The organism is Xylanibacter brevis P6B11 (assembly GCF_000621825.1).
Taxonomy (GTDB): Bacteria; Bacteroidota; Bacteroidia; order Bacteroidales; family Bacteroidaceae; genus Prevotella; species Prevotella brevis.
In genome coordinates this window covers 57,672-115,342 of record NZ_JHXG01000011.1, presented here as the reverse complement: position 1 = coordinate 115,342, position 57,671 = coordinate 57,672, and the positions used below count along the sequence as shown (strand labels likewise).

Genomic DNA, 57,671 nt, shown 5'->3' with positions numbered 1-57,671 from the left:
ACCTCCTGCCATACAGAACCTGCGTGAGCTTCTACAAACGGCAGATTTCCAATATCCCTATCTGGTTTCGCTGTTGCGCAAACTCACCGAGTTGCCACGCTTCCAGCGCATAGAAGTGCCAGCCCCTCGTTCCGATGGCTACAAGACCACCGACAACAATCCCTATAAGGCGCATCCCAAGGATGGTCCAGCCACATTCTCAAAATACGATGGCAAAGGACCTTTGGTTGTGAAGGTTTTCAGTTTCTCGTATCGAAAGGGAATCCCCGAAGACGAGAGCGGCAATGGTGGCGGCTATGTCTTTGACTGTCGTTCCACCCACAACCCCGGACGTTATGAGCCCTATAAGCAGCTGACCGGTCTTGACGAGCCAGTGATTCGTTTCCTCGAAGACGATGGCGAGATACTGACATTCCTGGAGAGTGTCTATAAACTGGCTGATGCGCATGTAGAGCGTTACATCCAGCGTGGCTTTACTTCTTTAATGTTCTCGTTTGGCTGTACCGGCGGACAGCATCGCAGCGTATATAGTGCCCAGCATCTGGCAGAGCACATCCATCAGCAGTTCGGTGTTGAAGTGCGCATCTGTCATCGCGAACAGAACATCCGTCAGACACTTGAAGCAAAACAATAACTCATTGAGTCCACTTTCTTGTGGGCTCAATCTTTTTTTATATAACAATGAAAAAACTACTTACACTAATCATTCTGTTCCTGACACCATTTGCCATTATGGCACAGTTGGAACAAGTAAGCACCGTAGCCAATGGCCGTGTGCAGGAGTTATGGATAGACAATGGCAGTCGCCACATCTATGGCGAACTCTTCACGCCTGCCGTCACAGGAAAAAAGGCACCGATAGCCATCATCGCCCATGGCTTTAATGGCTCTTTCGATTATGGTCGCCATTATTTCGACGTGATGAGTCGCAAAGGCTATCAGTGCTACACCTTCGATTTCCCGTGTGGTTCGGTGCGTAGCCGTTCCGACAACAACACCCTCAACATGTCTATCCTTGACGAGGTGAGCGACCTCCGTGCCATTGTGAAGCATTTCCGCAGTCAGGGCCACCGCCACATTGTGCTCGTTGGCGAGAGTCAGGGCGGACTGGTGTCTGCACTGACCGCTGCCGAACTGAAAGGGCAGGTGAGCCAGCTGGTGCTGGTCTATCCAGCCCTGTGCATCCCCGACAACTGGCGTCAGTATTATCCGCAGGTGGAAGCCATTCAGGACGTCACCGAACTGTGGGGCGTCAAGATGGGACGTCGCTTCTTTGAGGAAATACACGACATGCATCCTTTGGACATCATCGGCAAATATCGTGGTCCTGTACTGATTGTTCAGGGCGACCAGGACCGTATCGTGTCTATGGACGACTCACGTCGGGCGCAGCAGCTCTACCGCAAGGGCACCCGTCTGCACGTCATCCCCGGTGCCGGTCATGGCTTCAAACCTCACGAGTTCCAGCAGGAAGTCGAACAGCTGGAATTATTTCTAAAATAGTCCAGACGTGTGAGGCCTGGACTATTAAGTTGTAATTAGAAAACAAAGCTTATTTTGGGACCAATGGCCATGTCTTTGCGCCATTGGTCTTCTGTTATTCCCAATCCCAATTTGGTTGAAACGCCGTTGTCATGGTCGAATTGCAGTAAAGGCACATTGACAATGATTAATCGGCTGTTGTCCAGTTTCTGTCGGGCGCCATACATATCCATATAGCCCCAGGTCATCTGACCGATTCCCAATCCAGCAGAGATACCGGCAGGAATAGCGGAGCCTGTGAGCCCACTGACAAGACCGCCAACAATAGGCCATGCCAGTCCTGTCCAGAAGAGGATGCGTCCTCGCTTCATCTGTTTCTTGCCTTTTGTATTCAAGTAGTTTTTCAGTTGAAGTGCTTGTTCCGTAGAAAGAGCAAACATGTCGTTCTTTTCTATCTTCTGCCAGTTCTTCATCTTCTTTTTCAGAGGGTCTCCCATCTCTGTGTTGATTGTAGAGACGACAATGAATTCCTCCTCAGGAGACACCGTGTAATTGTCTTCTGCCGAAATAGTGGTTATTCCGCAGAAGAATAGAGCAAGTGATAATATGATCTTTTTCATAATCTCTCTCTTTTATTTCTTTCCCTTACCATTACATGATATGCATTTCTCTGTTCCCTTTCCGTAACACCAGTTACACTTAACCCTGGTCCTTCCATTACATATGCTGCATGTGCGGTTTTTGAATCCAGCGGGATATCCATTTCCGTTGCATCCTGGACAACTTATGGTCCCCTTTCCGTGACATACATGACAATTAACTTTTCCAGAGCCTTTGCAATTACGACAAGTCTCTTCTTTCTTGTCGGCACCATATTTTACTCTGCTGCCAAGATCTGTTGCCTTCTTTTGTGCGTTTTCGCGTCTTTCGTTGCGTAAATCATTCAGTTTGTTCTCATTGTCAGAAGTGTAGCTGTTTGATGTAGCGCGTGGTGTCGCTGCTGATGACTGAGACCTGTATGTAGTTGCAGAACTACTTCTTGGATGCTGTAGTGATGCCGTTAGATTGGATGCTGCAATTGCCAGTTGTTGCCACTGCTGACTATTTATCTCGCGCTGTAATTGCTCTTGTTGTAGCTGCTGCTGGGCATGATACCTTTCTCTGCGCATCTGTTGGCGCAGTTCGTCGGCGCGGTTCTTTGCTTCAGAGCATCCATTGGGGTCGATGCTATAGGCGAGGTCATAATACCAGATGGCTTCACGACGGTGATGGATGTTTTGGTATTTTTTTGCTGCTTCCATATAGAACTTCGCTTCCTCGGGCGTTCGTTCCAGTTCTATGCTGAGTGCAACATCGCGCATGGGTTGATCAGAGAGATATGTGGTGTTGTGTGTGGATGTCTCGACCTCAGCTGTGAAAGTGGATTGCTGTGATTTCTTCAGCGCCTCAATCTGCTCGGATGCTTTCGCATATCCCAATTGCTTGGATTGCAGCAGGAATGAGTCGCGCAGCTCGGTGTCGTTGATGCAGAGCTCCGCCATGTGGTAATAGGCTTCACCTGTCTTCTGTTCAGAATACAGTTCCATGGCGTGCTGTCCATAACCAGCATATTTCTCCCAGTTGCTGAGTGCTAACAAACGGCAAGCATCAGCATCACCGCTGTTTGCTTTTACTTTCATCGCCTTTTCCCATTTTGACAGTTCTCTTAAACTTTGGGGGATGGCATTCTGTGCCTTGCCGACAATAACTGTCGATAATATCAGGGTCGAAATAATAAATCGTTTCATAGTCATCTTTTTTATGGGCAAACGGGACGTATGCTTCGTCCAATTTGGTAGTTGTTAATTCCAATTGAAGAGGATAAATAAGTGCCAGAGAAGTAGAAATACCAAACCTGATATAGACCGTAATGTGTGCTTCCGTATTTGTCTTCTACCCACCTATAGTAATCTGAAGCAGTACCGCTGTAGAGCTCTGTAGTCGTACCACGTCCTGTGACTTCTAAAGAGTAGTTAGCGCGTATGCCTGCGCAAGGAATGAAGATAGAATTGCTGTTAATATTGCTCGTGAGGCGATAGCCTGCCACACCATTAAGGGTTTCGTTGGCCACGCTACAATTGTCAGATAGCTCTTTGAATTCATCATAAGTGGGCATTCGCCATGAACCTCCCCAAGTTCTGCGAGCAATGTCATTATAAGTTCCACTGATGTTATATTGGTTTTTCCATTCACCAATAGCCGTTGCAGCCTCGGTGTCGCCATAGTAATACAGACCGCCATACTCCTCTGGCTTGCGTGCTCCCACGTTCCATGAAGCCCATTTCACGCTCAGTCCCATGTCAATGGCTTCAGCGCTGTGATGCGTATCAAGAGTGAAGTCAATGCTCTTGCCAGTGCTGTAAGTCTTATAATTTTCTATGGTCTCTGCCGTAACGCTATAGCTACTATTGTTGTTCATGACGGCAATGTCGCAGTAGTAAGTGTCGGTCTGTGCATCATATTGAGCATTAAAAGCGTGATAGTAGCTGCCGTTCCTGTTGACTTCAAACCTCACTGTGAAACTGTGCCCTGTCGAATTACCATTAATTTTGGCTTTCAGACGTGCAGTGGCTGAGGTTACCTCTGGTTCTAGTGTTTCTACTTCGTAGTCCAATGTCTTAAAACTAAAGATGGGGCTCTTATAGACAAGACCGAAAATGTCTGTTGCTTCAGTTTGGTAGTAATAGGTGGTGTTGGGTGTCATTCCCCACACTCTAAATCTCTTAGAGGTTTGCGTTGCCAAAATGTTGCTCATGTCGGCTTTGTCGCTGATAGACCATTTCGTGTAATAAACAGATCCAGCATTGAACATCATCTCGGTGGTTGTGATATACTCGAAATACATGTCCCAGTCCTTGGTCGTAAATGAATTTACCGGACTGTGGTAGGTTATGCCTCGGTAGTCGGTAGCCTCAGTGAGCCAGTAATAAGTGGTGTTGGGACGTGTGCACGAGAGCTCCTTGGCACTGTGTTCTGCGTCATCGTGTAGCTCTGCCTCAATGGCTCCACTCATGTTTGCGTTGTCGGCTATTAGCATTTTGTCATAATCCACTGTGCCCATACTGAAAGTTACCTGCGTGTTGGATACTAAGAGAACTTTGTCATCGTAGTCTTTGGTTTGTATAGCCGATGGATAACTGATGTACTTACTTCCGAATTCGTCAGTCTTGATGTTGGCCACATAATAAAAAGAGTTGGGACGAAGGTTGCTGATGGTCGTTTCGTAACTGCCGCCAGTATATATTTCGGTGGCCTCATCCATATCAATATTGTCAGCCAACATGAATGGATCTGTCATGCCTGAAACAGTGATGCTGCTGGCAGAGACATCTTTGGAGTTGGCATATGGAGAATTAATATAAGGAGAATGTCCGTAGAACTCACCATCGCCTTGGCAGGCTGTCAGTGAGATCAGTGCGATTCCTATTAATAAAGAGGCGTAGATCTTTTTCATAACCTTCATGTTTTAGTTAAAACTTCATGCCAACTCCCAGGTGCAACATTGTGTCGCAATTGTCTAGTTCGAAGGCCGATGTGTTGATTCCAGTATTCACATAGAATTGCTTATAGTTGAGCATGAAGCCAAATTCTGCTTCAAGTCCTTGCCATGCTTCAAAGATGTGTTCCATAGCATCGTCAGTGTAATAATTGTTAGCCCAGTCTTTGTCTATCTCAACATAGCCGTCAGACTCGTTTGTAATATTGTTTGCCAGATGCTCTATGAAAACACGGTCATTGCGATAGCCCACACCTGCATAAAAGTATATGGGGCATCCAAGACGAACCATGCCACCAGCGCCAAAGATGGTGCTGCCTATCTTGTAATTATTGCTACTGAAGATTTCTCCATGTGCCTTACCTATATTATCGGGCATGGTTGACATGGCAAAGTGGGCATAGATACCAAATTTTTTTGCTGCAGCAATCCTAATACCCAAGGGCATGCAGTTGTTAGTGGTACCAAGCAACTCTACACCGGCAAAGATGTTCCATTTCGATGGTGTCTCGTTCCACCAATTTAGAGGCTTCATTCTCACCTCCATGAAAGGTTCGGCTTTTTTCTTGACAGTCTTTCTGCCCGTACTGTTAACGATGATTTTCTCTTTTGCATTTCTTCCTTTCAGTTCAAAAGCACCATTCATCCATGTATGCGTCATGATGTTGCTGTGGGCTAACTTTACCTCCGCATTGGCAATAGCGTTTCCGTATCTGTCTGTCACTCTGCCCTTTATGGTGTAGCTTTGTGCTAACAATGGTAGGGCGGAGGTTAAGATAACGGTTAGTAGTAAGATAATTCTTTTCATAAGCGAGTGCTAGTAATTTATGGTGGCAAAGATAAAAAATAATTTCTATTTTCCAATGGATGAGCCTCGTTTTTTTTCATTTTCATATTTACTTTAGCCTTGTTGATAAGAAAAAAGGAAGATATCTTGGAAATATTGTAGATTTGTTTTACTTTTGCAAGGAGAAAATCATTAATGTCACACGAAAATACTGTTGATATGAAAAAACTTTTGGTAATCGGAGCAATGGTGCTGGGCACCATGCAGTCCATGGCACAAAATGTGGCGCAGACCTCTGCGCAAGATGTACAACTTGCTACAATGCAACAGACGGTTCAGGCAGACGACAACGATGGAAACGGCCTGTTCCCTAATGTGTTCAACCATCTGGGCGTTGGTGTCGGCATTGGTGTAATGAATGGTTTGAGCGTTGAGCTCGCCACACCGGCAACACGCTTTTTGGCTCTTCGTGCTGGCTATAACTTCCTGCCGAAGCTGAAGATGGATGTGGATTTCGATACGGATTTCGCCGATTTGAACAACACGGTGCAAAACAGTCCCGAGTTCAAGGATTATCAGATTCCAAACGAGATTACCGTAGAGGGCAAGCTCAACATGGGAACAGCCCATGTGTTGGTCGATGTCTATCCCTTCCAGCTCAGCAGTTTCCGTGTTACCCTTGGTGCCTACTTCGGTGCCGATAAGATTATTAAGGTGTATAACAAGAATGAGGGCGAGCTGATGGGCGTCACCCGTTGGAATAATGATAGTCAGGACCTCACTAAACTGGTTGCCCTCCGTGCTATGAACGGTGGTAAGCTGGATAAAGTTGGTTTCGACATGGGCGACTATTTCCTGGAGCCAGATGCCAATGGTAACCTGGAGGCCAGCATCAAGGTGAAGAACTTCCGTCCGTACCTGGGCGTGGGCTTTGGTCGTGCGGTTCCCCGCCATAGCCGTGTGTCTTGCAACTTCGATCTGGGTGTACAGTTCTGGGGCAGCCCCGAAGTTTATCTGCATGGTGCCAACGGCGACGAAAAGCTACAATCGTCAGACCTCTCTGGCGAAGGCAGCAAAGCCGTAGAGATACTCAGTAAAGTAAAGGTGTGCCCCATGATGAGTCTGCGTATCGTGGGTCGTATTTTCTAAAAGAAAAACCGCCATCCTCACGGACAGCGGTAAAATTTATGAAAAAACTAAATGTTAAGTTTGAAATATTAATGCACTAATGATATCCCATCATCAGATATGGTGATAAGCCGACGGCGGTACAAATCGCCGACTGCCTTTTTAAATGCTTTCTTTGACACCTTGAAACGGTCGCTGATTAGTTCCGCCGGACTATTGTCCGACAGTTCGCAGTGGCCGTTGTTCTCGTAGAGATAGCGCAACAGCACCTCTGCAAACTCCAGCGTGTGCTGGCGTCCGGTGGGTTGCAGCGTGATGTCTATCTTGCCGTCCTGGCGCACATGGTCTATGTAGGCCGTCAGGCGGTCGCCGGTGTGCAGTGGCTGGAACACCTGGTTGTCGAAGATCAGTCCCTGATACTTGTTGTTGATAATGCACTTGAAGCCCAGGTCGGTCTTCTGCCAGATGAGGCAGTCGCACGTGTCGCCATGCTTCAGCAGGTCGCCCTTGGCCGTTTTCTCTGTAGCCTCCTCAGCATTTGACTTGGCAGCGGCCTGACTGATGTACTTGTCCACTTTGGCCGTAGCCATCAGACGGTGGCTCTCCTCGTCTTCTTTCACATAGACGATATAGTGCTTGCCCACCTCCATGCGTTGTTTCTGTTCGCGGAAAGGACAGAAAAGGTCTTTCTGCAGGCCCCACTTCATGAAGGCGCCATACTTGTTGATCCATGCCACTTCGAGATAGGCAAACTCGCCAACGATGGCCAGTGGCGCCTCGGTGGTAGCCACGGTGCGCTCTTCCTGATCCAGATAGACAAACACCCTGATCTCGTCGCCAATGCGCATCTCGGGTGTCACGTAGTTCTTGGGCAAAAGAATCTCGCCCTCGTCGCCTCCGTCCAGATACAGGCCGAAGTCCACGCGCTTCACAATTTTCAGTGTGTTGTAGTTTCCTAATTGTATCATAGGGTAGTGGGGTTTTGGGGGTTCATGGGCTCGGTGGCTTCCGTGTCTTCGGTGGTCGTAATAGGCTCAAGAAGATGGTCTGTCGCAGCCAGGAGTCCGTCTTTCATGTGGATGGTGCGGTCGGTCAGCGTGGCCAGTTCCTCGTCGTGGGTCACGATGACAAATGTCTGTCCGAACTTGTCGCGCAGGTCGAAGAACAGCTGGTGCAGTTCGGCCTTGTTCTTTGAGTCGAGCGAACCGCTGGGCTCGTCGGCCAGAATCACGGCGGGGTTGTTGACCAGCGCACGTGCCACGGCGACGCGCTGTTTCTCGCCGCCCGACAGCTCTGCGGGCTTATGACTGGCGCGCTCAGAGAGTCCCATGAACTGCAGCAGTTCCAGGGCGCGCTCCTTTGCCTCTTTGTTCGAACGTCCGGCAATGTAGGCCGGTATCATGATGTTTTCAAGAGCTGTGAACTCGGGCAGCAGCTGGTGAAACTGGAACACGAATCCCAGATGACGGTTGCGGAAGTCTGACAGCTGTTTCTGGCTGAGTGTGGTGGTGTCTATGTTGTCCACGCACACCGTACCACTGTCGGGACGGTCCAGTGTGCCCATGATTTGCAGCAGCGTGGTCTTTCCAGCACCGCTGGGGCCCACAATGCTCACCACCTCGCCTTTCGCAATGTCGAGGTCGATGCCTTTCAGCACTTGCAGTGAGCCAAAACTCTTGGTGATATTTCTTAATTTAATCATTGTTCTTTGGTGCCTTTCTTGCGGTGTGAATCCAGCGCGAGAGCATGTCATAGACGCTGTTCTCCTCGTAGTGCTGTGCCTCGGTGAAGCTCATGCTGTCTTCCTTCGTGTCGCCATACTGGTCGGGGAAGATGATCATGAGGTTGGTGCCGGCAAAGTATTGTGTCAGCTCATCGGGCAGTCGCTCTAAGGCGTTTTTATAACTGATAGTACCCTTACGGGCAGTGATGACGACGAAGAGCTGGTCCTTGCCTATGTCGGCAGCCAGCTTGGGCAACTCGTTCCAGTGGCCCATGGGGGTGTATTCCCCACGTACGTGTGGGTGAACATTATTAATATATTGTGCTATGAGCGACAACGACTCCTGGCGTCCGTGGAACTGTATGCGGCAGTCCAGTTGTCCGGCCAGGCGGCACACGCGCTCCAGCCAGCGATGGAAGCCCGGCTCAAACTCTGCGCGCGAGGGCACGGCCACCTGTATGCGTCGCAGTGTGCTCAGTGGCTGTTCAAATCGCGTCAGCACGATTTGTCGGTTCAGTCCGTTGTAGAGGCTTTGTATGAACTCACCCCAGAACTTAGGCGACACCTCCGTATGCACGTGCATGCCCATCACAATCTCCGAGCATCCAAACTCGCGGAAGGCATGTTTGATGCCGTTGGCAATGTTGGTGGCCAATCGCACCTGCGTCTGCATCATCACCTCCGAGGCGCTGGCCTGTCGCTCCAACTGTTCCAGCAGTCGCAGTCCCTGTTCGCGCTCCACAGCACTGTTCTGTCCGTCGTACACCACGTTCAGTGCCACCAGTCCGCGGCTCAGTTTCTCGTTGCGCATCAGCAGCGACAGATAGACTAGCTGTGGCGCAATTTCGGGGTATTTCACGCACACCAGTATCTTCTCGTCGTCGTGCTGCGGCTTGTGGTCTATGTCCAGGTTCAGCTTCTCGCGGAAGATGATTTCCTTGGCAGCCTTGTCGGTCATCATGGTCGAGACGATGCAGGTGACCAGTATCATCATCACCACGCCGTTCAGCATCTCGTTGTTCACCAGCATCACCCCCGGTGCCACCTCGATGCGCATGCCCACCATGGTCATGGCGATGGCGCCGGCAGCGTGGGCCGATGTCAGTCCGAACATCATGTGGCCCTCGGCCTTGGGCAGACGGAAGATGATGGCCGAGGTATAGGCGGCCAGTGCTTTTCCAAACGTGCCAAAGAAGGCGATGAGCAGCACGATGCCTATCACCTGAGCACTGTCGAGCACAGAGTGCAGGTCTATGAGCATGCCCACACCAATCAGGAAGTAGGGGATGAACAGTGCGTTGCCAATGAACTCGATGCGGTTCATCAGCGGCGACACGTGGGGGATGTATCTGTTCAGTATCAAACCCGAGAAAAAGGCGCCGAAGATGCCTTCCAGTCCAATCAGACTTGACAGCGCTGCGCTGAGGAACATCACCGCCATGATGAAGATGTACTGCATCACGCGGTCGCTATAGCGGCGCAGGAAGTAGCGCGTCAGTCGCGGTATCAGGTAGATGCAGCCGGCCATATAGACCGCCAGTTTTACTGCAAACAGCAACCAGAACACCACGCCACTGTTCTCGTCGAACGTGCCCACCAGCGCAGCCAGCATAACCAGCGACAGAAACAGCGATATCATCGACGAGCCCACGCTGAGCATCACGCTGGAGTTGCGCTGCAGACCGTAGCGCCCAATGATGGGGTAGGCTATCAGCGTGTTGGATGCCATGATGCAGCCCAGCAGAAACGAAGCCTTGCCGCTGTAGCCCAGCAGCGTCATTGACATCACGTAGGTGAGCATCAGCGGGATGACGCACGTCAGCAGTCCAAAGATGATGAAGCGCTTGGTGTTCTTCTTCACGCTCTCCAGGTCCATCTCCAGTCCGGCCAGGAACATGATGTAGAAGATGCCCACGCGCCCAAACAGCTCGAACGACTCGTCGCGCTGCAGCACGTTCAGCCCGAACGGACCTATCAGGATACCAGCCAGCACCATGCCGATGATGTGCGGGATGCGCAGCTTACCCATGATGATGGGTGCAAACAAGACAATCAGCAGCACCACGAAGAATATCAGCGTGGGGTCGGCAATGGGGAAATATGTGGCTAATAGTATCATTTCAAGTGCAAAGGTACGAATTATTGTTTAAATCTTTCCTGTTGCCACCATTTTTTTTCTTGTCAACAGAAATTATAAAGCAATAACAATGAAAAAAAAACCAATTATTCTTTGCATTTTGTATGTTTATTCGTAACTTTGCAGCCGAATTTTACGAACCAAATAAAAATTAAGCAAGATGAAAGTAGCTATTGTAGGTGCAAGTGGAGCAGTGGGACAGGAGTTCCTGAGACTGCTCGATGAGAGAAACTTCCCCATGGATGAACTGGTATTGTTTGGCTCCGAGCGTTCGGCTGGTCGCACATATAAGTTCCGTGGTAAGGATATCGAAGTGAAACTGCTGAAGCATGGCGACGATTTCAAGGATATTGATATCGCCTTCACATCGGCAGGTGCTGGCACCTCAAAAGAGTTTGCAGAAGACATCACCCGCTATGGCTGCGTGATGATCGACAACTCGAGTGCTTTCCGTATGGACGACGATGTGCCCCTGGTAGTGCCCGAGTGCAATGCTGCAGATGCCCTGAAGCGTCCCCGCGGCATCATTGCCAACCCCAACTGTACCACCATTATGATGGTAGTAGTGCTGCAGCCACTGGAGCAGCTGTCGCACATCAAGCGCATCCACGTCAGCTCTTACCAGAGCGCCAGTGGTGCCGGTGCCGCTGCCATGGCCGAACTGCAGCAGCAGTACAAAGAGATTGTGGAGACTGGCGAGGTGAAGACCATCAAGAAGTTCCCCCACCAGCTGGCATACAATGTGATTCCCCAGATCGACGTGTTCCAGCCCAACGGCTATACCAAGGAGGAGATGAAGATGTACAACGAGACCCGCAAGATTATGCACACCGATGCCAAGTGCTCGGCCATGTGTGTGCGCGTCAGCTCGCTGCGCTCTCACTCAGAGTCGGTGTGGATCGAGACCGAGGCTCCCATCTCAGTAGAGGATGCTCAGAAGGCCATCGCTGCCGCTCCCGGCTGCACGCTGGTTGACGATCCCGCCACGCTGACCTATCCCATGCCTCTGGAGACTGCCGGCAAGGACGATGTCTTCGTAGGTCGTGTGCGCAAGGACCTGGCCGACGAGAATGGACTCACCTTCTGGCTCAGTGGCGACCAGATTCGCAAGGGTGCAGCCCTCAACGCTGTTCAGATTGGCGAGTACCTGGTGAAAGAGAAGGCTCTGCCTTGCTTCGCGTAAGGACGACATAATAGAATTATGTTGAGTAGATATATGTAGATAAAGGAAGGTAGCCGCTGTCCCTCTATCTCCTTATATCTCCAAATCAAGCGGAGCTTGAATGACATAAGAAAATAATAACTGAAACCTTTTATAAGAGTCTGGTGTTGCCAGAACTGCCGATGCTATCGGTGTTCTGAGAGCGCCAGACTTCTCTTTTCTTCTAGCTGCATCTGGGCTATTGCGCGCCCCAATAGTGGCCCTTTCGCCACCTAAAAGTGGCACTATTAATTTGCAATAGTGCCACTTTTGACTCGCAATAGTGCCACTTTTGCTCCCGTTCTAGAGTCTAGATCGCACCATTCTAGAGTCTAGATCGCACCATTCTAGAGTCTAGAATCCACCTTTCTAGAGTCTAGAGTTGGATGAAGAGCTAAACTATTGCATGTGAAGAGCATAATTCTTGCTCCATAATAGTGGCGCTATTGGGGGCTAAAACAGGGCGAATGAGCATCCTAGTCAAGCTAAATTTCTGATGATTTATTTGGCTGTTTCAGTAAAAAATAGTACTTTTGCATCCGCTAACGCGACAAAATGCGCCTGTGGCGGAATTGGTAGACGCGCTAGACTTAGGATCTAGTGTCTCGCGACGTGCAGGTTCGAGTCCTGTCAGGCGCACAAACAAAAAAGGAAATCCACGATTGGATTTCCTTTTTTGTTCTTTATTCTAGACTTTCCTCTCTCTCTTAGAAGGGGATGGTTCAGCTCAGTTGCAATTGCATAGGATAACGAGTCTATTCATTTTCGTCCATTCTTAGTTTTATGCCACACCACCATATCTTTGACTAACATAGTTATAGATTGTATCTCGGTAGTAGTTTATACTTTCTTCGCTATAACTCTCTGGAAGTTCCTGCCACAAAACATCACGGATAGTAATGATAAGAGTTGCACGAGTCGTTGGCTTGTCGAAAGGATGATCCATACCTGCCAACTGCTCCTTTATTTTAGCTAGCAACTCTATGGCGACATCCTTCAGCTTCTTGACTTCCGTCTTTGATAGATTGTCTTTCAATAGAAGGTCATAGAGCGAGAGCTCTTCATCACTCTTAAATCCTTCTCGTACATAACGCTTCTCTTCTTCGCTGAGAGATTGAGACAGATGCATCAACTCCTCGAAGGTCTTCTCTATCGTTGCGCGATTCTGCTCTTGGTTATACGCTTGAATTATCTCTTGATACTTTTCGTAAAAGTTAATTCTGGATGGATTCTCTGCTAATAGTCGGGCCAGACGTTCCTGAAGTAAGTCTTGAATGTCTCTTAGTACGAGATTCTTGTCTTCACGCTTGGCAAACTCTCTTCGCAATAAATCGAAGTCGATACCGCTGATATCAAATCTACGTCCACCACCATCAGCAACCATCATAGCATTGGAATCTATTTCAAGATGCTCATTGACAATATCATTGATTGCCACACTCAAGTCGGTGATGTCTGCGTGCTTACGCTTTTTCTGCAATTCCTTATAGATGGCTTCCAGAGCATCTTTCTTTTTACGCATGTCTTCCGTTATATCTTCACGATCGAGATATTTCCAAAGATTAAGCAAAGAAGTTGCAAATGTACAGAACGACTTACGCGTTTCAACAGTATCACATAGCAGGTTTGCTGCCTTCTTCAGAAGTGACAGTTTCTCAAATGACATTGCATCAATGAGTTCCTGCAATTCAAAACCTTTATCATGCAGGAATGCTTCCGCAGTCGCAATGATTTCCCAGACATTCTTTATCAGTTCTTCCTTGTTGACTGTAGGGTCGTTGCCGCCATCACCGCCATCAGGATTAGCTGTATAGTCAGCCAGCGCTTGGCGTAGTGCTTTCACAATACCAATATAGTCGATAACAAGGCCATTCGACTTACCTTCTGCCACACGATTTGCACGGGCAATGGTCTGCATTAGGGTATGCGCCTTCATGGGTTTGTCAATATAAAGGCAAGACAAGGTCTTTACGTCAAAGCCTGTCAGCCACATGGCGCAGACAAAGACCACTCGCAGTTTGCTGTCGGCATCCTTGAACTCCTTATCCAGCTCCCTTTTCTCCATCTTCTCACGGTGTGGAGTAATATCAAGTCGCCATTTCTTGAAGGTCTGTATTTCGTTCTGCTCTTGCGATACCACAACCGCCATTTCCGTTTCTTCCATCCATTGCAGTTTACGCTTCATCTCCTGAACTTCCTGTTGCCATGGATCTTGCTCAATACGTTTGCGCAGAGCTTTTATCTCTTTCTGCCAATACTCCTGCACGTAGTTATACATACGGACGCAAGTAACCTTGTTGAAACTTACCATCATAGCCTTACCGCTTGTCCACAAGTCACTATAATGACGCACGAAGTCCTGTGCCACTACTCGCAGTCGTTTCTCGGCGGTTAACAAATGTACCTCCTGTGCAAACTCACGCTCCAGTTTGGCTTGCTGTGAAGGATCCAAGTCCTCTTCATCCAATCTGGCTGCAATCTCGGCATTGATTTCCGGATTCTTAAGCTCTTGAAGTTTCTCACCGCGATTCTCATAGTAGAGAGGAACCGTTGCCTTATCCTCTACGGCACGTTTGAAGTCATACACAGATACATACTGTCCAAAGGTGCGAGCCGTGATATTATCGTCTCGCAACAAAGGTGTACCAGTGAAGCCAATACGGTTTGCTGTTGGCAACATGTGCATGAGGTTGTCGGCAAAAACACCATTCTGTGTACGGTGTGCTTCGTCACTCATCACGATGATGTCATGATCAGGATAGATAGGTTCTGCGTCTGCCTTGTTGAACTTCTGTATCAGCGAAAAGATGAACGAAGGATTGCCGGTCAGCTTCTGCCGAAGATCATCACCGCTATGTGCAATGAACTGCTTGGCTTTCAATCCTCCCAACAGTCCGCAATTCTCGAAGGTGTCACTTATCTGTTTGTTCAACTCATCGCGATCGGTCAGCACCACAATCGTTGGTGAACCTTCAAACTTACGTCTGATCTTCTGAGCCAGGAATACCATCGAATAGCTCTTACCAGAGCCCTGGGTGTGCCAAAACACCCCCAGCTTACCCTTCATTTCCTCACGATGGCGATACATCTCCACTGCTTGATTCACACCAAGGTACTGATGGTTGCGTGCCAGAATCTTGACGGTTGAACCTCCACTGTGGTCGAAGAGAATGAAATTTTCAAGCAAATCCAGCAGATTCTCCTTTTTACAGATACCACGCAACATCGTTGGCAATTCGATGTTGCCATGATCCAACTCTGTCAGTCGTTTCCACTCATGGAAGAACTCCCACTTGGCGCCCACAGTACCCACACGGCTTTCCATGCCATTGCTCAGCATAATCATAGCATTGTGGTGGAACAAATGCGGTATGGTATCAAGGTAGTCTCGATAGTTGTCGGTATAGGCATTCTGTATGTCCTGGTCATGATTCTTCAGTTCAATAAAGATAAGCGGAAGACCATTCACGAAGCACACCACATCGGCCCTGCGTTTGTGGATAGGCCCCTTTATCCAAAGTTCCCTGACTGCAATAAACTCGTTGTAATCCACATTGGCAAAGTCCATAACCTTGGCACGTACCAGTTCTGTCTCGCCATTAGGCTTCAAGCGAGTGACTGGCACACCATCACGCACGTAACCATACTTCTCCTCGTTGATCTGCATCAGCGTCTGCGAGCTCATGTAGCTGGTCATGCGCTCAATGGCTTCCGTCAACTGCTTGTCGGTCATCCATGGATTCAGACGTTTCAAGGCCAGGCGAAGATGCCGTGTCAGCACCACCTCGCTCTGATTCTTGCGTCCCAGCGTGCCTTGTTCGCCAAGTACCTCATTGTCGAAAGCATACACAGACTTCCAGCCAAGCTCTTTTTCCAAGAGTTCGGCTGTTGATTTCTGTATCAGTTGGTCTTCGCTATAGTCCTTTGCCATAATCGTTATTGGTTAGTTTTTATACTGCTATTTCTCCACTCATTAGCTTGGGAAGCAGGCGGTCGCGCGCTTCGGTGAGGAGGCGGATTTGCTTAGCTATAATTCTTGTTCTTTCAAGAAGGGAATGGGCTTTGCGCTGAAATCTTTTAGAGACATTTGGAGCAGGACATATTATATCGAAATTACGAAATACGCTCTTGCTAATCTCAAGATATGTTGACCCCCCAGCTTTAATTCTGATTTCCTCAACCCTGTTAATCAAATTGTATAGTAAGTACATCTGAAAATCTTTCTCAAAAGGAACACATGAGATAAAGCCCTGATTAGTGCATACTTCAAAATCGCATATTCCAAAAAAACCGACACTTGCCCTGCTTGTCATCAAGATAGCTCCTTTAGGCACCATCTTCGCAGAACTATGATTAAGTCCTTCATTGGTGATTTTCTTCTCGGTATTTAGTAAGCACAAGCTGTTGTTCTTTGTTATATCAGTTGGCGTAACCCAGCTTATCGTCCCACCTTCGTAAAATGAAGCCACTTTGGTTGAAGGAGTTCCTCCACCAATTGTGTCACACACATCGGATATTTTCTTCTTCTCCCACCCCTCTGGTACACCATCTACGATTATGACGTTTTCGTGTCCGGGGAAGTGGAGGTCAACGAACCATTCCTTATAGAGTCGCTGTGCTGCTTCCTCCAATAACTTTATCTGCTTCTGATAGTTCTCTATCAAAGAGTCGTAGCGAGAGAGGATGGTGGCGATGCGGTGCTGGATTTCTATAGGTGGATAAGGGAATAATAAGTTCTTGATATCAGAAGGACTTATATTGGCTTGGTTTGCTGCTCCACCAGCTTTCTGAGCTAACTCGACTTTTACCTCATATTGACTAAGATAGTAATAAATATAGTCAAGAGAGGATTTAGCTTCGTTTTTGTTTACAATTTTACCAACACGCTGATTTAGAACAGTTATAGCATCGTATCTAACTCTACCAACACGTCCAACAACCGATGCAATTTGATTAATATGTGATCCTGTCATTGCGATCAAGACATCGCCTTTTCTTAAGATATATCTTGGATTCTGAAAAGCAATTGAATTCGGCACATATGAAAGATCTTCCAACGATATATATGGTGGACAAACATTTTTAATCTTTATCACAGGAATTCCAGAATCAGAAAAATCCTTAGATTTATATGCGAAGCCAGAAAGAACATCTATATAGTCTCCCAACTTCACTTTCTTCCACTCACTCATGCCTCATCCTCCTTTTCGTCTTGTTTTATAGCATTTTCCAACATTTTTGCATACTCAGGATACTCAGAAGGATATAACTTTTTTACATAAAGGAGGTAGTTCCTATAATCCTCAATGGCATTCTTGCAACCAAGCTCAGCATACCCCAATATATGGTCGGCATAATTGTAATCCAGTTTGTTCAGGTCTGTTTCATTACGAAACATCGCACGATAAAGCCCAGCAGAATAGTAGTCATTCGCCGAATCTTGCATTTCCATTAATTGACCAATGCTTTCCACCAATGAGTCGAAATTCTTATTCTCTTCCATACTAAGCCTCCTTCTTCTCGCTTAAGAGTTTCCTTAAATCTTCCATATCTGGCAGTGCTTTGCGTATGTTCTCAGGCATCTCGTCTGCAGTCTTATAGGTGGCAACGCCCATGGGCTTCGAATAATCACGAATCATAAATTCCACATACTCACGGTTGGCTGACTTGCACAAAACGATGCCAATACTTTGGTTCTCGTGGGGTTTCCGAATCTTCTCGTCCAAAATAGTCAGATAACCCATCAGTTGCCCCAGATAGCTGGTCTTGAAATTCCCCATTTTCAGTTCAACCACCACCATTGCATTTAGTTCGCGGTTAAAAAACAGCAGGTCCGGGAATTGCTCCACACCGTACACCTCTAATAGTTGCTGGTTGCCGATGAACGCAAAGTCACGACCTATGGTCATGATAAAGTTCTTCACTTTGTTTACGATCTCCCGCTCAACGACTCGCTCATCCACGTCGATGCTATCTCGAATACCAATCTCCTCCACGTTGATGAAATCCAGCATATAAGAGTCTTTGAACATCATCACAGCCTTGCGCATCATTTCGGCATTGGAGATTGTCTTGGAGAAATTGCTGGGCATCTGATTTCTATGGCCGTAGGCATCTTCGGATATCAGTTTCTCCAGTTTTTCGACAGGCAGATGTTCTTCCGCAGTTCGGTGAATATAGTAGTAACGTGCAGACAGATCCGACAGTTTGTAGATTTCAACGTGGTGAGTGAAAGGCACTTTGAAAAAGTCTTCTACAGGAAAATCCCGTGTTACAGGTACCATCAACGTGTGATAAATATCGATGGTCACCAAATCGCCAGTTGCAACTGACGATTTGTTTTTCTCATAATCGTCCGTTGTGACGGACGAATTGTCCGCTGCTGAGTCGGCAATTGCAATGGCCGATTCTAATTCGTCCGTTGCGACGGACGAATTGGCATCAAGCATTATCCAATTTTCATAAAAGAGCCTCATCTTTTTTAGGCTTGTTGCCGAATAGCCTCTCAACCCTGGTAGCTCATGGCGCAGCTGGCTGCTTATGGTCTCCAAGGCTCCTGTACCCCAAACACCTTTGCGCGAATGCTGCGATACATATTTGCCAATGGCGTAATATACAGCCAACTGGATGCGGTTCGTCCCCTTGCAGGCCTCATATTGTCCCTGCAAGATGGCAGCCTTGATGTCAGCTACAGCCTGACGCAGTTTTTCATTTTTCTTCTCTAACTCATTCATTTCAGTTCCTCCCATGCTTTTTGTATCTCATCCATCAGAACGTTGGCTTCCTTATTCAGTTGGGCCAACTCGGCATGAATCTCGTTCATGCGCTCATGGAAATCTACGCCGTCATCTTCTTGTTCAGCCACGCCGACGTAAGCACCAGGAGTGAGGGAGTAGTTCTTTTCTTCAATCTCCTGAATGGTGGCAATCTTGCAGAGTCCCAAGACATCCACGTATTTGCCATCCTCACCAAACTTCGATACCAGCCATTCGCGCTGGCGGGCTATTTCGAGAACGTCCTCCAGTTCTGCTGTAAGGGCATTCTGCTCTGCCTCTATGCGTTTCTTGTCCTTTCGTGTCGCTTCAGCAATCAGTTGCTTGGTTTCTTCTTTCTGTTTTTGCAGGGCTTCTTCCGCAGTAGTTATGGTCTGGCCATTCAAAGCCTTGTCATAGTCTGCAATGAGAGAGCGGTACTTCTCCGTCTCTCCACGATACAGATGGACAATAGCTTGTAAGTTTTTCAATTGCCACTCTGACCACTCATTAAGAGTACGGTCAACAACCGTATAATAGTTGCGGGCATCGATGAAAAGTACACGATTCTTATTCTCTAAACGCTTTGCCTTGTCAAAGAACCACAGCGAGCAAGGGAGCGAGAGGGTATAGAAAAAGTTGTTGCCCACACTTACCATAACATCCACATCGCCTGTTAAAACAAGTTTTTCACGGATGTCACGATCCTTGTTGGCACTATCTGTTGCCGATGATGCCATCACGAATCCTGCACGACCATGGTCGTTGAGGTAGGCATAGAAATATGAAATCCAGAGATAGTTGGCATTACCAATCTCTTTTGTCTTAGCATTAACACCAGGCAAGCCGAATGGCAAACGACCAGCAGCAGATGCGGACTCAGCTTTCACTTTATCTACATTGAATGGAGGATTCGCCATCACGTAGTCACACTTTCCTGCAAGGTTGTGTGCATCATGATAGAAGGAGTTAGCCTCATCACCAGAGACAATCCTGCCATTCAAACCGTGTACTGCCATGTTCATCAGACAGAGTTGGGCATTGTATTCCACCTTTTCCTGACCGTAGAAGGTCATCTGTGTATTGGCATTCATACCACCAGCATTCACAAAGTCGCCTGTTTGAACGAACATACCTCCCGAACCACAAGCAGGATCAAGCATTACACCCTGTTCTGGCTCCAGTACATTTACGAGCATCTTTACCAAAGACTTAGGAGTGAAGAACACACCATCGTCTGATGCTACAGCCTTGGCAAACTTGCTGAGGAAGTACTCATAAATACGACCTATAACATCGCCACCGATTTCGTCGAGTGTCTTGTTATTAAAGATACGAAGGAGTTCACGCAACAGTTCATCGCTGAACATTGTGTATGATTTAGGCAGAATACCTGTCAACTGTTCGCTTTGTTCTTCGACCAGAGTCATAGCGCGATTGACAGCTTCGCCCAAAGGTTGGTCATCCGACAGATTTACCAGATAGTCAAACTGAGCCTCACGAGGAAGGTAGAGTGCACTTTTAGCAGCAAAATCACTTGGTTCAACAGGCATTATGCGACCACCACGGCTTGGGCGATTCTTCAACAATTCTGCTTCAACCATCTTGAAGCGACTATAGGCGTATCTTAAAAACAGCAATGCCAATACCGGCATACAGTATTGGCTCGATGTCAGCTTACTCCCTGCACGAAGCAAGTCAGCCGACTCCCAAAGGTCAGCCTCTAGTTTACGTATATTTATCTTATCTGCCATTATATAAAATTTAATGCAGCAAAAATACTAATTTTTCATGTAAAACGTGTAAAAAGAACAAAAAATGCCGAAATTCTCAAAGGTCTTTTGGTAGAAAGTGCCAAAATTCTCAAAGATTCGCACCTTATATATGCCAAAAATCTCAATACGTACTAATCAAACGATCCATTCGCCAGGTTTACTGCATCCACTCTTTTGTACCAGATTCTTTAAGTAGACACGAAAAAAGTTTTTTAATTATTTTTTTTCTAAAAGTAGACATTCCACTAAAGTAGTGCAGAAATCATATAAAAATTGCACTATTGTAGTGCAATTTTAACAAATTGGACGTTTCTATGTAATTATGAATCTTAGCATGTCGGGGTTTCTCGTTGTGATATAGAGTGGAGAAGAATTACCAAGGTCAAAAATAAACTCCCCCGTTATAATGCCATTATTAACTAAACTCTATTTAAACCTCCTTACGACCGTAAAATTAATATAGCCATTATTATGAAAGGGTCTAATATCATTTATCGTTATTTTTTTTATTTGATTTAATATATTGAACATTCGTTTAGATGATATGTCTTTTTCCATTAAACCATAGCTTGATAATTCCACCAAAATGATATTCCCTTTTGTATCTATTGATAAAATGACAAATATTAAACGATGATTTTTATATAATCTTTTTTTTTCTTTGTTTGATATCTCTTTATCAATAATATCTAAAATGCGTTTGACATACATTTTCTCTGAGTTGTGAGGATGACACGGGGACAGGTGAGTGACATCTGAAGCCTGACGGAAGAAGAGATCGACTTCATCATCCGCTCGGTCTGCCGCTTCGCTCGTCGAAGAACTACGTAATTGGTGACAGGTAGTTGAATGAAACTGATTGCGGGTTTCGTTCAACTACCTGTCTTCATGTTCTTTGTTAAATTGCACTAAAGTAGTGCAGAAATCATATCAAAATTGCACTATTGTAGTGCAATTTTGATATAGGAGGGACGATGGACAAATCTTCAATCGTTATTCCATTTTTACATTAATACATCAACCCGAAGGCCCAAAGGGGGATAATGTTGCCTGAGCCGAATTCAATATCGTCTTTCACAATATAGCCTTCTTTGGCAGTGGTTATTTGTTTCTTACCCTTATTCTTTCCGCCTACCTCAAATGTCTTTCCGTCTATCTCAAAGTCGCTGATGCGTGAACTGATGACATCTGAAACGATACGCATCTGGTTGTAGAAGAATGTTTCGCGGATGTTGCCAATATCAGTGGTCGGTCCTCCTAATAGGTATGCGATGTTAGGGTTGTCTAGATATACTTTCTCGACTTTTCCAATTCCTCTGATGCCACCAGTGTCATCACGCAGCTGGCCAATCATGCCAGCCTGCTCTATATAAAGGAAATAGTCTGGTAATATATTTCGGCTCACACCAACTACTGTCGATAATGAATCCATGACTGGTTTGAAAGGCACACTTTGGGCAATAACAGATAAAAGTTTCTTCAGCTTTCTACCTGTAGAGGCAGTCATGTTGGCAAATTGCGGTATGTCAACCTCCATCGTTTGGTTGATAACTTGACGAAGTTTCAACTCAAAGTCTGAATCACTGGAGAAGGGATAATAACCCCTCTTCAGATAGTCGCGGAACAATGGCAGCGGATGATTGACATCGGCTACAACTGCCTTCAACGCCAAGACGTCTTCTAATGTATAAATAGAAGCGTCTATGTTGTGAAACAGTTTAAGATACTCTCTGAACGATAGGCCTTGCATCATAAAGATTGGTGCTCTGCGGCTTAAGTCAGAAAAGCCTTTATATATATCGAGTACCGATGAACCTGTGAAGCCGATCTTTACATCTGGATGTGAATCGTATATCTGTTTTAACTCGCGCGACCAGTTTTCATACTTATGTATCTCGTCTATAAATATTTGCTCGCCACCTTCTTTAATAAACTCATCCACAGTGTCAACGAGATTGTGTGATGAAAAATATAAGTGGTCTGCACTTATATACAGTATGTTTCTTGAATTCCTGTGCTCCTTGATATACTGCAGAATCATTGTGGATTTACCTATACCACGTGGTCCAACAAGTCCAAACATCCTCGAATCCCAGCTAATTTGGTCAAACATATAGCGGTGAAAGGTTGAAGTGGTTTGCTTCAACTGGCCTTCCATAAATTCAATGAGCGTGATGTCCATAAACGTTATTTCTTTATTATTTGACTGCAAATATAGTATAATTGCACTAAAGTAGTGCAGAAATCATATAAAAATTGCACTATTGTAGTGCAATTTTAACAAATTAAGGTGCTCTTATATGCATATTTACTCGCTACGAATAATAATTATTCTGGAATTGTAAAACTATAGCAGATCCCTATTTTTTTAGATAAAATGTAAACAGTTTATGTTATTTTTACTATCTTTGCGTCATAATATATAAAGAACGGCAATATGAGTAAGTATCAGATTCCATTTCTAACTGCATGTATACAGGCTTTCGGACAGCGTTTTTCTATGACACGACAAGCTGCTTTCCGCTATCTGCATGAGCATAAGGGATTAGCATTCCTTATTGAATTCTATGATGTAGAACACCTGCAGTCAATGGATGAGACAATTGATGACGTACTTATCATCTGCCAAAAGAACGGAGGGATACTGGCATGATACTTTATCACGGGATCGTGCATTAGGCTATCTTAATAAAATTAAAGTAGAAAACGTATGACAGAACCTACTCATCATCAAACGGCGACCTATTTAATCAATTATGTTCTTAGTGAATTGGTTAAGTATGTTATAGAGGACACTGGATGCTCTGTAGAAGAGGCAATGGAGCGTGTTTACAATTCTAATCTGATGCCCGTTATCCAGGATGAAGAAGGTGAACTCTATGTGAATGGCCCGGCATATATCTACGAACTGATGTGCGATAAAAGCAAATAAAGCGCAATTGCACGTTTCTATATAGTAAAGCCCCGCACTGTGATAGACTCCAGTGCGGGGCTTTTGGTGTTATAACACGCGCTCTGTTTTGTTAGCGCTCTTCCAGTCTGGTATCGAAATAGACTGTCAGGGTGGGGGTGTAGGTGTTGGCCAGGCTGATGACCAGCTGACCCTTGTCACCCTTCCAGACAGCCTCTTTGCGATCCTCGCCCTTGCTCTTGTAGTCGGGCATGCCGTAGAGCTCAGCATATTGGTCGCGCTTCTGTTGCCACAGCTGGCGGGTGCTGTCGTTGGTGGTGGCACTGAAGGTTTCCTGAATTACCAGGATGGTGTCGTTGTTGTTCTGGATAGACAGGTTGTAGGCCTTAGAGTCGGGCTTCACCAGGCTGATGACCACACCATCGGTGTTGGCTGTGTCGATGACCAGGCCGCGGGCTTTCAGGGAATCTACAAACTGAGAGGTGGGCATGTCGAGCGGCAGACCTTCGTAGGCCATATATTCTCGTTCGCCACAGGCACAGAGCATCAGCAGTGCTGCGCCAGCAAAAAGTAGTTTTTTCATTTCGTGGGTTACTTATTTGTGTTTTAGAATAATTAGTCGTCGAGAGAGTAGGTGATGGTGGTCACCACGCGCAGCTTCTTGATGTAGGGCGTGTTCTGGTCGCGGTCTTCAATTTCGAACTGTCCCTGTCCAGCGGTCTGGATATGGCCCAGCTCAGCATCGCTGGCCTCGGCAAACTGCTCGGCCGTCTTCTGGGCGTTCTTGATAGCCTCGGCCATCATCTCGGGTTTCATCTGCTGGAATGAAGCATACTCGTAGTTGGGGTAGCTGCTGTCTATGGCCACGCCCTGCTTCAGCAGTTCGCCCTGCTTGTAGATGGTCTGGTTCACCTCCTTCACCTTGTTGGTGGCCACGGTGACGGTGGTGTTGATGATATAGCGGAAGTTCTTTTGGTTGTCGCCCCATTCGCGTGCTTCCAGGTCGGTCACGGTAGGTGCGTTGACAGTAATCTCTTGCTCGCTGATGCCGTTGGCCTTGAGGAAAGCCTTGATCTTGTCGGTCTGCACATTGATGCGCTCATAGAGGGCAGGCAGGTCGTTGCCCGTTTCCTTGGTCGAGATGCTCCACGTTACCTTGTCGGCATTCACCTCTCGTTCGGCCAGTCCTTTCACGGTCACCTTGCGGTCTTTGTTGGCAAACGTGTTAATGCCAGACTTGATGCACAATCCCAGCACGATGATACCTACAGCCAGGATAAGAGATTCTTTAATTCTGTTCATAGTTAGTTGTATTAAAAAATTGCTTGCAAATTAACGAAACAATTCGCAAACTTGCAAGCAATTTCTATTAAAAGTGTTTAAATGTGTGCCTTTTCGGCTCCTGACACATTATTTATGCATAAACTTATAGGTCTGTCCGTTGGCACGGCGCAACACGTTCAGGCCAGCTACGGGGCTATTGACCTTCATGCCCAGGCTGTTGTAGATGGTGTCTTGTGCAGAGACAGCTGCATGGGGCGCAGTGATGCCGGCAGGCGATGAGTTGGTGTTGATCATCTTCTCGTTGGCAGCCTTGACACGGTCCTCGACAACCTTAATCACCGCACGGTCGTAAGTCATCAGTCCGTTGACCTCGGTCTCTACGTCGGTGGTCTGTGTATAGACAGCAGCTGCAAAGCAGGTCTTGTTGTCCTCGTACGTGATGCCTTGACCCAGACGGGTGACGATGTCGGCATAGTGCTCGTAGCGGCTGGTCACACCCTCGACGCTTCCGTTGTCATTATAGGTGGTGGCAAACTTCTCGTACCAGCGGTGGCCCTCAACGTTGAGGCCCAGACCACCGTATTCGCCCAGCACCAGTGGCTTCTCGGGATCGCAGAAGTTGATGTAGGGATCCACGTAGCAGTGGAGGTCAACCATGTCGCCGGCACCCTTGTGGTGGTTACCACCAGAGGCGGGGTTGATGACACGGGTAGGATCCAGCTCGCGGGTGTAGTCGCAGATGGCCTTGGTCTTGAACTGACCCCAGCTCTCGTTGAAGGGGGTCCACACCACGATAGAGGGACTGTTGTAGCACTGGTCGATGATGCTCTTCCACTCGTTCTTATAGGTGCTCTCTACAGCGTTAGATACTGTGCCGTCGCCCTCGTACCACTCGCGGTCAATCCAGCGCTCGTTGCTGCCGAAGGTAGAGGGCATGTCCTGCCATACCATCAGACCGAGGCGGTCGCAGTGGTAGTACCAGCGGGCTGGCTCTACCTTCATGTGCTTACGAATCATGTTGAAGCCCCATTCCTTGGTCTTCTTGATGTCGTAAACCAGGGCTTCGTCGGTGGGAGCGGTGAAGATGCCGTCGGGCCAGTAGCCTTGATCCAGGGGACCGAGGTGGAACAGGGGCTCGTTGTTGAGCATCAGGCGCCAGTAGCCGTTCTCGTCCTTACCATAAGAGATCTTGCGCAGGGCTGCATAGCTCTTCACGCGGTCCACCTCCTGACCGTTGCTCAGGTAGATGACCTCCAGGTCGTAGAGGTTGGGGTGGTAGGGTGTCCACAGCTTGCACGACTGTGCGTCCAACTGGCAGCTCACCTTCTGAGATGCATTTGCTGTCTGCTCGCTGATGACGGTGTCGCCCTTCTTCAGCAGCACTTTCACCTGGTCGCTCTCGGTGGGTCTGTCCAGGGTGATGCTCAGGTCAAAGCGGCTGTTGTCCACATCGGGCGTGATGCGTATGTTATAGATGTTCTTTGAGTTGACGGGCTCCAGCCACACGGTCTGCCAGATACCTGAGCAGGGGGTGTACCAGATGGTGGTAGATTCGCTGTTGATGCGCTGCTTGCCCACGGGCTGGTTGCTGATGTCGGTGGGGTCGAGCACTTTCACCACGAGGGTGTTGGCACCTTCTTTCAGATAATTGGTGATGTCGTACGAGAAGTTGGTGAAACCACCCTTGTGTGTGCCGATGCGCCTACCGTTCAGATAGACGGTGGCGTTGTAATCCACAGCGCCGAAGTTCAGACGGATGTTCTTGCCATTCCATCCGGCAGGGATGGTGAACTCGCGCTTGTACCAGAGGGCCTCGTCGGCATCCAGCTGGCGCTTCACGCCCGAGAGACTTGATTCAATGGGGTAGGGCACCAGAATCTTGCCGTCGAAGTCGGCGGGCTGAGAGGCGTTGGTCTTGGTGATGGCGTAATCCCACAGACCATTCAGGTTCTGCCAGTCCTTGCGCTCGAACTGAGGACGAGGATATTCGGGCAGGGGATTGGCGGCATTCACATCCTTGGTGAAGACAGACTGCAGACCGCCTTCAACGGGCTTCCATTCGCCTTGTGCAGCTGGCTTGGGGGCAATCTTGTCCATGAGCACCTTCATCCAGTGACCACCAATCACTGAGCGAGCGCGGAAACCGCGGGCAGAACCATTGCCGTTGGTCCAGTACCAGTCGCTGAGTGGCCAGCGGGTTGGTGTCTCGTTGGCATACTTATAGACACGGTCGGCAAATTGCAGGAAGGTCTCTGTATCGGGAGCCATGGGCGCTGCCCACATCACCCAGTCGCTCTTGGTGTAAGCCTCGCGACTGTCAAGTGGCAGACCGTAGGTGTTCTGCTTGGTCAGGTAGTACTTGATTTCGCGGCGCATCACGTCGGGCGAGAACATGTTCAGGCCCCACAGCTTGTCCCATACCAGGTTATACTTGATGCTCCAGGTGTTGCCACGGTCGAAGGCCAACTTATAGTGGTCGCCATCGCGGGCGTCAACTTCCCAGATCTGTGCCATCTGGCGTGCTTTCTCGGCGTAGGGCTTCCAGTCGCTCTCCTTATAACCGGCAAGGCGAGCTATCTCTGCATAGGCTGCCACGCCGAAGATGGCCTTCAGCGACAGGTTGGCATTGTGAGCCCAGTGGCCGGCAAAGTCGTCGGTGCACAACTGGTTAGAGGGGTCCTGTCCGTTGTCGCGCAGGTAGTTGGCCCACTGGCGCAGCATGATGATGTCGGCACGGCTGAGCCAGCTGGTGTTGCCATCGATGCGGCAGATAGCTGCCACGAGGGTCAGGATGTTACCGCTCTCCTCAATAGGCATGTTGCCTGCGAAGCCACCACCAGCGTCGGGGCGCGTGATAGAGTAAACCTGTCCGTTGGCATGAGGATAGGTGCCCAGGTCGTGGGCCGCAAAGTTGCTGAAGCCCCAGCGGTTGCTGCGGCAGTAGTCCAGAATAGAACGAATCATGCCCTTCTGAAGGTCTGTGTTGTAGCACAGGAACAGGGGGGCTTCAGGGTAGGTCAGGTCAACGGTGTTGACACAACCGTTAGAGTTGTTCTCTTTTGAGAAATAAAGCAGCTGACCCTTGTTGTCCTGGAACAGCTTATGAGCAGCCAGCACGTGGCGATAAGAACCAGACAGCAACTCGGCGTATTTCACGTTGCCGGCAGCCAGACCGTCGTCGTAGATGGTCTTGTCTTGAGCCTTACAACGGTCCATGATGCTACGATAGTTCTGGTTCATCTCCTCGAAAGCCTGGAAGATGGTCTTGCCATCGCGGGCCCAGTAGCCGGGATAGTCCACATCCATGTAGCGCATGTCCTTGATTTCGTCGTAGCCAATCATCATATAGCTGCTGGCAGTCTTGACATTGCCCAGGTCTTTCATGTAGGCCAGTGCAGGCATAGAAGCGGGATCTGTGCTTTTCTGAGTGCCGCTGTAGGGCAACAGCTTACCGTTCTGAATGAAGTTATTCTCCATGTTCAGACCATCGGCAACGCTGACCTGACCATTGATGGCGGGGATATACAGATAGCCCCAGTCGATGGTGATGAGGTCGCCAACGCGTCCGAGAATCTTCTGTGCCACAGAGCCAGACTTGATATACTGGATGCCATTCTCGGTGACAATGCTTGAGGTGGTCTCCTGACTGCTCTCGTTCACGGTGAGTTGTGGCGAGGTGGCAAAGTAGAACTGCACATCGTGGGTGTTGCCATCGGTGGCGCGCACCTGATAGCTCAGGTAGTTGACAGGAACGGAAATCAGGTCGAGGTCGTCCATCACCATAGGTGCGGTGAAGACCAGGTCGAGCTCCACGGGGCCGCAGGTGAAGGTGTAGTAGGTACTGGTGGCCAGCACGTCGCAGCGCTTCTGGGTGGCTTTGATGGTGGCCTCGTTGGTTTTCTTCACGTTCTCAAACAGACCGAAGTCGATATAGGCACCGCCCTTGGTGTTATGACAGTGGGCGGCAATGATGTTGTCGCCCTCGTGCAGCAGGGCTTGCTCGGTGGCAGTCAACTTGTGAAGCTCGCCTTGAATCCAGGTCTCGCCAGTCTGTACTACGCGTGTACCATTTATATATAATTCAAAGATGTCGTCGTGAGAGAACTGAACCCAGAGCTCTTTCTGCAGATCGTCTGCCGTGAGCGACACCGTGCGACGCACGTAGATGTCGGAGTTCTCGCTGGTCCAGTTGTTGCGCACATGGGGATATTCGCCGGGCGTGCCCCATGCCGACTCCTGTGTCTTCCAACTGGCGTCGTCGAAAGAGGCTGCGGTCCATGCCGTACCACTTTGCGTCTCGTAAGATACTTTACCTGTCCAGCCCTTGTCGGCTTTGGTCATCGGCGCAATGGCCGACAGCACATATTCGCGCTGCTTACCCATGAAGCGATAGGCCTTGCCGTCCACACGCAGAATACCATCCATGGCCTTCTCGGCATCGCTCCAGTGACGGGTGGTGCCATCGTTCAGGCGGTCGAAGGGTGACCAGAACGAGAAGTAGGGGTCGTTGGTGAAGAGAGGAACAGAGGGCAGACGCAACGCTGTTTCCTGATACGGCACAAAGTCGTCGGCCGTTTGTGAATGGGCCGATATGGCTGTCAACAACAGGCAGGTTGCGGCCAATGCGGTTTTTAGTTTAATCATATCCTGAAGGTTTTTATTGTTAGTTAATAAAAAATTGTTTCATCGCTTTACCAATAGCTTTTGGCCTTTTCGAATGTAAAGACCGCTTGGCAGTGTGTTCACGCTGCTGCTGATGACTTTGCCATCCAAGGTATATACCTTGTTGTCAGGCTGTCGCTTGAACGTCGTATTTTGGATGGTTAAAGCCTGTGACTTGCGGTACTGCCATACAGCCAGCATGGCATATTCGGCAGCAAACGAAGCCTGGTGGAAACCTTTGGTCTTGTAGCTGTCGCTCCAACCGCTCAGCAGATTGATGGGGAGCATATTTTGGCGGTTGAAGTGCTCGAAAGCATAGTCCAGGTTGTTTTGGAAACTTTCCAAAGAGCGGTTTGAGTAGGTACTCGGTTCCGTCTGGTCTGCATCGACAAATGCGCGCATCAGCACATTGTCGAACCAAGCATTGAAGCCCTGGAGGGCATTGGCATCGGTAGGCCACTCGTAGTAGGTCTTTCCGCTGATGCGCCTGGGATGTGCAAAGTTCTGGAAACTCTTCTTGGTCAGATCGCTTATGTCGTTGCTATACTCTTCGGCACTGGTGGTGTGTAGCAGTTCTACAGCGCCAGCCAGCATGGTGCCGGTGTTATAGGTATAGGCATTGCCAACATGGGTGCCGTTGTCCACGTGGGCACGACGCCTCTTTAAACCGCTGTCCACGTACTGCAGTTCGCCGACGGCTGCACCGAGCATGTCCCAGTAAACGCCAGTATCCTCGTTGAGCAGGTATTTCTTCTGCCAAGCATAAATCTTCTTGGCAAAATCTAGATAGAGGTCGGAACGCTTCACCAAAGCGGTGACCAGTGCATTGTCCGTATCGCGATAGTAATATTCACAGTCGGCCTTCTCATCGGGTGTGGCATAGATGCGGTGCAGCCATACCAGAGGCTGGATGATAGGACCGTTAGAGCAGGCGTGCTTAGAGTTGTAGCCAGGGCCCCATGTGATGCCGCCGTACTCCTCGCCATTGGCGTCGCGCCAGCAGTCCCATCCGTCGATGACGTAGTCGGCGAGGTGGGTGGCCTCTTCCAGATAGCTCTGCTTACCAGTCAGTTGATAGGCGCGAATCAGTTCGCGGGCAATCCACATCTGGTCATCGTAAACGTTGTACTTTAGGTTGTCGCCGGTCACGTTGGCCAGATTACGCTCGCTGGCACGAGGAACGGCATAGACGCTCCATTTGCGGCGGCTGGCATAAGAGAATAGAATATAGGTACCTTTATAATATGCCAGATTGTCGATGAGCATGTCAAGCTGGTTGGCATACTTGTCGAAATGCTCTGTATAAAGTTCGGGCTCGACATCTTTCAAGGTCTTCAACGCTTCGAGCACAGAGCAGTGCGCCTCGATGGCTGCCGTGTATGGCCATACATCAGAAGGACCGCTAACCTCGTCGCTCTCAGTGTCGCAGACGTCTGCCATATACTTATTGGTGTCGGAGCCACGGAACGAGCGCTCCATGGTGGCATCGAGAATCAGCATCGCACGCTTCAAGTTCTGCACAGCCATTTCAGACTGTGCTAAACTTGATGCGTTGATGCCTAACGTAAGTAGGAGTAATGCAATTATCTTATTCACTTTGTGTTGTTCTTAGAGAACGAATAGGGGGCAGCTTCCTCGTTGACGCCGCGCTGGCGGTTGGGCGTGGTCTGCATGGTGTATTCGATGCGTCCGCCCTGCAGCAGGTCTTTGTGCTCCAGGTAGTTCTTGTCGTATGCCTGTCCGTTGAAGGTCATACCACCGATGTAGCGCGCCTCGCTGCTGTTGTTGCGAGCCTGAATCTCCAGGGTCTTGTTGCCTGGCAGGTGCAGGGTCATCTTGTCGAAGTAGGGAGTTCCCAGTGCATACTGGTTGGAACCAGGACATACGGGGTAGAAGCCCATGGCCGAGAACACATACCAAGCTGAAGTCTGACCGTTGTCCTCGTCGCCGCAGTAGCCGTCGGGGTCTGCTGTGTAGAGGCGGTCCATGGCCTCGCGAATCCAGTATTGGGTCTTCCAGGGCTGTGATGCCCAGTCGTAGAGATAGATCATGTGCTGAATGGGCTGGTTGCCATGTGCATAGTTACCCATGTTCATGATCTGCATCTCGCGAATCTCGTGGATCACGCCGCCATAGTAGCTGTCGTCGAACAATGGTGGAACGCTGAACACAGAGTCGAGCATCTGGATGAAGTCGTTCGTGCCACCCATCAGGTTGATGAGTCCCTGAGGATCGTGGAACACCGACCAGGTGTAGTGCCAGGCATTACCCTCGGTGAAAGCATCACCCCATTTCAGGGGGTTGAAAGGTGATTGGAAGGTGCCATCGGCATTGCGACCACGCATCAGCTTAGACTCCTTGTCGAACACTTTCTGATAGTTCATGGCATGCTCGCGGAAGGGCTTCAGCTCCTTCTTCGACTTGCCCAATGCCAGACCCAGCTGGTAGATGCACCAGTCGTCGTAGGCGTACTCCAGGGTGCGGGCCACGCTTTCGCGGATACCTGTGTTATAGGGCACGTAGCCCAGCTTGTTATACTGCTCAAATCCCAGACGACCCGTAGAAGATACCTGTGGGTGAACGGCATTGGCACCATGTACTACTGCCTTCCAAAGGGTCTCGATGTCGTAGCCACGCAGACCTTTCAGATAGGCATCGGCCACGATAGAGGCAGAGTTGTTGCCCACCATACAACCGCGATGGCCGGGACTTGCCCACTCGGGCAGGAAGCCACTCTCCAGGTAGGTGTTGACCAGACCTGCCTGCATCTGCTGGTTCATCTCGGGATAAAGAAGGTTCAGCAGGGGGAACAGCGAACGGAATGTGTCCCAGAAACCAGTGTCGGTGAACATATAGCCGGGTTTAACCTCGCCATTGTAGGGGCTGTAGTGCACAATCTCGCCGTTGGCATCCTTCTCAAAGAACATGCGGGGGAAGAGTACGGCACGATACAGACAGCTATAGAACGTGCGCAGGTGGTCGATGTTGTTGTCTTTCACCTCAATACGGCCCAGCACTTCGTTCCAGCGGTTCTTGCCCTGCTGGCAAACGGTCTCAAGCGACTTGCCCTTCACCTCGCCCAGGTTTCTCAGTGCCTGCTCTTCGCTGATGAACGATGAGGCTACACGCAGTGTCACCTGGTCGCCACGCTTGGTCTCGAAACCAACGATGGCACCGGCATGCTGGGTCTCTACCTCGGTCTTGTCGGTCATCTTGCCATTGTCAACGGTCTTCACAAAGGTGAAAGGACGGTCGCACTCAATGACGAAATAGTTCTTGAAGTTGGCAGGCACACCGCCACTGTTCTTGGTGGTGTAACCCATAATCTTGTTGCCCGATACCTTCACGAAAGAACCATTGTCGAAGGCATCGACAACGATGCGTGCTTCGCTGGTCTCGGGATAGGTGAAACGCATCACCACGGCACGTTCCGTGGGTGCCATCTCGGCCGTCACGTCGTGGTCGGCCAGATATACTTTATAATAGTATGGACGAGCCACCTCAGCCTTGTGCGAGAACCACGATGCACGCTCGTTCTCGTTGAACACGGTGCGGGTGGTTGGCATAATAGCAAACTGACCATAGTCGTTGATCCATGGTGAGGGCTGGTGGGTCTGCTTCAGTCCACGAATTTTTTCTGCATCATAGGTGTAAGCCCATCCATCGCCCATCTTTCCTGTCTGGGGCATCCAGAAGTTCATGCCCCAGGGCATGGCGATGGCAGGGTAGGTGTTTCCGGTTGATAGTGAAACCTTTGACTGTGTACCAACGAGGGTACTTACATAATCAACAGGCTCTGCTGCTTGTGCCGACCAGGTGGTCAGGCACAGCAGCAGAACGCTGAAAGAGTGTTTTGAAAAAATGTTTACCATTGTATTGCTTGATCTTCGTCAGGAATTTGAGTATTGATGGTGCGCTGTAAGGTGAGCGTACCACTGACGGTATAAGAGAACTTAGAACCGCTAAGTGATGTGTAGTCATCAAACGAGTAATCGATGTTGTTGATGATGACATTGCGATAGCGCAGATAAGGATAGGTCTGGTCTTCGCTCTCCACCATGCGGTATGAAGCTTCCTTGTTGACCACGAGGTTCATCTCGGGATTGTCTGACCACATCTTAATGGTGCCCGATTTGCCACCGTTGAACTGTGCGTAGATCTTATACTTGCCACGCTGTGGGTTGCTCTCGTCAAAACGACCGGCATAGAAGAACACGGTGTTGTCGTTAACGACGTAGGTGCGCAGCCAGGTCAGACCTGTTGAGTTCTGGTCGCCCTTTACGGCAATCGTCAAGCTGGTAGCACTGTAGTCGCCAGAGTAGTCGTTGAAGGGGAAGATGCGGAGCATAGCCTTCTTGTAGTTCTTACGAGGATTAGGTGTGTAACCATCGCCCTCGGCTACGGTGATAGGGAAGATCCACTTGTCAACCAGGTCAACATTGTTGAAGTCAATCTTGATGTTCAGCAGACCTACGTCCTGACCCTTGGGGATGGTCAGTGTGCTGGGAAATTCACAGTAGGGGTTCATGTCCTTGTAGTACAACTCCTCGCGGGTAGCGAAACGAGCCCAGTTCAGTGCATTCAGCGTGTCAGGGTCGTGCTTGAAGTTTACCACACGGGTGGCATTGTTGTGAGTAGAACCACTGACAATCACGGGCAGCTCGTAGTTAGAGATACCTGAGCCGTACTTTGCCTTACCTTCGCTGTTTTTTCTGGTGAAAGGCACATAGACGGCTGTGATGCCTTGGTCGTTGAGCGGAGCACGGAAGCTGATGTACTGTTCGTACTGCTCGTCTTCCCACTCATCGTTACATGAGGTGGTCACCGTCAGCATAGAAGCTGCGACCATGCCATATATTAAAGACTTAAATATTGTTTTCATAATTCTATAGTTTTCTGTTCTTAGTCATAATACTGCCATCCTGGATTCTGAGTGAGCTTGTAGTTGCGCTTCAACTCAGCCTTGCGAATGGGCCAGAAATACATTTTCTCTGAGAAGGTGGTAGGCAGACTGGTGATGGGCACAATCTTCTGGAAGTCGTCCTTCTGAGCAGCAGTCATCATGATGTTGCAACCATAGATGATCTTAGACTCCTCAACCTGTGCATCCATCCAGCGACGCAGGTCGTAGTAGCGCTTACCTTCACCCATCAGCTCAATCATACGCTCGCGCTTGATCTTGTCGCGGAGCACATCACGATCAGCATACTCTGCAGCTGTGTAATCGGGCACACCGGCACGGATACGTACAGGCTGGATACCACGCTTGATCTCTGCCACGTCACGAGAAATGGTGTACTGCTTTGAGCCATCCCATGAATCGATGGTGTAGCTCTGGGTCAGTTCGTTCAGACACTCAGCATACATCAGCAGGATGTCTGCATAGCGAATGGCTGTCTCATACTTTCTCTGGATATGATTGTAGTCGCCGTTGGTTGAGCGATAGTCGTGTGGGTTCACCCATTTCTTGATACCGATACCGGTACGCAGGTAACGAGTAGAGTTGGTGTAACCGTTGTCGCCACCACGATAGTAGAACACGGCATTGTAGGTACCGCTGGTGGTGTGGCTGGGGTTAGTGTCCCACCACTTAGAACCGTTGAAGGCTACAGATGCATAGAAACGAGGCTCGCGGTTAGCATACTGAAGTGATACGTTGGGAGCCAAGGGAGGATAGTCGCGGTAGTTTCTGGCTGTGGTCCAACCCTGTACGCGCTCAGAACCGTTGCCACCGTTCATCTCGCTGTCCTTACCGGGCACATCGCTACCATCGTTCATGTAGTAGGCGTCCACCATCTTCTGGGTCATGCCGTGGGCATTCCAACCGTTCAGAGAAGAAGGCAACTGGTGAGCAACCAGCGAAGTGATAGAGTTGTTGATATCATCACACATGTTGTAACCACGAGTGAAGATCAGCTCAGGGTTGTCGGCCATACCAACCTCACCGTCGAAGATCTGACGATAGCTCAGGTAGGGGTCGATGTCGGCCCAACCTTCTGGCCAGTTCTTGGTAGAGAAATTGCCGTCTGCAGGGGGATCAATGGTTGCATCGCGGTCGAAGGTGGCAACCGTGTTATAAGGAGCGTGGTAAAGCTCGTAGCCTGCTTCGCACTCCATCAGGTCGCGACAAGCGGCAGCAGCGCGTGCCCATTTAGACTCATCGTACTCCAGGCTGAGCAGATGCTTACCGTCGAAGTTGGTCAGCAACTTGGCAATGTCATCTTTGACAGAAGGATCGTGCTTGCCGTTGTTCAACTGACCGTTGGCCAGAGGGCTGGCAGCATAGACGTATGCCAAAGCGCGAGCAGCGAGACAAGCGCCCTTGGTAGGACGAACGATGTTCAGGGGGTCACGCTTCCAGTACTGAATCTCCTTGGCAGCCTGTTCCATCTCCGTAGCAATATATACGGCGCACTCTTCATAGGTGCTGCGAGGAATAGAAACGGCCTCGTAGTTCTGAGTATAGTCGACACCTTCATCGGGCATGATGGGCACAGGACCATATTTGCGGAGCAACAGCCAGTAGTAGTAAGCACGTGCAAAACGTGCCTGACCCTTGCGGTCGATGCGCTCCTCTTCGGTCATCTGTGGGTTCTTGTCGATGTTGTGGATGAATACTGATGCCTGGAAAATACCTTTATAGGCTTTCTCCCATGCCCAATAACCAGTGTCTTCATCATATTCGCCCAGCTTGAAGGCGTTATAGGTGTGGCGGTACTCGCCATCGTCTCCATACTGTGGGTCACGGTCGCCGTAGTACATGTCGTCAGCAAAACAATGATAGTGACCATTGCCTTTACCGATGACGTCGGCAAGCTCGTTTGTCATGAATGAATAGGCGTAAGCCAGCCATTCTTCCGACTGCTGTCTGCTGGTGAAGACCGTCTCCAGTGTCTTACGGTCCTCAAAATACTTATCCGAATCCAGCTCGTCGGCACAACTTGTCAGTAGCACACTTGCGCTAGCTAATGACATGATACATGTTGCAAATATCTTTTTCATCGTCTTTAATTCTTTCTAAGTCTGTATTAAAGATTAACTTGTACACCCAATGTCACAGCTTTTGTGATGGGATAGTTCTGTCCTGTTGAGCTTGCCATTTCTGGATCCCAAGTCTTGAACTTTGAGAAGGTGAGCAGGTTGGTGGCCTGCAGGAAGAAACGAACCTGGTTCAGGTGAGCTTTGTTGACCAGTGTCTTTGGCAGTGTGTAGCCAAGGTCAACGTTCTTCAGACGCAGGTAGCGACCGTCGCGCAGCCAGAAGCTAGAAGCACGGTTGTTGTTATTGTTATTACCATAGGTCAGACGGGGGTAGTCTGCATTAGGATCCTCGTTGGCAGGGATACCCAGCTGTGCAGCAGTCTGTGCATCTACATAGCGGTTGTCCAGCATACCCTTGAAAATCTGACCGTAGTTGTTGTTGCTGAATGCATAAACACACATACCGTTGATCAGGAAGGTTGACTTGCCGGCGCCCTGGAAGTGCAGGTTGATGTCGAAGTTCTTGTACATCACAGACAGACCGAGACCGTAGATCAGGTTAGGTGTGCGGGTTGCACCGATGGCTACCACGTCACCGTCGTTGATGACACCGTCACCGTTGACGTCTTTATACTTGATATCACCGGGCTGTACCTGACCGAAGTCCTGACGGGGGCTGTTGCGAATATCGTCGTAGTCTTTGAACAGACCTTCTGCAATCAGACCGCGAACCTGGTCAACACGATAGCCACGTGTGTACTGATAGGGATAAACGTTGTTTTCAACGTCGTGGTCGAGGATGGTGTTCTTACTATAGGTGATGTTACCACGTGCAGTCAGACGAACCTCGCCAAAGGTCTCCTCGTACTTGAAGTTACCATCGAAACCTTCAGACTTCACAGCACCAACGTTGGCACGTGGTGAACTCTCAAGACCTGTGCTCCAAGGCAGGTAGTTACGTGCCATGTAGATGCCGGTACGCTTCTCGTGGAAGTAGTCGACGGTCAGAGAGAAACGGTTGTTCCATACCACGATGTCAAGACCGAGGTCGTTCTTCTTAGCAACTTCCCATGTGACGTTGGGAGAGGCTACCTGTGTGTAGTGAATACCATTGACATGGCCGTTGCCCCAGTTCCAACCAGCGTCGGTGTTGCCCAGAGTATAGAGGTAGGGGAAACGCTCGTTGCCCAGGTTGTCGTTACCGACCTTACCATGAGAGAAACGAATCTTCAACATGTTAATCCAAGGACAGGTTCTCTGTACAAGTTTCTCTTCTCCGATGTTCCATGCCAATGACCAGGCGGGGAAGAAACCGAAGCGGTGATTGTCGGCGAAGTTCTCGGAACCGTTGTAACCGAAGTTGAAGTCGGCAAAGTAGCGGTTGTTGTAGTTATAGGTCACCTGACCAGCCAAAGCCATGTTCTTTTTTGCAATACTGTTCTTGATGTCGTCACCGATATTCTGAGTCTGGATGTAAGAGTCCTGCGTGTATTTCAGGTTAGCACCTACGTTGTGTACCTTCGCAAACTTACGGTCCCAGTGCAACAGCAGGTCGATGAACTCACGACGAGAACCGTCGCTGCCTGAGCTCTGCTTCATATCGCTCTGATCGAATACACGGTCGTAGGTGATCTCGCCAGTCTGTGTGTTACGTGGGAATGCCGAGTAGAGGGCAGGAGCCTGCTGGTGGCTGATCCAGTTGCTGTTGTAGGTATCGAAACCGAAACGTCCAGTGAACTTCAGACCAGGAGTGATGAACTTCAGATCCTGTTCCAGAGTGACGTTGCTCTGCAAGTTGTTGCTCCAGTTCTCATTGTAACCAGACTGTGTAGCAGATACCCAAGGGTTGATCATGGCTGAGTTGCCACGACCAATGTTGATCATAGGCATGTAGCCGTTGCTATATACAATAGGAGAGAGAAGGGGGTTGTAACCGAACAACTGTCCCCAGATATCGTCATCGTTTACCCATACGTCCATCTGGTTCTGGCTGTCTTCGATATCTTCTTTCGAACGTGTTCTCAGCATACCTGGGCTGTTACGCTTTGACAGGTCGCCAGAGATACCCAGCTTCAGCAAGGTCGTTGGGGTGATGTCGATATCCACATTCAAACGATAGTTCCAACGCTTGTAGTTGGCATTGGTGTCGTACTTGTCCTTCAGGGTCTTGTCGGTCTTGTACATACCCTCATCGTTAACGAAAGATACAGAAGCATAGTAACGAGAAGTGTTACCACCACCACTCAGGTTGACATTGGCGCGATTGCTCCAAGCGCCATCCTTCAGCAGCAGATCCATCCAGTCTACATTAGGATAGAGGTCGGGGTCGATGCCTGTGCGGATGATGTCGATTTCCTCAGGCTGATAGTAGCGGGGCTGGTTGCGGGTCAGACGAGCCTCGTTTACCAGGTTGGCATAGGTGATACCGTCAACAAACTCAGGTGTCTTGGTACGTGTGTTGTAAGATGTCTCCACCTTACCATTCACCTGAATCTTACCTGCCTTACCGTGCTTGGTGGTGATCAGAATAACACCGTTAGCACCTTTAGAACCGTAGATGGCTGTAGCAGAAGCATCTTTCAATACAGAGAAAGACTCAATATCCTCGATGTTCAAGTCGTTGATGTTGTCGCGCTCGAAGCCATCTACCAGGATATAGGCCTTGGCACCTGCACCGAAGGTAGAGATACCACGAATCCAGAACTCAGAAGTGTTACGTCCAGGCTGACCAGAGGTCTGCATGGCAATGATACCTGGCACATTACCTGCCAGTGTGTTTGAGAGGTTTGATGAGCTGAAGTGCTTCAGATCATCCATGTTCACATTGGTCACAGCACCTGTTACGGTCAGCTTCTTCTGCGTGCCCATACCGGTTACGACAACTTCATCGACAGCGTTGATGCGCTCTTCTACCATTTTTACGTTGATGGTCTTAGTGTCGCCCTTGACCATCACTTCCTTGGTACCGAAACCAATGTATGAGAATACCAGTGTCTGGTACTCCTTTACTTTTATTTTATAGAAACCGTCAATGTCTGTGATGACACCGAGGCCTTTTACATCTTTTACCACTACGTTGGCACCAATCAGTGGCTCACCATCTCCGTCAACCACATGACCAGAAACTTCGATATCCTTTTGTGCCAGAGCACTCATGGAAGTGCAGAGTGATATCAATAGTAATGCAATGTATTTTCTCATAATTGTTAGGTCTACTTATTATTGGTTATCACTATTCTTCGCCTTCCATGGAAATCATGCGGACCTTATGGCCCACGGTGTCCAAAATATAGAAGGTGTTGGTCTCTTCGTTGTAGGCAATACCTGTTGGGTCACGGAAACGAGCAACCTCGCGCAGGTCACCATCCTCGGTACCCCACATGTTGTTGTCGGTGATAGAAGAGGTACCGCGACCAGCAAAGGTACGTACCAGACCTTCTGGTGTCAGATAGCGTACGCAGTGGTTCTGGTTGTCGCAGAAGTAGAAGTCGTAAACATCTTCACGGCCTTCAGCAACATATTCGGGGTTCTTGACGAAGCAGCCCTGGTAAGGACGATTCAAACGTGCATTGGCACCTACACCTTCAACCCAGTCAGCACCGTTCATGTCGCCAGCGAATACATAGGGAGCAGAGAAACATTTTGTTTCTTCGTTGTAGTCAGAACGCAGAATGTAGTGGTGGTTGATGACTACGATATAAGCATATTTACCTGAGGGGTGAATGTCAATCTGGAATTCCCAGCCATTGTCCTGAATGCTGAAAATCTTCTCAAAAGCGCCGTCGGCCAAAGAGGGCTTCCAGGGATCGCCTTCGTAGCCGGGCTGCTGGGTCTCGAAATAACGTTTCATGTCCAGGCGGTAAACCTGACCACTCTCATAACTGTTGAAGTAGAGCTCGCCATTGCGGGGGTGGATTGATGCACCGTTACACTGCTTGTAGGCAGCCAGCACCTGACGAGGAGAACTGTTGTTGAATGAACCATCATAGTTGCGAGTCACAATCCATACGCTGGTTGACTGCTGACCATTGTCGTCGCGGTCGGTAGATACAATCATGTACTTGGCCTTCTCGCCTGTGTAGGGGTCGTCGGCAAAGTCGATGGTGCGCAGACGCTTGTCTTGGAAACAAGCTGCCTTTGACATCACCAGCTGCACGGTCTTCTTGTTCATGTCTAGCATCTGGATGCCAGGACCACCGTTGTCGTAAATAATGTAGAGACGCTCAGGATAGAGGGGGTCCCACTTCATGAACGCATCATCGCGGAAACCAGTAGCCTCTGAGAAGGGAACTTCGATGCCTACAGAACCAGGGTTCCAGGGATCGTCGCCCGACTCGTTGCGAGAACCGGTCAGTGTGCTCAGCACCATCTTGCGCTCGTAGTTGAACTTCTCCGATGCTACAGCGCTCTGGTAGCCGGTTTCATCGTTACCGATGGTCACGTTGATGTCGCCACCATACGCGCCCGTGGGTACAAAACAGTAAATCACTGTAGGTTTCACATTGACAACCACCGCTTTCTTACCACCAATGGTTACTTTCACCAGGGCCGTGTCAACGCCGAAGTTCTCACCAAAGATGAGCATCTTCTGGCTTACACCGCCTTCTTTAGGTGTAAAGTCGGTAATGGTTACAGCCTTTGAACTGTCGAAGGGAGTGCTGACATCCTCATCGTCATCGTTGCATGATACCATGCAAGCGGAAAGGCACAAAAGGAGCATGCCTAATAGGCATTTGCTCCTTGAGTTTAAAATAGTTTTAATCATATTTATTGTTATTTTAGGTTATTGTTCTTGCAACTTGTCGGCCAGAACTTTCATCCAGTAGCCACCAATCACTGAACGAGCTTTGAATCCGGTCATTATACCAGTCTTCGTGTCGTGCCAGTCGCTGATGGGTACGCGGCTTTCTGTTTCGTTGATATATTTGTAGAGAGGATCCACAAACTTCAGGAAGGTCTTCTTGTCCTTGGCCATAGCGGCAGTCCACATAATCCAGTCGCTCTTGGTGTAGTCACGACGTACATCCAGGGGAAGTCCGTACTTGTTCTGCTTGGTGAGGTAGTACTTCATGTCGCGCTCCATAGCTCCGTTGGGGAAGAGGTTCAGGTTCCACAGTTTGTCCCATACCATGTTGTACTTCTGGCTCCAGGTGTCCTTGCGGTCGAAGGCCAGACGGTAGTGGTCGTCCTCGCGAGCATCGCGCTCCCAGATGGTAGCCATCTCCTTGGCACGAGCCATGTACTTGTCAGCAACATCGTTCAGACCCTTCAGGCGAGCCATTTCAGCATATGCAGCTACACCCATGATAGCCTTAACAGAGAGGTTAGCGTTGTGAGCCCAGTGACCAGCGAAGTCGTCGGTGCAGAGCTGGTTAGAAGGATCCTGACCGTTCTCAGAGAGGTAGTCAGCCCAAGTGGTGATGATGTCCCAGTACTTGTTTACGTAACTGGTGTTGCCATCCAGTTTGCAGATCATAGCAGCCAGTGTCAGCATGTTGCCGGCCTCCTCCAGAGGCATGTCGCCACCATATACCTGCTTGTTGGCCTTAGGATACTGACCCAGGTCGTGAGCAGCGAAAGGCTTGGTCCAGCGACCAGTGTAGCTATATTCGAAGATACTGGTCATCATACCCTTCTGCAGTTCGGGGTTGTAGCAGAGGAACAGAGGAGCCTCGGGGTAGGTGAGGTCCACGGTGTTGACACAACCGTTAGAGTTGTTCTCCTTAGAGAAGAAGAGCAGGTTGCCCTCGTCGTCGCGGAACAGCTTGTGAGCGGCAATCACGTGACGGTAAGAACCAGAGAGGATTTCAGCATACTGCTTGTTACCAGCCTTCATACCGTCGTCGTAGATCTGCTTGTCCAGCTGACGGCAGCGCTTCATGATACCGCTGTACTCGCGGTTCAGGCGATCGATCATGTCGAAGATAGTCACGCTACCCTCGTGAGCCCAGTAGCCCTTGTAGCGCTTGTAGAAGTATTCGATGTCCCAAATCTCGTCGTAACCCATGATAGCATAGCTAGAAGCCTGCTTGGTGGTGCCGAAGTTGTGGCAGTAAGCCAGTGAGGGCATCTCGTTCTCGTTCTGTGCAGTTACGTTCTGCTGGCTTGCGGGCATGTTACCTTTCTTCACGAAGCTGCTCTTCAGAGCATTCTCGCTGGCGATGGCTACATCACCATTGATTGCGGGCAGGTAGAAGTAACCCCAGTCGATGCAGATACCGTCGCCGGTCTTAGCCAGGATGGGCTGCTCGATGGTACCGGTGCAAGCATACTTGGTGCCTTTCTTCTCGATGATAGAAGAGATGGTGGGCTGGTCGCCCTTGTTCACTGCCATCAGAGGAGAAGCGGTGAGCATCAGCTGTACGTTGTGAGCCTGACCGTCGGTAGAACGAACCTGATATGAGATGTAGTTGGCGGGAGCCGACAGCAAGTCATAGTCGTCGATCAGCATAGGTGCGGTGAACACCAGGTCGAGTTCCACGGGACCGCAGGTGAAGGTATAATATGAAGAGGTAGCCAGTACGTCAACAGACTTCTGAGTAGCCTGCTTGATGCCGTAGGCGTCAGCCTTCTTAATCTTGAAGATACCGAAGTCGGTGTAGGCACCGCCAGTGGTGTTGTGACAGTGAGCAGCGATGATGTTCTTGCCGGGCTTCAGCAGCTTCTTCAGCTTGCTGTCCAGCTTCAGGGTGACACCCTCGCGCCAGATCTCACCAGTGCTGGCAACCTTTGTGCCGTTGATGTAGATCTCGAAAACGTCGTCGTGAGAGTAGATCAGCGCCAGGTCCTCGTTCAGGTCCTTGGCGTCGATGTTGATGGTGCGACGCACGTAGAGGTCGCTATTCTCGTTGCTCCAACGTGTGCGAACGTTGCTGAGGTCTTCAGAACCGAAAGCGGCCTTACCCTCTGCCCATTTGCTGTCGTTGAAGTTGTTCTCCTGCCATCCTTCGGCCTGCTTCTCGCGTGAGTAGCGAGCTGTCCATGCCTCTTCGTTGGCCATGGGGATAATGGTTTCGTAGCGATCACGGTCTGCACCCATGAAGCAGTATGTCTGACCATCCACGCGGAGGAAACCCTGCATGGGCTTCTCGTCGTTGGTCCAGTGACGGGTTGTTCCTTCGTTCAGCTCGTTGTAGGGTGACCATACTGAGAAGTAGGGGTCAGACACGATGAGGGGAACTGAAGGCAGACGGAGGTCTGTCGGTTGATAGGGCTTGAATGTGTCCTGGCTCTGCGCTTTTGTCGCCAGCGCGCCGAGGATCATCGCGCCAAAAAGAAATGCTTTTTTCATACGTTTTTTATACTATAATAAGTTTTAAGTTATTAACAACTTTGCTAGGTTTATCCTTAAACAATCTTTTCCTTAAAGAGACCAACGCCTTTTGAATCTCGAAAAACTAAAACTACTAACTACAAATAATTACTAACTATTTTTTATCTTGAATCGTAGCATCACTGCTATTCGTTCGTTTTCACGATGCAAAGTAAGCTATATTTTCCCAAATTTATGGATAATAGCTATTCAAAACACGAAAAAAATCGTTCACCATTGCCCTAAAATGCTAAATATCAAGAGTTCTGACTAGATTTTTTTGTTTGTTTGAAATTCTTGTTGTATCTTTGCCGAGCAATAAAAACGGATTATAACGCATGAAAGCTATATACTCTTTGATTGGTGTCCTGTGTTTACTAGGCACCTTGATTGGATGTAAGCAGTCAGAGAACCTTGACAATGGAAGTTCCAAATTGGTCTTCTCTGCCGGCTACTATCCTCAGGTTGCCGTTGCGGATCATCATTATTATTATACCATGCAGATTCCTTCTGCAGACAGTATCATCCTGTGGAAGTCTGACAGTCCCGAGACGCTGGCCCAGGGTGAGCGTCAGTGTGTGTGGCATGCCGACTCGATGCAGCACATCTGGTCGCCCGAGATACACCATATTAATAATAAATGGTATATATATTTTGAGGCCGACGGCGGTAACACCGACTATCACCAGCTCTATGTGCTGGAAAACAGTGCTGCCGACCCCATGAAGGGCAAGTTCGAGCTGAAGGGTGCCATCGTGACCAACGAAGAGTGGAACTTCGGCTTGCACCCCACCTCGGTGATGGTGCGCGGCCAGCAGTATCTGCTGTGGTCGGGCTGGCCCCACCGCCGCAAGGAGACCGAGACCCAGTGCATCTACATGGCACGCATGGAGAACCCCTGGACGCTGAGCTCAGAGCGTGTGATGCTTTCTGAACCCGAGTATGAGTGGGAGCGCCAGTGGATCAATCCCGATGGCCTGCGGTCCAACTATCCCATCTATGTGAACGAGAATCCCGAAGCCTTTGTCACCCCCGATGGCCGCTATATCTGCGTGTGCTATTCGGCCAGCGGCATCTGGACGGTCTATCACTCGCTGGGCATGCTTTATGCCCGCACCGATGCCGATCTGCTCGACCCTGCTTCGTGGACCAAGATGGAGGAACCTCTGTTTTGTTCGCAGAAGGACACCTGTCTTTATTGGCAGTCCTCTGATATCTGTGTGTTCCCCTCAGACGATGGAAAGACCAACTACATGCTTTATGAGAGCCGTTGGTGTGACTCCAACCGTCATGACCATCGTGACGTACGTCTGAAGACCCTGATGTTCAATGAAGAAGGACTGCCCGAGTTCGGACAGCCCTAATTCAGCGGACATTTTTTCTTTTCCCTTATTCCTTTGCAGTCACCGTGTTGCGAATCTCGCTGATCACAACACCCGGATCCATCATGCTGACGCGCAGTTTGATGGTCTTTGCTTCCTTGCTATCAAGTGTTACCGTGGCATCGTTGTAGCCCTGGGCTACGGTGGTGTGCCACTTGTCTTTCATCGCGATGGTCTTCAGCGACTGGATGTTGGTCATGGCCCCGTCGGTAGATAGGGCTATGCGCAGGTCGTAGTCGGTGTTGATGGGGAAGTTAGACAGACAGCGCACCTCGATGGTGTTGCGTCCTGCCTTCACCGGTATCTCATAGTCGGCATAGGGCGCCTGCGCCACCTCTGTGTCCTTATAGGCCTTCATGTCGAGGGGCCACACAGTGATGCTGGCCTCGTTGATGCCCACACCTTCCAGTGTCTTCACCGCGGGACTTGCCGCAATGTAGCGGGTGGCAGGGATAATCACTACCTCGTCTTTTGTCAGCGTGCCCTTGTTTTTGCTGATATTATCTGCCGTAGCCGTAGCAGGCATGTCAAACTGCTTCTGGTTGCGTGGCTTGCAGTTCATCATGCCTTTCCATTTGCCGCCGGCGATGTCGTTGTTGTACTTGTCGGTCAGCGCCAGGATGGTGTTGTAGGCACGATGCGCCTCGTCTGCATATTTCAGTGCCAGCTCCTTCTGTCCCAACTTGGCCATTTGCAGGCTTTGTGCGGCACGGAAAGTCTTGACGTTCATCTGCCAGGCGCCCTTCACCGGATATTCGATGAGCTGATAGAAGGCATCCTGCAGTTCGGCGGGAATCTGTGGCTTCAGGTTGTCCACCTGCTGAGCCAGCATCGCATAACTGCTGATGCGGCGCTCCATGTCGTCGTCCGAGTACTTAATCATGTGCACATGTTCGGGCTTACCGCCTGCTGCCAGATGGTAGTAGGCCTTTTTGATGGCAGCAATCTGGTCGGCATAGGCAGCTCCAAAGGTGCGCTCGGCCCAGGCGCGATTATAGCCGATGGCCTTCTCGGGTGTCCATTGATTGATGTCCCAAGCCAGGTCCATGCAGAACTCCAGTTCCATCTCGGCAGGCTTGATGTCGCCCACGTTGATCACCCACAGTGTGCGGATGCCCTGGTCGTAGGCGCGCGACAGCTCATAGCTCATCAGCGAGGGCGAGTGGGAGGCAATCCACAGATAGTCGGCAGGTGTGCCCCAGTAGGATACGTGGTAATACACGCCATTACCGCCCGAGCGGGCCTGTTCGGCAGGTTTGGGCAACTGGCGGATGTAGCCGTGGTTGTCGTCCACCCAACAGAGGGTCACATCCTCAGGCACCTGCAAACCGGCGTTGTAGGCGTCGAGCACCTCCTTATAAGGAATAAAGAGCTGTGGCACCTTGGTCACGTCGTCGAAGTATTTTGCCAGCAGGTCGCGCTGATAACCGATGATGTCGGTGAGTCCGCGCACCTTGTCCTCTGTAGAGGGATAGCCCGAGATGCCCCAGTCGTGCACACCGCGCATGCCCAGGGTGTACATGCCATCGTAGTCGGCACTCTCGGCCACGCGCTCCTCCCAATACTGCTGTATCTTCTTGGTGTTTGTTACGTAGTTCCAGTCCTCGTTGTTGCCGTTCCAGGGGGCATGACGCCACTCCCACTCGTTGTCGCGCAACATCTGTTCGCAGTGGCTGGAGCCAAGCATGATGTCGTACTTGCGCGCCACGGGCAGGTTGTCCTTGTTGGCCCAGAAGGCTTCCGAACACAGGTGCATGGCGGGCCACAGCGTGTTGGCACGCAGGCGCAACAGCAGTTCCATGACGCGGGCATAGGTGTTAGGACCAATGTTGTTGTACTTCTTGTCGATGCCCTTGGCGGCCCAGGGAAACAGGGCGAAGTCTTCGTCGTTGATGAAGATGCCGCGATACTTCACCGAGGGCTCTTTCGACACCGTCTTCTCGCCGTTGACGTAGAGGGCTGCTTTCTTCGCGGGTGCCACGTCGGCCCACCACACATAGGGCGACACGCCCATCTGGCGCGAGAGTTCAAACAGACCGTAGGCGGTGCCACGAGGGGTGGAACCAGCCACCACGAGTGCCTGTGGGTGCTTGGTCATCTGAATGGTGAAGACCTCCCACTTACCACAGATGTCGCTCACGTCGATCTTGCCTTCGCTCACCAGTTGGTCGATGAAGGCCGACTGGCCCACCGTGCCGGCAATGATAGGCAGGGCAGCCTGCGTCAGGGTGTTGGTCACATCGGGGCGCTTGCCGCTGACCAACTCCATGTCGTTGGCCAAGCAGTGGGCTACGGTCTTGACGACCTCAGCATCGTTGTCGGCCACGGCAATGCTAGTCTTGAACATGTCGTTGACCAGTGTCATGCTTCCGGCCGAGGGTTGTTCGCAGATGCTGATGCTTTGTTGGGCACTCATGGACATGGGGGCCAGCGTCAGCAGTGCGAAAAGAATAGTTTTTGTTCTCATTTGTTAGGTTTTTTTGTCATATTGTGTTTTATCTCTTAAACACCTTCTTCGTGCTACCGTCCTGTTGCTTCTTGATGTTCAGTCCCTTTTGCATGTGTTTCAGGGGCTGTCCGGCAGCATTATACAGCTGTTCGGGCTGGTTCGTGTCTGGCTGTAGCACATCGTCGATGCTGTTGGCAGTGCCAGTCAGCGCCAATGCCATGCGTGTCGTGTTCTCCATGAGCGACACACCGCTGGCCATAGCACCCATCGAGGGTGTCGTCTCTTCATTGAATGCCTCGCCCCAGTAGTAGCTGCAGAAAGTCTTGGGGTAGGCCTCGAGGTTGAGGTTGCTCCACAGCGCGTTGGCATTCTTCTGCAGGAAGTTGACAATGGGTCTCTTGTAGGTGGCGCTCATTGATTCGTCGAGTACGAAATTAACGAGATACGGAATCAGTACTGCTTTGAAAATGCTTTGGTCCATGCTGTTACCCTCGTCGCGCAGCAGTCCCTGGTAGGTGCAACGGGTGCTGCTAATGGCGTAGTAAAGCACCTTTGAGGCCATATTCTTATATTCTGTTTGACCCGTGAAATGATAGAGGTAGCGAGCTGCTTCGCCGAAAGTACCCTGAGTGTAGGTGAGGGGCGGCTCTTCTACACGTCCATCGTTGTTCAGCTTACTCATCTCGTTGGCCTGATAGGCATAGATATTCTTGGCAGCCTCCAGGTATGTACTCTCGTTATAGCGCTCGTAGAGCTTGGATGCCACCAAACTGCCGGGCGCATTGGTGCAGGCATTGGGGCCGGAGCCGTCGTCTTTCCAGGGCAAACTGAAGTAGCCGTCGTTCCACGAACCGCGTGGCAGGATATACTCGTCGAAAATGGTGCGGGCGGTGTCGGCATAGGTGTCGTCTTCAAGTGCCTCGCTGATGTGAATCAGTGTCAGGCAGATCCAGCACATATCGTCGGTAAACGTGTTGTAGAAGCCCGTGGCGTCACCTGGTTTGGAGTACCAGTTGTTAGCGTGGCTGTTATACCAGCGTTGCATGGTCTGCTTGTAGAACCTGGCCCTGGTGACATCGGTGTCCTTGATGCGCTGGTAGGCGTAGATGATGGGATCCAAAGCATGAGCCTGCTGCCAGTAGAGGGTAGCAGATTCGTTTCTGGCATTGGGGTTGCTGGTCGGAATCGCATAGAAGATACCGGAAGCCCTATTCAGAAATTGTCCTGTAAACGTGTTGAGCAGAGAGTCCGAACGTCCGGAGTAGTCTCGCTCAATCAGTTTTGCCAGTGTGTTTGTTTGCGCGTTTAGTGAAACTAATGCTGTCGAAAGAAATGCAATAGCTAAAAAAGCTTTTTTCATTATAAATATTTGGTTTTATTATAGTCATTATTACATTACAGGTACCACTGTATCTGAGTGCAAAGATACAAAGATAAAATCAATTATAGCCATAATTTCCTGATTTTTAGCTTTCGTCAATGGATTTATAAAAATTATCAGTTATCATCCCACTACTATATCATGCAAAAACGAAGCCCGTATGCCTATCAAAAACATATGGGCTTCGCTGATTTGTTGTTTTAGCTGATTTCGTCAGCTAGATTGAGGTTCTTTTCTTTATTTAATTATCACTTTCTTATGATTGATGATGTTAATGCCCTTATTTGGCTGCGACAGATGTTGTCCTGTCAGAGAATAGATTTTGTCTTCTTGTTTAGTGGTTGTAAGCGTGTGGTTGAGGTTGTCTGTTCCCGTCAGATGGTGAATACGAAAGAAGTCCACCTTGAACCAACCAGCATTATCGCTGGTCGAACGTTCGCCGTTGTTTCGCTTGTTGCCTGTTTTAATGCCAATGGTCAGGTCTTCTCCAGCTTTGACGTTGACCTTCACCTCCATGTCGCGCAGAACGACATTCGACGAACTGCCACCTGCATAGCCGGCGTAAGTGTTGATTTCTCCTTCTGTGAGTAGGTTGGTGTAGTCTGCCGCAGTGCCGTAGTATTGAACGTTCTGGTTGGCGAAGAGACGGCAGTTGGTTTTCTTGTTCGATTCTACCCATAGCTTGCATGCAACAAGATATTCACCGGGTTCCAACTTCGATGCAGGAATGGTCTGATAGAGCCAGAACTCGTCGGGCATGGGCACAGAGTTAATCCAGCATACGTTGTTGCCGTGCAGGTTGGTGGCATCTTGGTTCACACCATAGGAATCAAGTCCGTTTGCTCCTTTTTTCAATTCACCTTTCGACAACCAGTTGCAGGGAATGCCTCGGCCGATATTGCCTTTGGCATTCAGCTGGCAGTTGCTATTGTATTCAAAGTCGTAGTTTTCAATGAGCTGTTCGGTGAGCGTCAGGTCTTCAGCCTCGGCCATGCGACCACGAATGGCTTCTATGCGAGCATCCATCTCAAACTTGTCATCGGTGTCGTACCAGTTGCTGAACACACCATGTTGTGATGCTATCAGTGCGGCTTTCGCTGCTTTCATAGCTTCATAGGAAGTGGCTAGATGGCTATAGCGATCTTCTTTGTTCTTATAAGCATAGACGAAATGATAAACGGCAGTACTTAAGTTCTCCATATAGTGAGCATAGGCCGAGAGATGATCGTAAAAGAATGTCTGGCAGTTGGCAGGCAACTCACTCTGTATGGCCTCACAGCGGCGTGCCACCTCGGCAAAGGCTTCCATCTCGCGACTCATGCCAGCCAAGACGCTGTCCACAGGGTTGCGTCCTTCGATGCGGAAAGTACGTCCTGCCACACTTTCGTATCCAATCTCTGTAAATGGGTTCGACTTAAATGTGTTCCATGTGTTGTTGATCTGCTTGATAACCTGTGAGTGGCGCAAGTCCTGAAACACATACTGACGGTCGAACCCCCCAGGGAAGTCGCTCTTCTTGGGGTTCCAGTAAGCATAGTAATAGTCGTGGTAGAGTTGTGCTATTTCATCGGCATGTTCTTCTCCAAAGTATTGCGCACAGAACTGACGCATGAAGTCATTTGTGTTGTAGTTATTGGAGTTCCACATCATGGCTGCATTGGCACTCATCTCCATCAAGAATTCACGAACGTTGCCTGCATTGACTACACTGAAAGTCAGTGGACCCTTGCTTTGTACGTAGCGATAGTTGTCTTCCATCTTCCAAGGTCCTTCGGCAGGAGCCAAGTGGGCACCGGTGGAGTAGAACTGCAGGTTCATGTAGTAGCCCAGTTTCACGTTGTTCACGTTGGTCCAGTTCACCAGGTCATCATAGGGATAGTGGTCACGTCGGCCTGCAACAAACGTCCACAACATGTTGGTGGCTGTGGGCGGTTGCAGATGACCGGCAGCTAGCAGCGACGATATCTCGTCATAGAACGTCATGCGTACAAAGGGGTTCGCCTCGCCAGTTGCCTGACAAATCATGTCGTATTGTTCTTTCACCATTCGATTGATGACAGCACCGCGCTCAGCGTCTGAAGAGGGTGCATCAGTAAAGACAGACCAGAAAGGCTGGTCGGTCTTTCCTCGGAAGGCCACCTGCCAAAGGTTCTCTACACCGCTGTTCATCACCGAGTTGATGTTGTACTGCCAGAACTCACGCAACGATGCCATGTCGTTGACAGAAAGAGCTGGAGGCGTTGTCTTCCTGACCTGTTGCCAGTAGGCATCCCAGTTGGCAAAACTATTGTTTAGTGCTACCATGTGGTGTGACGTTAGCACCAGTCCGTATTTCTTGTAGAGCATGGCCTCGCTATTCAGCGTGCCATTGGTGGTTACGGTAGCTGTGTATTCCACCGTGTTCAGTTTCAGTCGGAGCATGGTTTCCAGCCAGCGCTCGTTATTGTCTGTGCTCAGTCGGCGCCAGGGCACAAACAAGTCTTCATCGTTAGGAAACCAGGCACGGTAGCGAACCGTAGGTGATGACACATAGTAATCTAAATCATCTGAAACCTCTATTTGAGTTTGTTGCTCAGGTTTCCAGTCGCACCAATACCATAGTGGGGGTACTCCCAGAATCTTCTCACTCAGTGTGTAGATGGCATAAATAGTGCCTCGCATGTCGGCGCCCTGCATCACAATGCGATGGTTGGCTGCATCGGTATAGACGCGGTGCGATTCGTAGCCGTCAGTTTCCTTTGCTTCGTGCAATAGCTGTTCAACACCTTTGGTGCTCATGTTGGCTACTAAGAGTTCTACACCGCTCGTTTGGCCTGCGGTCGATGCAATCTCGGGCCTAAAACCTAATACTTTTTCGAAGTCACGCTGTAAGGCTTCGACAGCTAGTTTGACTTGGCTACATTCCTCTTCAGGAACAATAATGGTGACGTTGCCTTTGGCCAGGGTCAGCCCTTCTATTGCGTTCTTGACAGAGAAGGTGACACGTGGACTTATCTCTGTGTAGCCGTTGTCTGCGAAAAGCACGGCATAGTAGTCGTTGACGTCTTCAATGTTGAATTGTATTGTTCCATTGTTGTTTGCTGTGTACTGCCAGGCATACGATGGCGTGCCAGGACCAGGCTGTTGCCCCTTCAGATAAATGCCAATCCAAGCTTGAGTGCCTACAGGAGCATTTTGATAGTTGATATTAATGGTTGCTCCCGGTTCGTATTTTGTGTTGTCAAGAATCAATTGTGGGGCTGTCGAACCGCTCACGTCGATAACCTTTGACTCGGAATAATCGCTCCAGTCAAGATTCATAGAACGGTTGCGACATCGCATGAAGAAATGGCCAGAAGGTAGGTCTTTCTTCGTCAATTCAAGAGTGGTGACGGGCTGGCCATTGCGCACATTCTTTGGCATAAAAGTATTGTCTACATCGTAATAGTCTTCGAATAGAAGGGTACGCTGATAAACAATATCGGTAAATTTCGCGTCGCGTGCTATCTGGTATTCACTGCTGTGCAGACCTTCAACAGTAGCTTGTTGCTGAATAGTGGCTGGTAGTGTCACTTCAGTTGAAGATAAGTAGAGCGAAGGTGTAGCAGGTTTGTCTGTTTGTGAGAGCTTGCGACTAAAACGATCAATGAGTACATTGTCGAGAGCCAGGCGTGAGTTGCCAATAGAATAGGTCTCTATGGTCACTTCATCGTTTGAAGGGTTGAACTCCATGAGTTGATATGTCCATTGATCAATGGTTTTCTGTACTTCATCACGGTTGCGATTGTCGGGCGTTTTTCCCCATAACTGTTCATAGTCTTGAGCTGATGTACCCACACCGCCACCAGTAATCATATGGTAAACAGGCCATTCTCGCATCTGTCCGCGTGCATAGAGATGATGATGTCCTGCACAGTTCAGTACGTGCTTCTTTGAAGAAGAGAGGATTGGCATGATTTCATTAGTCATCCAAGGATTGGTGTCGCTTGCCCATTGTTCAGCATAGAGGGGGCGATGCTGCACACTGATGATGAAACGCACGCTTGCATCCTTGTCTGCTGCTTCGACGACACGCTTTGCCCATTGCTTCTGTTGTTCAGACACACCATCTGTGTTCAATACAACGAAAAGTACAGGACCTGCCTGATAGGCATAATAAAAGGCTGTATAACTCTTAATGCCCTGATAGTCCATGTTGCCATACGAAGCATAGTGACCATCGTAAAGTTTCAACTCTGGGTCTTTAAACAGTTCGTGATTGCCCACACAGGTCATGATGGGCAATTTTGACATTACCTCACGTGACTTATATAGATGTGTAAACTCATATTGTCTAATGGAGCCAGAGTCAACCTGATCTCCAACGTTCATAATCATGCTTACATTATCTTCGAGGTTCTCTTTACCCCACTTCTGTTGCGCCTTACGTGCCGCCATACGTATCAGCCATTCATAGTCTGAACGCTCGTTGCGCTGATGGTCGCCAATCATTAGAATACGGAAGGGTTTTAGACTCGTAGGCTCAGGCATGGTGCGAAAGTGGTGTATTTCGCTACTTTTCTCACCACAGATAACTTGATAGTAATAGACGGTGTTGGGTGATAGGCCCTCTATCTGGGCATTATTCCAATAATAGCTGGTAGCAATCTGACGTGCAGAAGAAGAGACTTGCTTGTCAAGATGATTCGCATCTGTGCCATACTTGACAATTGAGTTGTTATTGATAGCCTTCGTCTTCCAACATACCAGGATGCTATGGTCGGTAGCCTGATTCAGATATGGCGCAGTCATCTCTGCCGGTACTTCAATAGGTGTAACCGTAAGACGTATGGCATCGTAAGTCCCGTCTCCATTTTCTGTGTAGTATATGTCTGGCTCACTATAAGCTTTGTTGTTAATGGTGAGACTGGTTCCGTTTTTCGTCTTATACTCGCGAAAGGTTTTAATTTTCCGTATCTCCGTGGGGTTGTCGGCAACTTTTTTTGCTGCCAGTCCACCTCCAAGGATGGGTATGAATAGTGTTAGTATGGCTAAAACAATATTTCTTGTATTCATGTTGCTTGAGAAATAAATAATAATAGGTATTTAGACTGTAATATCAATTATTTGATTACTTTCTTCCCGTTAACGATGTACATGCCTGAGTGGATGGTATTATTAAGCTGGCGACCTTGCAAATCGAATATCTTTTTGGGAGCTTTTGCTTTGAAGCTGTTGATGCCAACAGTGGTTGCATCAATCTCGTCGAGGGTCCAAAACGAACGATGGTTGGTGCCGTTGACGGCAGCAAATGTCTGTACCCAGCATTCAGCTTGATTACTCTCGCCTCTAAGGTTGAGACCGATGGTGCCAGCACTGAAGTCGTAGGGAGCATTACCTGTGTATGCAAAGCCGTAGCGTCCGTCTTCTGCCGATGGTGCTGTGACATGGTATTCGGCCTTTTCCTCACCGAGCACTACTGGTTGCTCTGTTGTGGCAGTATAGCCTTGAATGTATCGGGCCGTGGTAGCATTCTTTACGTAATAACAGTTCTTATTGTCTGTTTTCTCAAAAGTCCAATAGGTATTCTCGTCAACCTCGTCACCGCAAAGCACATAGTCGTTGGGGCCTGTCGTGTCCTTCATATAGGCGGGCGCATTGTTGCTGAAGTTACGGATGGTAAAGTATTTGCCATTCAGCGCCCAATCTTCGGATGGCTGAGGATTAATATTGCCGTCTTCATACTTCTTTAGGTCGATAGTGCCAGCCATTACCTCGCGTATTTCGTCGGCAGAGAGGATGCCTTTGAAAAAATAGACTTCGTCGAGCTTACCTTGAAAATAATCCTTGTTGGCTTTGTGGCCACCAATACGGAAACCGCCGGTGCAAGCCTCAAACTGAGGAGCAGGTACTGTGCAGTCGCGAACACCATTAATATAATATGTGACGCTGAGGTCAACAGGATTGCAGACCACGGCTACGTGCTGCCATTCTCCAGGCACCAGCGAGCCGTAGTTGGCATGGTTTTGTTGGGCTCCAAGGAAGTTGTTGTAGAAAAAACGCGCATCACCACCGTTGACCGGTGTTTCTGCTCTACTATAGAGGTAGATGCGACCAGTACCTGCTTGATCTTTCTGCGCCAGAATTACCTGGTCACGAAAGTAAAAGCCTCCGTCCTGATTGCCTGAACTTGGCGCATCGCTCCGCTCGTTGTACACCCAGGCACAAAATGTGGTCTGGGTGTTTTTTGTTTCTACGATGCCGCTGGTGTTGAAGTCTAGGTACTGGGCATTTCCATTAAGCTCAATGCCTTTCCCTTTGACACCTTCCACATAGCTAAAGCCTTCGTTTGACGGGGTCAACTCGTAGTGATGCTTTGAGGCATCATCCGTGTTGTCATTGAAGTCATAGTAGAAGATGAGCTCCTTGGCTGTGTCCTCGATGTCTTCAGAAATGCTGAGGCCTACACTTTTTGCCCAGTTGTTCCAAAGCGTTTTTAGCTCACGCACTTTCTCAGGATATTCCGCAGCCACATTGTTGGTCTCGGCGTAGTCGTTTTTCAAGTTGAACAGCTGCCAGCCGGCCCCTTTGAGTGCTGTAAGGCGCCAATCGCCTTTGCGTACGGCCTTTCCCCCTTCGTGTTCCCAAAAGAGCACACGCTCGCCATTCCACACGCCCTCGCCCTGAAGCAGAGGCAGTATAGAACGACTCTCCTCACAAAGGGGCTTGATGGCGTTACCATGATAAGTGGTGGGGTAGGTGGCATTTGCCAGTTCTATACACGTTGGCATAATGTCCAGGAAATGGCAGGGCTCACGATTGATGGTGCCTTCTTTGGCTTTGCTGATACCAGCAGGCCAGTGGATGATGGCAGGTGTAGCGGTTCCTCCGTGGAATTGGGTTGTCTTCCAATAGCGGAAGGGAGCATTGATTGCGCCTGCCCATCCGTTGTGCAGATAGTTGTAGGTCAGCTGGCTGCCAGGTATTGGCGAGTTGTGAACCACCTTCTCGCCAGAGCGTGTGCGGTCATGGCGGTCGAAGTCGCCAATCGTGTAGTTCTCGCTGGAAGCTCCATTGTCTGAACAGAAAATAATCAGCGTGTTGTCGTAGATGTTACGGCGTTTCAGTTCGTTGATGATGCGTCCGATGTTTTGGTCAACACAATCTACCATGGCGGCATGAACCTCCATGTTGGCTGCTTGGAAGGCCTTGTTGCTCTCATTTTCCCAGGCACGTCCGGATGCGTTGCTTGCCTCTGGTGTTTCTTCCGGGTCAACGATGCCCAGCTCTATCATCTTTTTATAACGACGTTGGCGCAGGACATCCCATCCATCGTCATATACGCCTTTATATTTCTCAATGTCCTGTGGTTTTGCCTGTACAGGCCAGTGGGGCTCTTGGAAAGCCACATACATGAAGAATGGCTTACCATCGGCTGTCATCTCGTCCATCATGTCAATGGCTTTGTCGGCCACATAGTCGGCATAGTAGAAATTGCTGGGAATACTATCGGTGAAAAGTGGCTCTTCGTTGTGTACCAGTGAGAATGGGTCAAAGTGGTCTGTGACACCCCAGATTGTACCCCAGTGCTGGTCGAAGCCACGATTGCATGGGTATGTGTCGATAGGTGCAAAAGGGCGATTGTTGAATGTGTTTTGGTGTGACAGCCACGCCATTTGGTCGGTGTTGTTGCCAATACCTTGAGTCAGCGAAAGATGCCACTTTCCGCTCATGCCGGTGTGGTAGCCAGCCTCTCGCAGCACTTCTGGTATAGTCACACAGTCCTTTGTCAGGCTTTGCCCCATCCCTGTGATGCCTACAGTCTGTGCATAGCGGCCAGTCAGCAGTTGGGCGCGTGAAGGACAGCTGCGTCCCGAGTTAAAAAACTGCGTAAAACGGATGCCGTTCTCAGCAAGACTGTTAAGATTTGGTGATTGTACTTCACCGCCAAAGCATTCCAAATCAGAGTAGCCCATGTCATCTACCACGATGAGCATGATGTTGGGTCTCTCAGGTTGTTGTGCCTGGGCTGGTACTAATGCTGGTAATGCGGCTGTTGCCGACATCAGCATTTTCTTAGCGTTTAGTTGTGTCATGATTGTTAGGATAAGTTATTATTAAGAAAGGTTTCTTCTAATGTCTCTTACTTGCTATTGGTGCCAACAAAGTTACAATAAATAAAAAGAAATGGTGTAAGGACATAAAAGAAAACTATCCGTTCAAGATGACTTTGAACGGATAGTTTTCTGCGATGATTAGATTTTTTTATTTTTTCATTGCTTTCTGGCCCATTCCATGACGTTGGCAGGTGGGCGCTGACACAGCAATTCTTGTTTCATAAAATCCATATATGGTTTTACATGGCCGAATATTTGTTGAAAGGCTTTGCACATGTAGTTGAGTCCTCGTTCCCCATTGGCTGTCTGGCAAAAGCGGTTTTTCGGACACCCACCATTGCAGACGAAAAGCCATGGACACGACAGACATTGCTGTGGCAGACCATTTCGCTTGCCCCGGCCAAATGTCAATTGACGGTCGCTATACATCATCTCGGTGATGGTCTGCTTGTGGATGTTGCCTAACTTGTATTCTGGAAAGACAAAGTGGTCACACGAGTAGAGGTCGCCGTTGGCTTCAAGTACAGAGGCATGACCGCATGTCTCATTCATCTCGCAAACACCAGCTTCCTCGCCAACCCATCGTGCCAATATACCATCGAACAATTGTACGAAGACACGCCCCACATCATTGCGTACCCATTCATCGAAGATGGTGCAGCAGAAACGGGCATACTGCTCTGGCGTGACAGAGAAGTCGGCCAATTGCGCTTCT

At 49.3% G+C, this 57,671-nt stretch carries 36 protein-coding genes and 1 tRNA gene (2 of these 37 cut by a window edge); 8 read left to right on the top strand and 29 right to left on the bottom strand.

The features are described from left to right. Nucleotides 1-634, top strand: partial view of a RapZ C-terminal domain-containing protein gene (locus T496_RS0107610; protein WP_027450226.1) — the final stretch only. Its footprint begins 899 nt before the window's first position; only the last 634 of its 1,533 coding nucleotides appear in the window; its start codon lies off the left edge, out of view; its stop codon occupies nucleotides 632-634. Between the two features lie 47 nt (nucleotides 635-681). Further along, a complete protein-coding gene (locus tag T496_RS0107605; protein WP_081783590.1) occupies nucleotides 682-1,503 on the top strand; it encodes an alpha/beta hydrolase in 822 nt (273 codons plus the stop codon). Between the two features lie 35 nt (nucleotides 1,504-1,538). Here T496_RS0107605 and T496_RS0107600 read toward each other — a convergent pair whose 3' ends face one another. Genes T496_RS0107600 through T496_RS0107585 form a run of 4 tightly spaced genes read right to left on the bottom strand, consistent with a single transcriptional unit; the run spans nucleotide 1,539 to nucleotide 5,825 of the window. Then, complete coding sequence (locus tag T496_RS0107600; RefSeq protein ID WP_155808764.1) at nucleotides 1,539-2,102, bottom strand: hypothetical protein; 564 nt, start codon at nucleotides 2,100-2,102, stop codon at nucleotides 1,539-1,541. 12 nt (nucleotides 2,103-2,114) lie between these two features. Next, entirely contained in the window at nucleotides 2,115-3,269 is a 1,155-nt protein-coding gene (locus T496_RS0107595) for a molecular chaperone DnaJ (RefSeq protein WP_155808762.1), read from the bottom strand. An 11-nt stretch (nucleotides 3,270-3,280) separates the two neighbouring features. Then, nucleotides 3,281-4,975 (bottom strand): hypothetical protein, encoded by a 1,695-nt coding sequence (locus T496_RS0107590; protein ID WP_155808760.1) that lies wholly within the window; start codon nucleotides 4,973-4,975, stop codon nucleotides 3,281-3,283. A gap of 16 nt (nucleotides 4,976-4,991) precedes the next feature. Beyond that, a complete protein-coding gene (locus tag T496_RS0107585) occupies nucleotides 4,992-5,825 on the bottom strand; it encodes a peptidase associated/transthyretin-like domain-containing protein (RefSeq protein ID WP_155808758.1) in 834 nt (277 codons plus the stop codon). Between the two features lie 198 nt (nucleotides 5,826-6,023). Here T496_RS0107585 and T496_RS0107580 point away from each other — a divergent pair, with 198 nt between their 5' ends. Next, a complete protein-coding gene (locus tag T496_RS0107580) occupies nucleotides 6,024-6,953 on the top strand; it encodes a hypothetical protein (protein WP_155808756.1) in 930 nt (309 codons plus the stop codon). Between the two features lie 68 nt (nucleotides 6,954-7,021). On the opposite strand, the gene T496_RS0107575 is transcribed toward T496_RS0107580, so the two are convergent. The 3 genes from T496_RS0107575 to T496_RS0107565 are packed head-to-tail and all read right to left on the bottom strand — an operon-like array spanning nucleotide 7,022 to nucleotide 10,774. Then, nucleotides 7,022-7,900, bottom strand: coding sequence for a CvfB family protein (locus tag T496_RS0107575; protein ID WP_027450219.1), 879 nt, complete (start codon nucleotides 7,898-7,900; stop codon nucleotides 7,022-7,024). Continuing rightward, nucleotides 7,897-8,634 carry an ABC transporter ATP-binding protein gene (locus T496_RS13710; RefSeq protein WP_044110848.1) on the bottom strand — a complete coding sequence of 246 codons (738 nt, stop codon included), beginning with the start codon at nucleotides 8,632-8,634 and terminating at the stop codon, nucleotides 7,897-7,899. The genes T496_RS0107575 and T496_RS13710 overlap by 4 nt, the downstream gene beginning before the upstream one ends. Beyond that, nucleotides 8,627-10,774 carry a cation:proton antiporter gene (locus T496_RS0107565; protein ID WP_027450218.1) on the bottom strand — a complete coding sequence of 716 codons (2,148 nt, stop codon included), beginning with the start codon at nucleotides 10,772-10,774 and terminating at the stop codon, nucleotides 8,627-8,629. The genes T496_RS13710 and T496_RS0107565 overlap by 8 nt, the downstream gene beginning before the upstream one ends. A gap of 178 nt (nucleotides 10,775-10,952) precedes the next feature. On the opposite strand from T496_RS0107565, the gene T496_RS0107560 reads away from it, so the two are divergent. Then, the gene (locus T496_RS0107560) at nucleotides 10,953-11,975 is read left to right on the top strand and encodes an aspartate-semialdehyde dehydrogenase (RefSeq protein ID WP_027450217.1); all 1,023 of its coding nucleotides are present in this window, start codon (nucleotides 10,953-10,955) and stop codon (nucleotides 11,973-11,975) included. Between the two features lie 575 nt (nucleotides 11,976-12,550). Next, a tRNA-Leu gene (locus T496_RS0107555) sits at nucleotides 12,551-12,632 on the top strand. A gap of 142 nt (nucleotides 12,633-12,774) precedes the next feature. Here the strand turns inward: T496_RS0107555 and T496_RS0107550 are convergent. From T496_RS0107550 to T496_RS0107520, 7 genes are all read right to left on the bottom strand, one after another. Beyond that, a complete protein-coding gene (locus tag T496_RS0107550) occupies nucleotides 12,775-15,924 on the bottom strand; it encodes a type I restriction endonuclease subunit R (RefSeq protein ID WP_027450216.1) in 3,150 nt (1,049 codons plus the stop codon). A gap of 19 nt (nucleotides 15,925-15,943) precedes the next feature. Beyond that, the gene (locus T496_RS14425) at nucleotides 15,944-17,185 is read right to left on the bottom strand and encodes a restriction endonuclease subunit S (protein ID WP_052342129.1); all 1,242 of its coding nucleotides are present in this window, start codon (nucleotides 17,183-17,185) and stop codon (nucleotides 15,944-15,946) included. Beyond that, nucleotides 17,182-17,496: a hypothetical protein gene (locus T496_RS0107540; RefSeq protein WP_027450215.1), complete on the bottom strand. Its 315-nt coding sequence runs from the start codon at nucleotides 17,494-17,496 to the stop codon at nucleotides 17,182-17,184. The genes T496_RS14425 and T496_RS0107540 overlap by 4 nt, the downstream gene beginning before the upstream one ends. A 1-nt stretch (nucleotide 17,497) precedes the next feature. After that, nucleotides 17,498-18,742 (bottom strand): PDDEXK nuclease domain-containing protein, encoded by a 1,245-nt coding sequence (locus T496_RS0107535; protein WP_394331344.1) that lies wholly within the window; start codon nucleotides 18,740-18,742, stop codon nucleotides 17,498-17,500. Further along, nucleotides 18,724-20,499, bottom strand: coding sequence for a type I restriction-modification system subunit M (locus tag T496_RS0107530; RefSeq protein WP_044110843.1), 1,776 nt, complete (start codon nucleotides 20,497-20,499; stop codon nucleotides 18,724-18,726). The genes T496_RS0107535 and T496_RS0107530 overlap by 19 nt, the downstream gene beginning before the upstream one ends. 447 nt (nucleotides 20,500-20,946) lie before the next feature. Continuing rightward, nucleotides 20,947-21,396 (bottom strand): hypothetical protein, encoded by a 450-nt coding sequence (locus T496_RS0107525; RefSeq protein WP_027450212.1) that lies wholly within the window; start codon nucleotides 21,394-21,396, stop codon nucleotides 20,947-20,949. Between the two features lie 133 nt (nucleotides 21,397-21,529). Next, nucleotides 21,530-22,702, bottom strand: coding sequence for an ATP-binding protein (locus T496_RS0107520; RefSeq protein ID WP_027450211.1), 1,173 nt, complete (start codon nucleotides 22,700-22,702; stop codon nucleotides 21,530-21,532). A 255-nt stretch (nucleotides 22,703-22,957) separates the two neighbouring features. Between T496_RS0107520 and T496_RS0107515 the strand changes: the two genes are divergently transcribed. Together T496_RS0107515 and T496_RS15230 are read left to right on the top strand one after the other, a co-directional pair. Continuing rightward, nucleotides 22,958-23,173, top strand: a complete 216-nt coding sequence (locus tag T496_RS0107515; RefSeq protein ID WP_027450210.1) for a DUF3791 domain-containing protein — start codon at nucleotides 22,958-22,960, stop codon at nucleotides 23,171-23,173. 57 nt (nucleotides 23,174-23,230) lie between these two features. Further along, nucleotides 23,231-23,452 carry a hypothetical protein gene (locus T496_RS15230; RefSeq protein ID WP_155808436.1) on the top strand — a complete coding sequence of 74 codons (222 nt, stop codon included), beginning with the start codon at nucleotides 23,231-23,233 and terminating at the stop codon, nucleotides 23,450-23,452. Between the two features lie 91 nt (nucleotides 23,453-23,543). On the opposite strand, the gene T496_RS0107505 is transcribed toward T496_RS15230, so the two are convergent. From T496_RS0107505 to T496_RS0107460, 10 genes are all read right to left on the bottom strand, one after another. Then, entirely contained in the window at nucleotides 23,544-24,014 is a 471-nt protein-coding gene (locus T496_RS0107505) for a hypothetical protein (protein ID WP_027450209.1), read from the bottom strand. Nucleotides 24,015-24,046: 32 nt separating this feature from the next. Continuing rightward, entirely contained in the window at nucleotides 24,047-24,733 is a 687-nt protein-coding gene (locus tag T496_RS0107500) for an SIMPL domain-containing protein (RefSeq protein ID WP_044110841.1), read from the bottom strand. Between the two features lie 108 nt (nucleotides 24,734-24,841). Next, a complete protein-coding gene (locus T496_RS15225) occupies nucleotides 24,842-29,359 on the bottom strand; it encodes a glutaminase domain-containing protein (RefSeq protein WP_081783589.1) in 4,518 nt (1,505 codons plus the stop codon). 39 nt (nucleotides 29,360-29,398) lie between these two features. After that, nucleotides 29,399-30,973 carry a glycoside hydrolase family 76 protein gene (locus tag T496_RS0107490; RefSeq protein WP_027450207.1) on the bottom strand — a complete coding sequence of 525 codons (1,575 nt, stop codon included), beginning with the start codon at nucleotides 30,971-30,973 and terminating at the stop codon, nucleotides 29,399-29,401. Next, nucleotides 30,970-33,249 (bottom strand): GH92 family glycosyl hydrolase, encoded by a 2,280-nt coding sequence (locus tag T496_RS0107485; protein WP_044110840.1) that lies wholly within the window; start codon nucleotides 33,247-33,249, stop codon nucleotides 30,970-30,972. The genes T496_RS0107490 and T496_RS0107485 overlap by 4 nt, the downstream gene beginning before the upstream one ends. Further along, the gene (locus T496_RS0107480) at nucleotides 33,243-34,259 is read right to left on the bottom strand and encodes a DUF4973 domain-containing protein (protein WP_027450205.1); all 1,017 of its coding nucleotides are present in this window, start codon (nucleotides 34,257-34,259) and stop codon (nucleotides 33,243-33,245) included. Before T496_RS0107480 ends, T496_RS0107485 begins: the two co-directional genes overlap by 7 nt. A gap of 20 nt (nucleotides 34,260-34,279) precedes the next feature. Then, on the bottom strand, nucleotides 34,280-36,379 hold the full coding sequence (locus tag T496_RS0107475; RefSeq protein ID WP_044110839.1) for a RagB/SusD family nutrient uptake outer membrane protein: 2,100 nt from the start codon (nucleotides 36,377-36,379) through the stop codon (nucleotides 34,280-34,282). Nucleotides 36,380-36,405: 26 nt separating this feature from the next. Beyond that, nucleotides 36,406-39,558: a SusC/RagA family TonB-linked outer membrane protein gene (locus tag T496_RS0107470; protein WP_027450203.1), complete on the bottom strand. Its 3,153-nt coding sequence runs from the start codon at nucleotides 39,556-39,558 to the stop codon at nucleotides 36,406-36,408. Between the two features lie 31 nt (nucleotides 39,559-39,589). Continuing rightward, nucleotides 39,590-41,050, bottom strand: coding sequence for an IPT/TIG domain-containing protein (locus T496_RS0107465; RefSeq protein ID WP_231478025.1), 1,461 nt, complete (start codon nucleotides 41,048-41,050; stop codon nucleotides 39,590-39,592). Nucleotides 41,051-41,140: 90 nt separating this feature from the next. After that, nucleotides 41,141-43,648, bottom strand: coding sequence for a glutaminase family protein (locus T496_RS0107460; RefSeq protein WP_027450201.1), 2,508 nt, complete (start codon nucleotides 43,646-43,648; stop codon nucleotides 41,141-41,143). 359 nt (nucleotides 43,649-44,007) lie between these two features. On the opposite strand from T496_RS0107460, the gene T496_RS13695 reads away from it, so the two are divergent. After that, nucleotides 44,008-45,033 (top strand): glycoside hydrolase family 43 protein, encoded by a 1,026-nt coding sequence (locus T496_RS13695; RefSeq protein WP_044109486.1) that lies wholly within the window; start codon nucleotides 44,008-44,010, stop codon nucleotides 45,031-45,033. A 25-nt stretch (nucleotides 45,034-45,058) separates the two neighbouring features. On the opposite strand, the gene T496_RS0107450 is transcribed toward T496_RS13695, so the two are convergent. The 5 genes from T496_RS0107450 to T496_RS0107425 form a co-directional block, all read right to left on the bottom strand. Further along, complete coding sequence (locus T496_RS0107450; RefSeq protein ID WP_027450200.1) at nucleotides 45,059-47,518, bottom strand: glycosyl hydrolase 115 family protein; 2,460 nt, start codon at nucleotides 47,516-47,518, stop codon at nucleotides 45,059-45,061. A 28-nt stretch (nucleotides 47,519-47,546) separates the two neighbouring features. After that, nucleotides 47,547-48,860, bottom strand: coding sequence for a glycoside hydrolase family 76 protein (locus tag T496_RS13690; protein WP_052342126.1), 1,314 nt, complete (start codon nucleotides 48,858-48,860; stop codon nucleotides 47,547-47,549). Between the two features lie 258 nt (nucleotides 48,861-49,118). Continuing rightward, entirely contained in the window at nucleotides 49,119-53,915 is a 4,797-nt protein-coding gene (locus T496_RS14690; protein WP_081783588.1) for a glycosyl hydrolase 115 family protein, read from the bottom strand. 47 nt (nucleotides 53,916-53,962) lie between these two features. Then, complete coding sequence (locus T496_RS14420; RefSeq protein WP_052342125.1) at nucleotides 53,963-56,935, bottom strand: sulfatase-like hydrolase/transferase; 2,973 nt, start codon at nucleotides 56,933-56,935, stop codon at nucleotides 53,963-53,965. Between the two features lie 177 nt (nucleotides 56,936-57,112). Continuing rightward, a protein-coding gene (locus tag T496_RS0107425; RefSeq protein ID WP_027450199.1) for an anaerobic sulfatase-maturation protein crosses the window boundary here: on the bottom strand, nucleotides 57,113-57,671 show its 3' portion. 671 nt of this gene lie beyond the right edge of the window; the window shows 559 of its 1,230 coding nt (coding positions 672-1,230); its start codon lies beyond the right edge, outside the window; the stop codon is at nucleotides 57,113-57,115.

Excerpts from the sequence above, each read along its gene's own strand:
- T496_RS0107605 (WP_081783590.1), top strand. The coding sequence starts at position 682 with ATGAAAAAACTACTTACACTAATCATTCTGTTCCTGACACCATTTGCC.
- T496_RS0107600 (WP_155808764.1), bottom strand. The coding sequence starts at position 2,102 with ATGAAAAAGATCATATTATCACTTGCTCTATTCTTCTGCGGAATAACC.
- T496_RS0107595 (WP_155808762.1), bottom strand. The coding sequence starts at position 3,269 with ATGAAACGATTTATTATTTCGACCCTGATATTATCGACAGTTATTGTC.
- T496_RS0107590 (WP_155808760.1), bottom strand. The coding sequence starts at position 4,975 with ATGAAAAAGATCTACGCCTCTTTATTAATAGGAATCGCACTGATCTCA.
- T496_RS0107585 (WP_155808758.1), bottom strand. The coding sequence starts at position 5,825 with ATGAAAAGAATTATCTTACTACTAACCGTTATCTTAACCTCCGCCCTA.
- T496_RS0107580 (WP_155808756.1), top strand. The coding sequence starts at position 6,024 with ATGAAAAAACTTTTGGTAATCGGAGCAATGGTGCTGGGCACCATGCAG.
- T496_RS0107575 (WP_027450219.1), bottom strand. The coding sequence starts at position 7,900 with ATGATACAATTAGGAAACTACAACACACTGAAAATTGTGAAGCGCGTG.
- T496_RS13710 (WP_044110848.1), bottom strand. The coding sequence starts at position 8,634 with ATGATTAAATTAAGAAATATCACCAAGAGTTTTGGCTCACTGCAAGTG.
- T496_RS0107565 (WP_027450218.1), bottom strand. The coding sequence starts at position 10,774 with ATGATACTATTAGCCACATATTTCCCCATTGCCGACCCCACGCTGATA.
- T496_RS0107560 (WP_027450217.1), top strand. The coding sequence starts at position 10,953 with ATGAAAGTAGCTATTGTAGGTGCAAGTGGAGCAGTGGGACAGGAGTTC.
- T496_RS0107550 (WP_027450216.1), bottom strand. The coding sequence starts at position 15,924 with ATGGCAAAGGACTATAGCGAAGACCAACTGATACAGAAATCAACAGCC.
- T496_RS14425 (WP_052342129.1), bottom strand. The coding sequence starts at position 17,185 with ATGAGTGAGTGGAAGAAAGTGAAGTTGGGAGACTATATAGATGTTCTT.
- T496_RS0107540 (WP_027450215.1), bottom strand. The coding sequence starts at position 17,496 with ATGGAAGAGAATAAGAATTTCGACTCATTGGTGGAAAGCATTGGTCAA.
- T496_RS0107535 (WP_394331344.1), bottom strand. The coding sequence starts at position 18,742 with ATGGGAGGAACTGAAATGAATGAGTTAGAGAAGAAAAATGAAAAACTG.
- T496_RS0107530 (WP_044110843.1), bottom strand. The coding sequence starts at position 20,499 with ATGGCAGATAAGATAAATATACGTAAACTAGAGGCTGACCTTTGGGAG.
- T496_RS0107520 (WP_027450211.1), bottom strand. The coding sequence starts at position 22,702 with ATGGACATCACGCTCATTGAATTTATGGAAGGCCAGTTGAAGCAAACC.
- T496_RS0107515 (WP_027450210.1), top strand. The coding sequence starts at position 22,958 with ATGAGTAAGTATCAGATTCCATTTCTAACTGCATGTATACAGGCTTTC.
- T496_RS15230 (WP_155808436.1), top strand. The coding sequence starts at position 23,231 with ATGACAGAACCTACTCATCATCAAACGGCGACCTATTTAATCAATTAT.
- T496_RS0107505 (WP_027450209.1), bottom strand. The coding sequence starts at position 24,014 with ATGAAAAAACTACTTTTTGCTGGCGCAGCACTGCTGATGCTCTGTGCC.
- T496_RS0107500 (WP_044110841.1), bottom strand. The coding sequence starts at position 24,733 with ATGAACAGAATTAAAGAATCTCTTATCCTGGCTGTAGGTATCATCGTG.
- T496_RS15225 (WP_081783589.1), bottom strand. The coding sequence starts at position 29,359 with ATGATTAAACTAAAAACCGCATTGGCCGCAACCTGCCTGTTGTTGACA.
- T496_RS0107485 (WP_044110840.1), bottom strand. The coding sequence starts at position 33,249 with ATGGTAAACATTTTTTCAAAACACTCTTTCAGCGTTCTGCTGCTGTGC.
- T496_RS0107480 (WP_027450205.1), bottom strand. The coding sequence starts at position 34,259 with ATGAAAACAATATTTAAGTCTTTAATATATGGCATGGTCGCAGCTTCT.
- T496_RS0107475 (WP_044110839.1), bottom strand. The coding sequence starts at position 36,379 with ATGAAAAAGATATTTGCAACATGTATCATGTCATTAGCTAGCGCAAGT.
- T496_RS0107470 (WP_027450203.1), bottom strand. The coding sequence starts at position 39,558 with ATGAGAAAATACATTGCATTACTATTGATATCACTCTGCACTTCCATG.
- T496_RS0107465 (WP_231478025.1), bottom strand. The coding sequence starts at position 41,050 with ATGGTATCATGCAACGATGACGATGAGGATGTCAGCACTCCCTTCGAC.
- T496_RS0107460 (WP_027450201.1), bottom strand. The coding sequence starts at position 43,648 with ATGAAAAAAGCATTTCTTTTTGGCGCGATGATCCTCGGCGCGCTGGCG.
- T496_RS13695 (WP_044109486.1), top strand. The coding sequence starts at position 44,008 with ATGAAAGCTATATACTCTTTGATTGGTGTCCTGTGTTTACTAGGCACC.
- T496_RS0107450 (WP_027450200.1), bottom strand. The coding sequence starts at position 47,518 with ATGAGAACAAAAACTATTCTTTTCGCACTGCTGACGCTGGCCCCCATG.
- T496_RS13690 (WP_052342126.1), bottom strand. The coding sequence starts at position 48,860 with ATGAAAAAAGCTTTTTTAGCTATTGCATTTCTTTCGACAGCATTAGTT.
- T496_RS14690 (WP_081783588.1), bottom strand. The coding sequence starts at position 53,915 with ATGAATACAAGAAATATTGTTTTAGCCATACTAACACTATTCATACCC.
- T496_RS14420 (WP_052342125.1), bottom strand. The coding sequence starts at position 56,935 with ATGACACAACTAAACGCTAAGAAAATGCTGATGTCGGCAACAGCCGCA.